53 protein-coding genes (2 of these 53 cut by a window edge) are annotated in these 57671 nt (G+C 67.5%); 29 read left to right on the top strand and 24 right to left on the bottom strand.

What is annotated here, in order from left to right; translation table 11 throughout:
- Nucleotides 1-23, top strand: partial view of a SelT/SelW/SelH family protein gene (locus ACIA76_RS11765; RefSeq protein WP_397151309.1) — the 3' end only. Its footprint begins 250 nt before the window's first position; the window shows 23 of its 273 coding nt (coding positions 251-273); its start codon lies beyond the left edge, outside the window; its stop codon occupies nucleotides 21-23.
- Nucleotides 24-95: 72 nt separating this feature from the next.
- Entirely contained in the window at nucleotides 96-1667 is a 1572-nt protein-coding gene (locus tag ACIA76_RS11760) for a carboxylesterase/lipase family protein (protein ID WP_397151307.1), read from the top strand.
- On the opposite strand, the gene ACIA76_RS11755 is transcribed toward ACIA76_RS11760, so the two are convergent.
- From ACIA76_RS11755 to ACIA76_RS11745, 3 genes are all read right to left on the bottom strand, one after another.
- Complete coding sequence (locus ACIA76_RS11755; protein ID WP_397151305.1) at nucleotides 1660-2949, bottom strand: cytochrome P450; 1290 nt, start codon at nucleotides 2947-2949, stop codon at nucleotides 1660-1662. The genes ACIA76_RS11760 and ACIA76_RS11755 overlap by 8 nt on opposite strands.
- A gap of 135 nt (nucleotides 2950-3084) precedes the next feature.
- Nucleotides 3085-3801, bottom strand: a complete 717-nt coding sequence (locus ACIA76_RS11750; RefSeq protein WP_397151303.1) for a TIGR03089 family protein — start codon at nucleotides 3799-3801, stop codon at nucleotides 3085-3087.
- Nucleotides 3789-5321 carry an LCP family protein gene (locus tag ACIA76_RS11745; protein WP_397151301.1) on the bottom strand — a complete coding sequence of 511 codons (1533 nt, stop codon included), beginning with the start codon at nucleotides 5319-5321 and terminating at the stop codon, nucleotides 3789-3791. Before ACIA76_RS11745 ends, ACIA76_RS11750 begins: the two co-directional genes overlap by 13 nt.
- A gap of 126 nt (nucleotides 5322-5447) precedes the next feature.
- On the opposite strand from ACIA76_RS11745, the gene rfbD reads away from it, so the two are divergent.
- From rfbD to ACIA76_RS11730, 3 genes are all read left to right on the top strand, one after another.
- Nucleotides 5448-6305 (top strand): dTDP-4-dehydrorhamnose reductase, encoded by an 858-nt coding sequence (gene rfbD / locus ACIA76_RS11740; RefSeq protein ID WP_397151299.1) that lies wholly within the window; start codon nucleotides 5448-5450, stop codon nucleotides 6303-6305.
- A gap of 89 nt (nucleotides 6306-6394) precedes the next feature.
- Entirely contained in the window at nucleotides 6395-7240 is an 846-nt protein-coding gene (locus ACIA76_RS11735) for a glycosyltransferase family 2 protein (RefSeq protein ID WP_397151942.1), read from the top strand.
- Between the two features lie 56 nt (nucleotides 7241-7296).
- On the top strand, nucleotides 7297-8391 hold the full coding sequence (locus ACIA76_RS11730; protein ID WP_397151297.1) for a sugar phosphate nucleotidyltransferase: 1095 nt from the start codon (nucleotides 7297-7299) through the stop codon (nucleotides 8389-8391).
- Between the two features lie 276 nt (nucleotides 8392-8667).
- Here ACIA76_RS11730 and ACIA76_RS11725 read toward each other — a convergent pair whose 3' ends face one another.
- Complete coding sequence (locus ACIA76_RS11725; protein ID WP_397151295.1) at nucleotides 8668-9747, bottom strand: CSLREA domain-containing protein; 1080 nt, start codon at nucleotides 9745-9747, stop codon at nucleotides 8668-8670.
- A gap of 216 nt (nucleotides 9748-9963) precedes the next feature.
- Between ACIA76_RS11725 and ACIA76_RS11720 the strand changes: the two genes are divergently transcribed.
- From ACIA76_RS11720 to ACIA76_RS11710, 3 genes are read left to right on the top strand one after another with little or no spacing between them, the layout of a single operon-like run.
- Nucleotides 9964-11448, top strand: a complete 1485-nt coding sequence (locus ACIA76_RS11720) for a phytoene desaturase family protein (RefSeq protein WP_397151293.1) — start codon at nucleotides 9964-9966, stop codon at nucleotides 11446-11448.
- 16 nt (nucleotides 11449-11464) lie between these two features.
- Entirely contained in the window at nucleotides 11465-11707 is a 243-nt protein-coding gene (locus ACIA76_RS11715) for a type II toxin-antitoxin system Phd/YefM family antitoxin (protein WP_397151291.1), read from the top strand.
- Entirely contained in the window at nucleotides 11694-12077 is a 384-nt protein-coding gene (locus ACIA76_RS11710; protein WP_397151289.1) for a type II toxin-antitoxin system VapC family toxin, read from the top strand. The genes ACIA76_RS11715 and ACIA76_RS11710 overlap by 14 nt, the downstream gene beginning before the upstream one ends.
- On the opposite strand, the gene ACIA76_RS11705 is transcribed toward ACIA76_RS11710, so the two are convergent.
- The 5 genes from ACIA76_RS11705 to ACIA76_RS11685 all read right to left on the bottom strand — a co-directional run bounded on the left by ACIA76_RS11705 (nucleotide 12058) and on the right by ACIA76_RS11685 (nucleotide 17435).
- A complete protein-coding gene (locus tag ACIA76_RS11705; protein WP_397151287.1) occupies nucleotides 12058-12993 on the bottom strand; it encodes a cation diffusion facilitator family transporter in 936 nt (311 codons plus the stop codon). The genes ACIA76_RS11710 and ACIA76_RS11705 overlap by 20 nt on opposite strands.
- Before the next feature lie 78 nt (nucleotides 12994-13071).
- On the bottom strand, nucleotides 13072-14307 hold the full coding sequence (gene manA / locus ACIA76_RS11700; protein ID WP_397151285.1) for a mannose-6-phosphate isomerase, class I: 1236 nt from the start codon (nucleotides 14305-14307) through the stop codon (nucleotides 13072-13074).
- Nucleotides 14307-15521 (bottom strand): tobH protein, encoded by a 1215-nt coding sequence (locus ACIA76_RS11695; protein ID WP_397151283.1) that lies wholly within the window; start codon nucleotides 15519-15521, stop codon nucleotides 14307-14309. Before ACIA76_RS11695 ends, manA begins: the two co-directional genes overlap by 1 nt.
- A 73-nt stretch (nucleotides 15522-15594) precedes the next feature.
- A complete protein-coding gene (locus ACIA76_RS11690; protein ID WP_397151281.1) occupies nucleotides 15595-16971 on the bottom strand; it encodes a phosphomannomutase/phosphoglucomutase in 1377 nt (458 codons plus the stop codon).
- A gap of 74 nt (nucleotides 16972-17045) precedes the next feature.
- Complete coding sequence (locus ACIA76_RS11685) at nucleotides 17046-17435, bottom strand: DUF3499 domain-containing protein (protein WP_397151940.1); 390 nt, start codon at nucleotides 17433-17435, stop codon at nucleotides 17046-17048.
- Nucleotides 17436-17683: 248 nt separating this feature from the next.
- Here ACIA76_RS11685 and ACIA76_RS11680 point away from each other — a divergent pair, with 248 nt between their 5' ends.
- Entirely contained in the window at nucleotides 17684-18160 is a 477-nt protein-coding gene (locus ACIA76_RS11680) for a metallopeptidase family protein (protein ID WP_397151279.1), read from the top strand.
- A 64-nt stretch (nucleotides 18161-18224) separates the two neighbouring features.
- Here the strand turns inward: ACIA76_RS11680 and ACIA76_RS11675 are convergent, their stop codons facing one another.
- A complete protein-coding gene (locus tag ACIA76_RS11675) occupies nucleotides 18225-18458 on the bottom strand; it encodes a WhiB family transcriptional regulator (RefSeq protein WP_030515006.1) in 234 nt (77 codons plus the stop codon).
- A gap of 581 nt (nucleotides 18459-19039) precedes the next feature.
- Here ACIA76_RS11675 and cofD point away from each other — a divergent pair.
- Genes cofD through ACIA76_RS11660 form a run of 3 tightly spaced genes read left to right on the top strand, consistent with a single transcriptional unit; the run spans nucleotide 19040 to nucleotide 21912 of the window.
- On the top strand, nucleotides 19040-20038 hold the full coding sequence (cofD, locus tag ACIA76_RS11670; protein WP_397151277.1) for a 2-phospho-L-lactate transferase: 999 nt from the start codon (nucleotides 19040-19042) through the stop codon (nucleotides 20036-20038).
- Complete coding sequence (locus ACIA76_RS11665; protein ID WP_397151275.1) at nucleotides 20035-21381, top strand: coenzyme F420-0:L-glutamate ligase; 1347 nt, start codon at nucleotides 20035-20037, stop codon at nucleotides 21379-21381. The genes cofD and ACIA76_RS11665 overlap by 4 nt, the downstream gene beginning before the upstream one ends.
- Before the next feature lie 15 nt (nucleotides 21382-21396).
- Nucleotides 21397-21912, top strand: coding sequence for an NUDIX hydrolase (locus ACIA76_RS11660; RefSeq protein WP_397151273.1), 516 nt, complete (start codon nucleotides 21397-21399; stop codon nucleotides 21910-21912).
- A gap of 94 nt (nucleotides 21913-22006) precedes the next feature.
- On the opposite strand, the gene ACIA76_RS11655 is transcribed toward ACIA76_RS11660, so the two are convergent.
- Nucleotides 22007-23350, bottom strand: coding sequence for a cation:dicarboxylate symporter family transporter (locus ACIA76_RS11655; RefSeq protein ID WP_397151271.1), 1344 nt, complete (start codon nucleotides 23348-23350; stop codon nucleotides 22007-22009).
- Nucleotides 23351-23471: 121 nt separating this feature from the next.
- Here ACIA76_RS11655 and ACIA76_RS11650 point away from each other — a divergent pair, with 121 nt between their 5' ends.
- The 4 genes from ACIA76_RS11650 (at nucleotide 23472) to ahcY (ending at nucleotide 28757) form a co-directional block, all read left to right on the top strand.
- Nucleotides 23472-25019, top strand: coding sequence for an ATP-binding protein (locus ACIA76_RS11650; RefSeq protein WP_397151937.1), 1548 nt, complete (start codon nucleotides 23472-23474; stop codon nucleotides 25017-25019).
- Nucleotides 25016-25705 (top strand): response regulator, encoded by a 690-nt coding sequence (locus tag ACIA76_RS11645; RefSeq protein WP_397151269.1) that lies wholly within the window; start codon nucleotides 25016-25018, stop codon nucleotides 25703-25705. The genes ACIA76_RS11650 and ACIA76_RS11645 overlap by 4 nt, the downstream gene beginning before the upstream one ends.
- A 403-nt stretch (nucleotides 25706-26108) precedes the next feature.
- The gene (locus ACIA76_RS11640) at nucleotides 26109-27188 is read left to right on the top strand and encodes an alkane 1-monooxygenase (RefSeq protein WP_397151267.1); all 1080 of its coding nucleotides are present in this window, start codon (nucleotides 26109-26111) and stop codon (nucleotides 27186-27188) included.
- Nucleotides 27189-27281: 93 nt separating this feature from the next.
- Nucleotides 27282-28757 carry an adenosylhomocysteinase gene (gene ahcY / locus ACIA76_RS11635; protein WP_397151265.1) on the top strand — a complete coding sequence of 492 codons (1476 nt, stop codon included), beginning with the start codon at nucleotides 27282-27284 and terminating at the stop codon, nucleotides 28755-28757.
- Between the two features lie 50 nt (nucleotides 28758-28807).
- Here ahcY and ACIA76_RS11630 read toward each other — a convergent pair whose 3' ends face one another.
- Nucleotides 28808-29878, bottom strand: a complete 1071-nt coding sequence (locus tag ACIA76_RS11630) for a glycerophosphodiester phosphodiesterase (protein ID WP_397151935.1) — start codon at nucleotides 29876-29878, stop codon at nucleotides 28808-28810.
- 114 nt (nucleotides 29879-29992) lie between these two features.
- On the opposite strand from ACIA76_RS11630, the gene ACIA76_RS11625 reads away from it, so the two are divergent.
- The 8 genes from ACIA76_RS11625 (at nucleotide 29993) to ACIA76_RS11590 (ending at nucleotide 38713) form a co-directional block, all read left to right on the top strand.
- The gene (locus ACIA76_RS11625) at nucleotides 29993-30640 is read left to right on the top strand and encodes a dTMP kinase (RefSeq protein ID WP_397151263.1); all 648 of its coding nucleotides are present in this window, start codon (nucleotides 29993-29995) and stop codon (nucleotides 30638-30640) included.
- A 78-nt stretch (nucleotides 30641-30718) separates the two neighbouring features.
- On the top strand, nucleotides 30719-31396 hold the full coding sequence (mtrA, locus tag ACIA76_RS11620; protein ID WP_062507888.1) for an MtrAB system response regulator MtrA: 678 nt from the start codon (nucleotides 30719-30721) through the stop codon (nucleotides 31394-31396).
- A 41-nt stretch (nucleotides 31397-31437) separates the two neighbouring features.
- Complete coding sequence (gene mtrB, locus ACIA76_RS11615; RefSeq protein WP_397151933.1) at nucleotides 31438-33225, top strand: MtrAB system histidine kinase MtrB; 1788 nt, start codon at nucleotides 31438-31440, stop codon at nucleotides 33223-33225.
- Nucleotides 33222-35051 carry an MtrAB system accessory lipoprotein LpqB gene (lpqB, locus tag ACIA76_RS11610; RefSeq protein ID WP_397151261.1) on the top strand — a complete coding sequence of 610 codons (1830 nt, stop codon included), beginning with the start codon at nucleotides 33222-33224 and terminating at the stop codon, nucleotides 35049-35051. Before mtrB ends, lpqB begins: the two co-directional genes overlap by 4 nt.
- Before the next feature lie 36 nt (nucleotides 35052-35087).
- The gene (locus ACIA76_RS11605; RefSeq protein ID WP_397151931.1) at nucleotides 35088-35723 is read left to right on the top strand and encodes a ComF family protein; all 636 of its coding nucleotides are present in this window, start codon (nucleotides 35088-35090) and stop codon (nucleotides 35721-35723) included.
- 168 nt (nucleotides 35724-35891) lie between these two features.
- Nucleotides 35892-36677, top strand: a complete 786-nt coding sequence (hpf, locus tag ACIA76_RS11600; protein WP_397151259.1) for a ribosome hibernation-promoting factor, HPF/YfiA family — start codon at nucleotides 35892-35894, stop codon at nucleotides 36675-36677.
- Between the two features lie 204 nt (nucleotides 36678-36881).
- Complete coding sequence (locus ACIA76_RS11595) at nucleotides 36882-38168, top strand: acetyl-CoA C-acyltransferase (protein WP_397151258.1); 1287 nt, start codon at nucleotides 36882-36884, stop codon at nucleotides 38166-38168.
- A gap of 65 nt (nucleotides 38169-38233) precedes the next feature.
- The gene (locus tag ACIA76_RS11590) at nucleotides 38234-38713 is read left to right on the top strand and encodes a GNAT family N-acetyltransferase (protein ID WP_397151256.1); all 480 of its coding nucleotides are present in this window, start codon (nucleotides 38234-38236) and stop codon (nucleotides 38711-38713) included.
- 3 nt (nucleotides 38714-38716) lie between these two features.
- Here ACIA76_RS11590 and bluB read toward each other — a convergent pair whose 3' ends face one another.
- The 6 genes from bluB to ACIA76_RS11560 form a co-directional block, all read right to left on the bottom strand.
- Entirely contained in the window at nucleotides 38717-39355 is a 639-nt protein-coding gene (gene bluB, locus ACIA76_RS11585; RefSeq protein WP_397151254.1) for a 5,6-dimethylbenzimidazole synthase, read from the bottom strand.
- Nucleotides 39356-39554: 199 nt separating this feature from the next.
- The gene (locus ACIA76_RS11580; RefSeq protein ID WP_397151252.1) at nucleotides 39555-40808 is read right to left on the bottom strand and encodes a fatty acid desaturase family protein; all 1254 of its coding nucleotides are present in this window, start codon (nucleotides 40806-40808) and stop codon (nucleotides 39555-39557) included.
- Nucleotides 40809-40902: 94 nt separating this feature from the next.
- On the bottom strand, nucleotides 40903-42312 hold the full coding sequence (locus ACIA76_RS11575) for a fatty acid desaturase family protein (RefSeq protein WP_397151250.1): 1410 nt from the start codon (nucleotides 42310-42312) through the stop codon (nucleotides 40903-40905).
- Nucleotides 42313-42483: 171 nt separating this feature from the next.
- Entirely contained in the window at nucleotides 42484-43632 is a 1149-nt protein-coding gene (locus tag ACIA76_RS11570; protein ID WP_397151248.1) for a ferredoxin reductase, read from the bottom strand.
- A gap of 109 nt (nucleotides 43633-43741) precedes the next feature.
- Complete coding sequence (locus ACIA76_RS11565; RefSeq protein ID WP_397151246.1) at nucleotides 43742-44311, bottom strand: DUF6912 family protein; 570 nt, start codon at nucleotides 44309-44311, stop codon at nucleotides 43742-43744.
- Nucleotides 44295-45791 carry a wax ester/triacylglycerol synthase family O-acyltransferase gene (locus ACIA76_RS11560; RefSeq protein WP_397151244.1) on the bottom strand — a complete coding sequence of 499 codons (1497 nt, stop codon included), beginning with the start codon at nucleotides 45789-45791 and terminating at the stop codon, nucleotides 44295-44297. The genes ACIA76_RS11565 and ACIA76_RS11560 overlap by 17 nt, the downstream gene beginning before the upstream one ends.
- Nucleotides 45792-45962: 171 nt before the next feature.
- Here ACIA76_RS11560 and ACIA76_RS11555 point away from each other — a divergent pair, with 171 nt between their 5' ends.
- The 4 genes from ACIA76_RS11555 (at nucleotide 45963) to ACIA76_RS11540 (ending at nucleotide 51117) form a co-directional block, all read left to right on the top strand.
- Entirely contained in the window at nucleotides 45963-46490 is a 528-nt protein-coding gene (locus ACIA76_RS11555; protein ID WP_397151242.1) for an Rv3235 family protein, read from the top strand.
- Between the two features lie 166 nt (nucleotides 46491-46656).
- Entirely contained in the window at nucleotides 46657-49491 is a 2835-nt protein-coding gene (secA, locus tag ACIA76_RS11550; RefSeq protein ID WP_397151240.1) for a preprotein translocase subunit SecA, read from the top strand.
- Nucleotides 49492-49583: 92 nt separating this feature from the next.
- On the top strand, nucleotides 49584-50042 hold the full coding sequence (locus tag ACIA76_RS11545) for a DUF6247 family protein (protein WP_397151238.1): 459 nt from the start codon (nucleotides 49584-49586) through the stop codon (nucleotides 50040-50042).
- Nucleotides 50043-50739: 697 nt separating this feature from the next.
- Entirely contained in the window at nucleotides 50740-51117 is a 378-nt protein-coding gene (locus tag ACIA76_RS11540; RefSeq protein ID WP_397151236.1) for a nuclear transport factor 2 family protein, read from the top strand.
- Nucleotides 51118-51120: 3 nt separating this feature from the next.
- On the opposite strand, the gene rsgA is transcribed toward ACIA76_RS11540, so the two are convergent.
- From rsgA to ACIA76_RS11520, 4 genes are all read right to left on the bottom strand, one after another.
- Entirely contained in the window at nucleotides 51121-52131 is a 1011-nt protein-coding gene (gene rsgA, locus ACIA76_RS11535; RefSeq protein WP_397151929.1) for a ribosome small subunit-dependent GTPase A, read from the bottom strand.
- Nucleotides 52128-53411 (bottom strand): 3-phosphoshikimate 1-carboxyvinyltransferase, encoded by a 1284-nt coding sequence (aroA, locus tag ACIA76_RS11530; RefSeq protein WP_397151234.1) that lies wholly within the window; start codon nucleotides 53409-53411, stop codon nucleotides 52128-52130. The genes rsgA and aroA overlap by 4 nt, the downstream gene beginning before the upstream one ends.
- Nucleotides 53412-53476: 65 nt before the next feature.
- Complete coding sequence (locus ACIA76_RS11525) at nucleotides 53477-54130, bottom strand: Uma2 family endonuclease (protein ID WP_397151232.1); 654 nt, start codon at nucleotides 54128-54130, stop codon at nucleotides 53477-53479.
- Nucleotides 54131-54197: 67 nt separating this feature from the next.
- Entirely contained in the window at nucleotides 54198-55706 is a 1509-nt protein-coding gene (locus ACIA76_RS11520; RefSeq protein WP_397151230.1) for an aldehyde dehydrogenase family protein, read from the bottom strand.
- Nucleotides 55707-55850: 144 nt separating this feature from the next.
- Here ACIA76_RS11520 and ACIA76_RS11515 point away from each other — a divergent pair, with 144 nt between their 5' ends.
- A complete protein-coding gene (locus tag ACIA76_RS11515; RefSeq protein WP_397151228.1) occupies nucleotides 55851-56639 on the top strand; it encodes an SOS response-associated peptidase in 789 nt (262 codons plus the stop codon).
- Between the two features lie 33 nt (nucleotides 56640-56672).
- On the opposite strand, the gene ACIA76_RS11510 is transcribed toward ACIA76_RS11515, so the two are convergent.
- Complete coding sequence (locus ACIA76_RS11510; RefSeq protein ID WP_397151226.1) at nucleotides 56673-56939, bottom strand: hypothetical protein; 267 nt, start codon at nucleotides 56937-56939, stop codon at nucleotides 56673-56675.
- A 243-nt stretch (nucleotides 56940-57182) separates the two neighbouring features.
- On the bottom strand, nucleotides 57183-57671 hold the end of the coding sequence (locus ACIA76_RS11505) for an MDR family MFS transporter (RefSeq protein WP_397151223.1). 1203 nt of this gene lie beyond the right edge of the window; the window shows 489 of its 1692 coding nt (coding positions 1204-1692); its start codon lies off the right edge, out of view; it ends in the stop codon at nucleotides 57183-57185.

Here is a 57671-nt window from a genome sequence, read left to right as displayed (position 1 = left end):
TCGGTCATATCGATCGCGGATGACGTGGCCGAGGCGCAGCCGTCGGACATGATCGCGGACGTACTCTCGTTACAGGGAGTACGAGGAGGTGCGAGATGAGCACTCAGTTCTTCGAGACGGCCCCGGGCATGGCGGCCGACTCGGTCCCCGTCGCGCGTACCGATGCCGGTGACGTGCGCGGTCTGCGCGAAGGGACGGTCAACGTCTGGCGCAGCATTCCCTATGCCGCCGCACCCGCCGGTCCGCGCCGCTTCGCACCCCCGCAGCCGTCGGAGCCCTGGGAGGGCGTGCGGGACTGCACCGAATTCGGCGAGATCGCACCGCAGACCATGGGCGCCATGGTTCCGGTCGATTCCGGCCTGCGGATGGGTGAGGACTGCTTGTGGGTGAACGTGTGGGCCCCGGCCCGCACCGCCGACGAGCCCCGCCCGGTCATGGTCTGGCTGCACGGCGGCGCGTACTGCCTCGGCACGGCCGCGCAGGGCATCTACGACGGTCGCAAACTCGTCGAAACCGGCGAGGTCGTGGTGGTCGGGGTCAACTATCGCCTCGGTGCGCTCGGCTTCCTCGATCTGTCCTCCCTCGGCGAGGATTTCGTGCCCAATCTCGGTCTGCACGATCAGATCGCCGCCCTGGAATGGGTGCGCGACAACGTCGCCGCGTTCGGCGGCGATCCCGGCAATGTCACCGTCTTCGGCGAGTCGTCCGGCGCGGGTTGTGTGACCGCCCTGCTCACCTCGCCGCGCGCGGCCGGGCTGTTTCATCGTGCGATCGCCCAGAGCCCGCCCGCCACAACGGTTTTCGGTCCGGACCGCGCCGCCGGGGTGGCGCGCCGATTCCTGGAACTGCTGGATCTTCCGGCCGAGCGGGCCGCCGAGCTGCTGGAATGCCCGATCGAGCGGATCGTCGACGCCGCGGGCATCCTGCTCGACGAGGTGCCGATGCAGTCCCCGGGCCGGCTGGCCGCCGCGCCCGTGGTCGACGGCGATCTGCTGCCCACCTATCCGGCCGACCGGTTCCAGCAGGGCCGCTCGCATCGGGTGCCGTTGATGATCGGCACCAATAAGGATGAGGCGTCGCTGTTCCGGCTGTTCCGCTCGCCGATCATGCCGGTGACCCCGGACGCGGTCAACGCCATGCTCAACGCGATCGCCGCCGAACATCCGAACGTCTCACCCGAACGCATCGCCGAGATCACCTCGGCGTATCCGGATCTGGCGAAAGCCCGTGGCGCCCTGGCGATGTCGACCGATGCCGCGTTCCGCATGCCCGCGCACTGGGTGGCCGACGCGCACTCCCGGCATACGCGCACCTGGATGTACCGGTTCGATCAGGCCACGCCGATGTTGAAGGCGGCCCGCGTCGGCGCGGGCCATGCCACTGATCTGCCCTATGTCTTCGGCAATTTCGGCACGATCAACCACGATCCGACCTTCTGGCTGGGCGGCCGCAAGGTCGCGATGGAGGTCTCGGGCCGGATGATGCGCCGCTGGCTGGCCTTCGCCGAGCACGGCGTGCCCGCGGCCCTGGACGGTTCGAAACACTGGCCGCCCTACCGCGAATCCACCCGCACCACCCTCGTCATCGATGCGGTCGACCGGGTGCTCGACGATCCGGACCACGACCTGCACGCCGCCTGGGGAGACCGGATCGTCGGCTTCAGCTGACGCCCAGTCCCTCGGCGGGTTGGGTGGCGCGCTCGCCCAGTAGCACCGGCAGGCGGCTGTATCCGTGCAGCGTGAACAGCGGGCGGCGTTCGGGTCGACCCGCCCGCTGCAGGTTCGGGAAGCGGTCGAACAGCGACCGCAGCGCGTAGACGCCCTCCATGCGGGCCAGGCTCGCCCCCAGGCAGACATGAATGCCCGAGGAGAAGGTCAGATGATCCTTGGCATTGGGGCGGGCGACGTCGAAACGGGTCGGATCCTCGAACATCTTCGGATCACGATTGGCCCCGGCCAGTGACAGTACGACGGTGTGGCCCTTGCGGAACGAGATGCCCTCGAGTTCGACGCCGTCGGAGAGGGCGACGCGGGCGGTCGTCTGCACGGGGGCATCTATGCGCAGGATCTCCTCGACCGCATTCGGCCACAGCTCCGGTTCCTCGCGCAGCCGGGCCAGTTGCGCGGGATGTGCGAGCAGCTGGACGACGCCGTTGCTGATGAGGTTCACCGTCGTCTCGAAGCCGGCGCCCATGAGCAGGCTGGCCGTGGCCTTCAGCTCGCGATCGTCCAGTTCGCCCGCCCGCACGAGGCTGGACAGGATGTCCTCGCCCGGTTCGCGGCGCAATCGGGCGATATGGTCGTCGAGATAGCCGTCCATGACGCGCATCGACTTCATCGCGTGTCGATAAGTGCGCCACGGCAATCCCATATCCAGCAGCGGGCTCATCGCATCGCCCCACTCCAGGAACAGAGGGAGCGAGCTGCGCGGGAAGCCGAGGATCTCGGAGATGATCGCTATCGGTACCTGCGAGGCGTAGGCGGTCACCAGATCGGCGGAGCCGCCGGCGGGCAGCTCCGCCAGCAGTTCCTCGGTGACCGAGGCCACGCGCTCACGCAGCCGGGCGATCGCGCGCGGGGTGAAGGCGGCGGCCACCGGGCGGCGCATCCGGGTGTGGTCGGGTGGGTCGATGACGAGCATCGAGGGCGGTTCCACCGGATTCGGCGGCAGCGGGGTGCGCTGGGCGAACCGCCGCAGCGGATGGGGGATCTCGAAACTCTCGATCGCGTGCACACCCCATCGGTTGTCCCGCAGGATGGTGCGGCACAGCTCGTGGTCGGCACTCGCCCACGCGATCGACGACATCGTCAGGCGTCCCCGGGCGCGCAGATCCTCGATCAACGGGTACGGATCGCTCGAGCCGCTCGGCGTGATCATCAGGCGGGCCAGCGTATCTCCGCGCCGGGCAAAGGCTTTCATCGCGAATCGCGGCACGGCCTGCGCGGACATCCATCGGAACATATCCTGTGGCACCGTCGCCACCCCCGTTCGTCGTCCAGTCCTGTTCTCACCGTACGGAGTTGCGCAACGAACTGAAACGTCCCGAGGGCGGACGAGAGCCCCTACCCCGGTAGGAGTCCGATGTTACGCGCGCGTACGGGTCACGCGCTCGGTATCGACTCGGCGATCCTGTGCGGCGGGGTCGGGATTGGCGATCTGGACCAGCGAGGCGCCCGCGGCGTAGACGGCGAGCAGGCCGTCGACGAGTTCGGTGGGCGTATTCCAGCCCGCGGTGGACAGCACCCGGTCCTCGGCGGTGAAGCCTTGGCGCGCGGCGGATTCGCGGGCCGCGTCGAGCACCTCGGCGACGGACATACCGTCCAGCGCCGCACCGGCGCCGCCGGGACGGAACTGATCGCCGTGGGCGCGCACCGAGGTGGCGTAGTCGGTGATGCCGACCGGCAGATCGCGCACGGGCGCGCCGAAGGGGTCCAGCGACAGCGCGGCCACCTCGGCGATCTGTGCGACGTCGTCGATCCGGTCCGCGGTCACCAGCGCCAGCTCGGCCTCGTCGTCGGGCTGCGGCACGACCTCGACCCCGGCCCACCAGCAGCCGAGCAGCACCGCCGCGGTCTGCCAGTGCGCGGGCAGCAGCACCGTCGCCCGGGCCCCGGGTGCGAGACCGAATTCGTCGCGAATCATGTTGGCGGTCTTGGCCGCCCAATTCGCCAGCGTCACCGCCGACAGTTCGATGCGCGCGCCGGTGGCGTCGTCGTAGAAGGTGATGCGCGGACCGGCCGGATCGCGGGCCAGGATGGGGTCGAGCAGCGCCGCGGTGACGGTCTGATTCAGTTCACGCATTTGGGTCCGTTCTGGCCGGCATCGATGGGCGGCCCGGGCGGAACCGGCGTCGCCGCCGCCGACGACGTTCCGGACATGTCGAACAGACCGCCCGCCGCCGAGCCGGGACCAGAATAGTCACCCGCCAGCACGACTCGGACCGTGCCCTGCGGCAGTCGGGTCTCGGCGGCCACGGGCAGCCCGCCCAGCGCCTTGGCCACGGCCTTGGCCTTCGGATCCGAAGCGCTGCCGGCGAACACGCGGCTCGCGGATACCGGCCCGCCGATCCAATTGTCGACCGTCCCGTTGCGGAAACCCTTGCCCGCCAACGCATGTGACACCTGACCGGCCAGGCCCGAGGTGCCGCTGGCGTTGTACACATCCACGGTCACCGAGGACGGCTGGACCTCCGCGGGATCCGATGAGCCGCCGCCGACCATGGCTCCCACATACGATTTCACCGCCTGCGGATCGACCTTGACCACCGATTCGCCCGCGGCCGTCGTGCCGTTGATATCGGTGACCGGGACGGTCTCGAACTTCACCTGACCGGCGGCCAGATCCTGTAACTGCTGCAGGAACTTCAGCACATTCCAGTCGTCGTCGAGCACGATCGTGCGGCCGACCGCATCGGTGAGCTGGTTCAGCTTCGCGGGATTGGCCAGGATCTTCGCGCTCAGTGACTGATGCACCAGCGAGGCCATGAACACCTGCTGGCGCACGATCCGATCCAGATCCCCGCGCGGCAGTTCGTGGCGCTGGCGCACGAAACTCAGTGCCTGCGGACCGTTGAGCCGCTGCTCGCCCGCGGGGAAGTCCGCGCCCGAGAGCGGTTCGTTCACCGGATTGTTCAGGCAGACATTCACCCCGCCGACCGCGTCGGTGAGCAGCACGAACCCCAGCAGGCCCACCTCGGCGTAGTGGTCGACGGTGATACCGGTCAGGTTGGCGACGGTCTTGATCAGCGCCTGGCGCCCGGCCTGGGTGGACTGGCGTTCGACCTCGGCATCGGACAGGCCCTGGTTGGCGAGCTTCTGGCGCACCTTCTCCTTGGTCACGCCGTAGGCCGAATTGATCTTCCCCATACCGATTCCGGGGATGTCGACGTAGGAATCGCGGGGGATCGAGATGGCCGTGGCCGACCGCCCGTCGTTGGGGACGCGCATCAGCACGATCGTGTCGGTATTGGTGCCCACCTCGTCACCGGCGTGCAGCATGGCCTTCTCGGAAGGGGAGAGCGGATTGCCGTGCGCGTCGGTGCGGCTGTCGATGCCGACCATGAGGATGTCGGTCGCGCCGTCGCTGGCGCCGCCCAGGCCCAGATTGCCGATGCGCTGGATTCCGGAGATCAGGCTGTCGATACTGTGCCAGCCGAATCCGGTGACGATGAAGACCAGGGCCGCGGCGATCGCGGCGATGAGCCGGCCGGAGCGATTGACCGGAGGTTTGGCGTACGAGGGCCGCTGGCGCGGACCGGCGCGCAGCGGAGAACCGGCGCCGCGCGGGCGTGACAGCGTCGATCCACCTCTGCTTTGCGTCACGTTCCTCGTCCTTTCGGCCCCACCCGGTAACCCCATGGTGCCTGTCTACCCCCTTCGAACGAGGCTAACGAATGCGAGGGCGTGCATGGTTCAACGCGACCGGCGCGGCGTGCCAGACTTGCCTGCGTGCATTCCTCGTCCGATTCGCGGCTGGTCGTCACCGGGGCCGGTGGGCAGCTCGGCCGCGCCGCGTGCGCGCTGGCGCCCGATGCGCTGGCGCTGGGCCACCGCGATCTGGACATCACCGATTCGCGGGCCGTCCGCGCGGTGCTGCGGCCCGGCGATGTGGTGCTGAACTGCGCGGCCTATGCGGCCGTGGACGCGGCCGAATCCGATGAGGCGGGGGCCTTCGCGGGCAATGAGACGGGACCGGCCGTGCTCGCCGCCGCATGTGAAGCGTTGGGCGCGAGGCTGATTCATATATCGACTGATTACGTCTTCGACGGCGCGGGTGACCGGCCCTATGAACCGGACGATCCGACCGGGCCGACCAGCGTGTACGGCCGCTCCAAACTCGCCGGGGAGCGGGCCGTGCTGGAGTTGTCCGGAAACGCCCGGATCGTGCGGACCGCGTGGGTCTACACCGGCGATCGCGGCGATTTCGTCGCGACCATGCGACGCCTCGAGCGTGAGCGGGAGACGGTGTCGGTGGTGAACGATCAGATCGGATCGCCCACCTTCGCCGCCGATCTCGCCGCGGGACTGCTGGAGCTGGCCGCGCGGCCGCAGCCGCCGATGTCCCGAATCCTGCACGCCACCAATGCCGGTCGGGCGACCTGGTTCGATCTGGCGCGCGCGGTGTTCGAGGGGGTGGGCGCGGATCCGGAGCGCGTGCGTCCCTGCATGAGCGCCGAATTCCCGAGTCCCGTACGGAGACCGGCGTATTCGGTGCTGTCGGATCGTGTGTGGGTTGCCGCGGGACTGACTCCGCTGCGTGATTGGCGTCTCGCCCTTGCCGACGCACTCGCACGGATATCCGGTTAGGCTGGGCCCCCGTGAGCGAGCGGAGCGAGGGAACCGAGAACACAGCGCCCAGCGGGCCCGGCGGAGTCGGGAGTCTCGTCGTCGTCACCGTGACCTTTTCCCCCGGTGAGCACCTCGAGCATTTCATCAGCACGCTGGCCGGTGCGACCGCCGAGAAGCCGCAGGTCATTCTCGCGGACAACGGGTCGACCGATGGGACGCCGGAGTTGGCGGCCGAGGCCGATGAGCATGTCCGGCTGCTGCGCACCGGGGGCAATATCGGCTACGGCGGCGCCATCAATCGCGCGGTCGCCGAGATCGATCCGGAGATCGAATTCGTCGTCATCGCCAATCCGGATATCCGCTGGGGCACCGATTCCATCGACAAGCTGCTGGAGGCCGCGCAGCGCTGGCCCCGGGCCGGGGCGCTGGGCCCGCTCGTGCTCGAACCCGACGGCAGCACCTATCCGTCCGCGCGCCGGGTGCCCGGACTGCTCGACGGCGCCGGACACGCGGTGCTCGGCACCGTCTGGCCGACGAATCCGTGGACCCGCCGCTATCGGCAGGAGAACGAGGAGATCTCCGAGCGCACGGTCGGCTGGCTGTCCGGTTCGTGCCTGCTGGTCCGCCGGGCCGCCTTCGATTCGATCGACGGCTTCGACTCCCGTTACTTCATGTACATGGAGGACGTCGACTTCGGTGATCGTATGGGCAGGGCGGGCTGGCACAATGTATTCGTGCCATCGGCGGAGGTCACGCACGCCAAGGGGCATGCGGCCGGGCGCAATCCCGAGGCCATGCTGCCCGCCCATCACGCCTCCGCGTATCGTTTCCAGGCCGATCGGCATCCGCACTGGTGGCAGGCGCCGCTGCGGCTGGCGCTGCGGGCCGGACTTGCGATCCGCTGCCGGGTTGCGGTTCGATCTGCCCTGCGTGAGCGTGCCGCGCAGCGGTAGCGCGTGACCCGAGAACATGGGGTCGAGACTGGAACGAACCTGAACAGGGGAGACTGATGGCGGACAATTCGGCTGCGGCCGGCACCGCGACCGATGCCGTGATCCTGGTCGGCGGCCAGGGGACGCGGCTGCGGCCGCTGACGCTGTCGGCGCCCAAGCCCATGCTGCCGGTCGCCGGTCTGCCGTTCCTGCATCATCTGCTGGCCCGCATCGCCGATGCCGGGATCAACCACGTCGTGCTCGGCACCTCGTTCAAGGCCGAGGTCTTCGAGGAACACTTCGGTGACGGTGCGGAACTGGGCATCGAGCTCGAGTACGTGACCGAGACCGAACCGCTGGGCACCGGCGGCGCGATCCGCAATGTGCTGCCGAAACTGCGCGCCGACACCGTGATGGTGTTCAACGGTGATGTGCTGGGCGGCACCGATCTGGGCGCGGTGCTCGACACCCATGTATCCACCAACGCCGATGTGACCCTGCACCTGGTGCGGGTGAGTGATCCGCGCGCGTTCGGCTGCGTGCCCACCGACGAGACCGGCCGCGTCACAGCGTTTCTGGAGAAGACCCAGGACCCGCCGACCGATCAGATCAATGCCGGTTGCTACGTGTTCCGGCGCGAGTACATCGAGAAGATCCCGAGCGGACGCCCGGTGTCGGTGGAACGCGAGGTGTTCCCCACGCTGCTGACCGAGGGTGCGCATATCCAGGGCCATGTGGACACCTCCTACTGGCGCGATATGGGCACCCCGGAGGACTTCGTCCGCGGCTCGGCCGATCTGGTGCGCGGCATCGCCCCCTCGCCCGCCCTCCCCGGCCAACGCGGTGAATCGCTGGTCCACGCGGGCGCGGGCGTCGCCCCCGGCGCCCTGCTGATCGGCGGTACGGTCGTCGGCCGCGGCGCCGAGGTCGGCGCCGGCGCCCGCCTCGACGGCGCGATCCTGTTCGATGGCGCCCGCGTGGAAGCCGGTGCGACGGTGGAACGTTCGATCATCGGCTTCGGCGCCCGCATCGGCCCGCGCGCACTGGTGCGCGATGCGGTGATCGGCGATGGTGCGAATGTCGGTGCGCGCTGCGAGCTGCTGCGCGGTGCGCGCGTGTGGCCGGGCGTGGACATTCCCGACGGCGGGATCAGGTTCTCGACGGACGTGTAGCCGCTTCCGCGTTCGACATCGATATCGATCTGTCGGCGGCTGGTTGATTCGCCGTCGATCACGAGGGTGGGCGGCGAAGGTCAGGTCGATCACGACGGCCGCCTGCGGGCCGACTTCCGCCGCCAGCGCCTGGATATACTCGTCGGGCACTGGACCCGTCGCTGAGCGCTATCCGGCCGAGCCGCTGGAGGCCGCCGAGACGATCATCGACACCACCCAGGTGAACGCGTGGCCGAGTACGGTCATCCAGTCGTCCACGTTGAACGAGCCCATGGCTCAATCCTTTCCGGCCCGGTCGCCCGCCGCGGTGAGATCGCAGGAGGCGTCGTTGCTGGTATTGCCGCCGGTGGAGGTGATGTCGGCGAATACCTTCCGGCAGTTCCGCTCGCCGAGCCCGGAGGTATTGTCCGCGATCGTGCTGCCGCGCAGGATCAGATGTCCCATACCGGGATTCACGGCATCGGTGAACTGATACGGCAGGGTGTCGAGATAGGCCGGGGCGATGTTGATCCCGCCGCCGCCGTCGGTGGCGCTGTTGCGCACGACCGTCGAGTCGATGAGCACCACCAGCCCGACGCCGCGGATATCGAGACCGCCACCGCGCCCGGCGAATCCGCCCGGCCGGTACCAGCGGCCCGGATTGGTCACGCGATTGTCACTGATGGTCGTTCGGGTGAAGGTGCAGGTGTTGTCGCAGCGCACCCCGCCCGCCTCGCCGCCCGCATTACCGGAGATCACGCTGTCGGTCGCCTTCATATCGGCGACCGGGATGTTGAAGATGCCGCCGCCGTAGTCGGCCGCGTTGCCGGTCACGGTGACGTGATCCAGAGACAACCTGCCCGAGTTGGCGATTCCGCCGCCGCCGGTGTCGTACAGCGGAATCTCGCGTTGACCGGCGTTGCCGCCGGTGACGGTCAGCCCCGACAGCGAGACGGTGGCGGTGGTGAGCATGACCCGGTCGAGATGATCGCCGTCGATGATCGTCTCGTCCTGACCCGCACCGACGATCGTGGTATCGGAGGTGACGTCCAGATCACCGGTGGTCGGATCGATGAAGGGGCCGTTGATATTCAACGGATTCGGCGCGATCGTGAGCCGGTAACGGCCCGGTGGCAGCACGATCGTCGTACCCGGCCGCGCGTCGGCCACCTGAACGGCCGCGCGCAGCGTGCACTCCCCGGTGTGAGTCCGGCACTGTCCGTCGAACGGATCGGCCGCGGCCCCGTCGGCGGTCGTGGTGACGGTGATGATTCCGGCGGACTGCGCGGAGCCGGTATCGGCCGCGGCCGGAGCCGCCCACGCCGCCGCCAGAAGCGTTGCGACGCCGCATAGTTCGCCGTAGCGGCGAGCGGTCATGGCCGAACTCCCTTGGCAGAGGCGAAGACTCGCATAAATGTGATGGCGATCACACAAAGGATGACGGGTTGTCGCCGACCCCGCCATGGTCGGTTTGCCGAATTTCGATCCGCCAGGTTGGTCGCATGCCCGCCCCGACGTCCTCGTACTGCCCGCGCCGGGCCGGTGGTGCCAGCACGACCGACACCCCGTTCGCCCGCGCCTACAGTGGTGATCATGGTGGATGCGGTGGTCGTCGGAGCCGGGCCCAACGGACTTGCCGCGGCGGTGATTCTGGCCCGGGCCGGTCTCGGCGTCGAGGTGTACGAGGCGGGCGATACCGTCGGCGGCGGCTGCCGCACCGCCGAGCTGACGCTGCCGGGCTATCACCACGACGTCTGCGCCGGCGCGCATCCGATGGCGGCGGCATCGCCGTTCTTCCGGGCCTTCGACCTCGCCGCGCACGGGGTCGAGCTGTGCACGCCGGAGGTGTCCTACGCCCATCCGCTGGACGGGGGGGTGGCCGGGCTGGCGTGGCGTGATCTGGACCGCACGGCGGCCGGGCTCGGGCGTGACGGCGCGTCGTGGCGGCGGCTGTTCGGTCCTTTGGTGCGGCGCTGGGAGGGTCTGGTCGATCTGACGATGTCGGATCTGCGGCACCCGCCACTGGATATCGGGGTCGGCGTGCGATTCGGGCGACGACTGCTCGAACAGGCATCGCCGCTGTGGGATATGCGTTTTCGCGACGATGCGGCCGCGGCGCTGTTCACCGGCGTGAGTGCGCACGCCATCATGCCGCCGCGGGCATTCGCGGCGGCCGGGGTGGCGCTGATGCTGGGCACCCTCGCCCATGTCGACGGCTGGCCGGTGCCGCGCGGCGGCAGTCAGGCGATCGTGGACGCGCTCGCGGCCGATCTGGTGGCGCACGGCGGTCGGATCGTCACCGGTCATCGCGTCGAATCACTCGACGAATTCCACAGCGCCCGAACGGTTCTGCTCGATACCGCACCGGCCGAACTGCTTCGCGTCGCCGGTGATCGGCTGCCCGGCCGATACGCGCGGCGGCTGGAACGGTTCCGCTACGGCGGCGCGGCCTGCAAGGTCGATTTCGCGCTGTCGGGCCCGGTGCCGTGGCGCGCCGAGGGCTGCGATCGCGCGGGCACCCTGCACGTGGTCGGCACCCGCGCCGAGGCCGTCGCCGCCGAAAAGGCCGTCGCCGCCGGCGAATACGCGGACCGCCCGTACGTGCTGGTCATCCAGCCCGGCGTGGTCGACGACTCGCGCGCGCCCGAGGGCAACCACACCCTCTACGCCTACGCGCACGTCCCGAACGGCGGCACTCGCGACGTGAGCGACGAGGTCGTCGCCCAGATCGAGCGCTTCGCCCCCGGCTTCCGCGACCTGATCCTCGCTCGGCACGTCCGCACCGCCGCCGACCTGCCCGCCTACAACCCCAACTACGTCGGGGGCGATATCGCCGCGGGCGCAATGTCGGTGTGGCAGATCCCCTTCCGCCCCGTTCCCCGCTGGAACCCCTACGCCACTCCTCTCCCGGGCGTCTACCTCTGCTCCTCCGCCACCCCGCCCGGCCCCGGTGTGCACGGCATGTCCGGCCTGCACGCCGCCCACCACGCACTGCGCGATCGCTTCGCCATCCCTGCGGATCCGCTCACGCTGCTGCGGGCGAGGCGAGATGACAGAATCGGACTAGACTTAGTCTAGTCGGATAGGATGAGTTATGACTTCAGTCAACATTCACGAGGCCAAGACGCATTTGTCTCGGTTGTTGGAGCGGGTTGCGAAGGGGGAGCGCATCGTGATTTCCAAGGCCGGTAAGCCTATTGCCGATCTGGTGCCGCACCGCGGCACACCGGTGACGTTCGGCGGTCTGCGGGGCCGATTGCATTACGACGACAGCGCTTTCGACATCGACCCGGACATCCAGGGGATGTTCTACGGGGACACCGATGCTCCTGCTTGACAGCCAAACCGCGATCTGGCTGCTGGACGACAACCCACGCCTGGGCATCGAGGCCAGAGGACGGATCGAGTCCGCGACCGAGGTCTACGTCTCGGCGGCCACGATCTGGGAGCTGACGATCAAGTCGATGCTCGGCAGGCTCACCGTGCCGCCCGAGCTTACGGATCTGATCGTCGACCAGGGCCTCGGCATCCTCGATGTGACCGGATATCACGCGGAGGCGCTGAGCCGATTCCCGGAACTGTCGCGGCACGACCCCGTCGACCGTTTGATCACGGCACAGGCCTACTGCGAACGCCTACGCCTGCTGACCGCCGACAAGGTACTGCTCGGATTGGGCCGGGACTTCATCACCGACTCGACTCGGTAGTCGCGGGGCTGCGGTAGAGGTCGGGCTCGATGTACATGAGCCCTGCGGCCGGGACGGCGGCGCGGACGCGGGCCTCGGCGTCGTCGATCGCCCGGGCGATATCGGCGATATCGAGGCCGGGAACGATGGCGACCTTGGCGGCCACCAGGAGTTCCTCGGGGCCGAGGTATTCGGTGCGCAGGTGGATGACGCGGTCGATGCGGGTGCCGTCGACGAGGTTCTCGCGGATCCTGCGGTTCTGGTCGGGGGTGGCGCCCTCGCCTATGAGCAGGCTCTTCATCTCCACGATCAGCACCACGGCGATGACGCCCAGCAGCAGGCCGATGGCCAGGGTGCCCAGGCCGTCGAAGATCGGGTTGCCGGTCACCATGGTCAGCACCACCGCGACGAGCGCGATCAGCAGGCCGATCAGGGCGCCGGAATCCTCGAGCAGCACCACCGGCAGCTCGGGATTGCGCGAGTTGCGGATGAACCGCCACCAGCCGGCATTGCCGCGCAGCGGCGCGGATTCGCGCATCGCGGTCCAGAAGCTGTAACTCTCCAGCGCGGAGGCGATCACCAGGATCGCGACGGCCACGAACGGTGAGCTCAGATCCTCCGGATGCTGGATCTTGTGCACGCCCTCGTAGATCGCGTACATCGCGCCGAGGGTGAACAGCACCAGCGCGACGACGAACGAGTAGAAGTAGCGATTGCGCGCGTATCCGAACGGATGCAGCTCGTCGGCCTCCTGTTCGGCCCGGTTCTGGCCGAGGAGCAGCAGGCCCTGATTGCCGGTGTCGGCCACCGAATGCACGGCCTCGGCGAGCATCGAACCCGATCCGGTGATCGCCGCGCCGATGAACTTCGCGATCGCGATGCCGAGATTCGCGCTCAGTGCCGCGACAATCGCCTTCTTACCACCACCGGCAGACATGATGCAGCCCTGACCCTTTCGTCGCCCGGCCCGCCACCCACGGCGTGTCCGATTCGCCGGATTACCCTACCCGTTTACTCAGGTCCCGCTCACGCAGGCGCAGAACAACTGTGCCGCATCATCGGCCGCTTGGGCGCGCACCGTGCCGTCGACCGCCGAGATCCACGCCGCGCTGCCCGGCGTGATCCGCAATTCGTCGGCCCCCTGTCGCAGTCGCACGGTTCCGGCCGTGCACAGGATGATGCCGGGGCCGCCGGTGAGCACCTCGACCGGCTCCGCGCCGGCGGCGAGTTCGTACCGGCGCAGCTGGAATTCCGGTGCGGGAGTGCGGTAGACGAAGGCGCCGTCCCCCAGCGGTTCCGGCCTCACGATCGGCAGCTCCAGCGGTTCGAAATCCAGTACCCGCAACAGCTCCGGCACATCCACATGTTTGGGCGTCAGCCCGCCGCGCAGCACATTGTCGGAATTGGCCATGATCTCCACGCCGATCCCGCGCAGATAGGCGTGCAGATTGCCCGCGTCCAGGAACAGCCCCTGCCCGGGTTCGAGGGTGATCCGATTCAGCAGCAGCGCCGCCAGCACGCCCGCATCGCCCGGATAGGCCTCGGCCAGCTCCAGCGTGGTCTGCGCCTCGGAGACGAATTCCTTTGCGGCCATGGGCGATTCATCGGCGGACGGGCTGAGGTAGCGCACGCAGCCGTCGAGCACCTTGGGCAGCAGGGTGGACAGCATGGCCTGCGGCAGCGTGATCCAGGTGGTGAACAGCGTGCGCAGTCCGTCCGAATCCGGTTGCGCGCCGAGCAGTTCGGCGTAGGGGACCAGCTCCGGCACGGCCAGCGCCTGCAGCAGCGCCACGGTGCGGCGCGGCTCGCGGAATCCGGCCAGCGCCTCGAACCGCTCCAGCGCCACCACGAGTTCCGGTTTGTGGTTCTCGTCGCGGTAGTTGCGCATCGGCGAATCCAGCGGCACCCGTGCGTGATTCTCCCGCTGGTATCCGGCGCGGGCCTGTTCGGCGCTCGGATGCGCCTGCAGCGACAGCGGCTCCTCGGCGGCGAGGATCTTCAGCAGGAACGGCAGGCGGTCGCCGAAAGCCGGTGCGACCGGCCCGAGTTCATGCTGCGGGTCGGCGGCTACCACATCCAGTAGCGAGGTGCTACGCCCGTCGAGGCGGACGCGGGCCGGATCGGCGGGATGGGCGCCGTACCACAGCTCGGCCTCCGGATGCGCGGACGGAACCGGGCGGCCGCACAACTGAGCCAGGGCGGTGCGCGAACCCCAGGCATAGGAACGCAACGCACCCACGAGTTCGTGCACTAGTAAGGTCCCCCGTCGTACTGGGTGGGGCGGTCGTCGGCGATGGGACGACTGCCGAGCAGGCGCAGATACGCCGTCGCCATCTCCAAGCGCAGGATCAGCACGGCGAGCTGTTCGATCGCCCCGCCGCGAATGGGCGGCTGCGGTGGCGAATCCGGTTCCGCCAGTAGGGCTTCCGCGGACCGCGGCACCGCGGACTCGCTGCCCATCAGCTCGGATTCGATATTCACCAGATCCGCGTCGACCAATCCGGCGCTCCCGCCGAATACGGCCAGGCGCCGATGCGCGGCGACCTGATCCGCGTCGGCGCTGACCACGAATACTCGCACGCGTTCGACCGGGGCCGGGCCGTCGAGCTGCTCGTCGTGGAACAGCGGATCGTAGCCCGGTGTGGCCACGCCCGCGGCCTCGGCCATCCGGGCGTTGGCGGCCACGGCGTCGGCGAGGCTCGTGGCCGCGGCGATCTGCCCGGCGGACTGCAACAGCACCTCGGCGGTGTGCGCGGCCACCTCGGTCGCGGCCGGGGAGTCGCCGGCCAGCACGATGCGGCGCTCCTGCATGCGGGCGGCCAACGTCTTGGCCGGATTGTGGAAGACCTCGTTGGTCGGGCTGTCGCGCATGGCCTCGGCGTCGAGCACATCGGCGAGCGCGTCCAGATCCGGCACCAGCGGACCGGTCCTGATCGGATCGATGGCGCGCAGCACGGCGATTCCGACCGCCAGATACCGCAGCAGCCGATTGTGGTCGAGCACTCGCACGCGCGGCGGCAGTATGGCGGCCCGCCCGGCCGCGGCCGCGCGCAGCGGACCCTCGTCGGGGGCGGCGACGACAACCTCCGCGCCGTGCCGCAGCGCCCGATCCACCGCGCCGATCAGCCGCGGATCGCCCGCGTCGTCGCCGGCCACGAGCACCACGTCCAGTGGACCGACCCACTGCGGAGTCTCGGTGACCGGAACGATCGGCAGTCCGGCGCGATCGCCGAGGGTGGCCACCAACAGCGCGGCGGCGCGGGCGGCGCGGCCGGAGCCGGAGACCAGCACGAGACTGCGTGGGCGCAGATCGGTCAGCCGGGTCAGGGCATCCTCGCCGAGGGCCGCCGCGGTCGCGCGCACCTGGGCGCCACCCGACGCGGCCGAGCGCAACGTCCCGCCGGAGTCGGCGGCCTCCAGCGAGGCGACGTCATCGAGGTCGAGTACCGGTGTCCCTGCGATCATCGGGCGTTGCCACCTCCCCTCAATCGGGTCACCAGGCCGGGTGAATCCGAACCCTGTGATTCCACTATTCCAGTCAGCCGCGGACGATGCTCAGGATCTCGGTTACGAGTGCGTCTACATCGTCGTGCGATCGGGCCTCGACGTTGAGACGCAGCAGCGGTTCGGTATTCGAGGCGCGCAGGTTGAACCAGGCGTCGTCGGGCAATTGCACGGTGAGTCCGTCCAGCCGATCCACGGATTTGGCTTTACCCTCGAATGCCGCGAGTACCGCCATTGTTCGCTCCTTCGCATCCGCCACTGTCGAGTTGATCTCTCCGGAGGAGGCATACGTTTCATACGCGGCGGCCAATTCGGACATGGGCCGGTCCTTTTCGCCGAGCGCGGCCAGCACGTGCAGCGCGGCGAGCATGCCGGAGTCGGCGCCCCAGAAGTCGCGGAAGTAGTAGTGCGCGGAATGCTCACCGCCGAAGATCGCGCCCGTGGCGGCCATCTGCTGCTTGATGAACGAATGTCCCACGCGCGTGCGCACGGGTGAACCGCCCAGCTCGGCGACCAGCTCCGGCACCGCGCGCGAGGTGATCAGGTTGTGGATGATGGTGGCGCCCGGCTCCTTCGCCAATTCCCGCTCGGCCACCAGCGCGGTGATCGCCGAGGGCGGGACGGGCTCGCCCTTCTCGTCGACGACGAAGCAGCGGTCGGCGTCGCCGTCGAAGGCCAGGCCGATATCGGCCCCGGTCTCACGCACGAACCGCTGCAGATCCACCAGATTCTTCGGATCCAGCGGATTGGCCTCGTGATTGGGGAACGAGCCGTCCAGCTCGAAGAACAGCGGCGCGATGGTCAGCGGCGCGACCGCGCCGAGCACGGCCGGGACGGTATGACCGCCCATGCCGTTGCCCGCGTCCACGGCGACCTTCAGCGATCGGATCGTGCTCAAATCGACCAGGCCGCGCAGGAATTCGGCATAGGCGTCGAGCAGGTCGCGCTCGCTCTCGCTGCCGCGCGCCCCATCGAAGGCGGGCACGCCCTCGATCAGTTCCGCGGTGATGGTGGCCAGGCCGGTGTCCTGGCCGACCGGCAGCGCCTTGGCCCGGCACAGCTTGATGCCGTTGTAGCGGGCCGGATTGTGGCTGGCGGTGAACATCGCACCCGGGCAGACCAGATGTCCGGAGGCGAAGTACAGCTGATCGGTGGAGGCGAGGCCGATCTGCACCACGTCCAGGCCCTGGCCGAGGACGCCGTCGGCGAAGGCGGCCGCCAAACCCGGTGAGGATTCGCGCATATCGTGCCCGATGACAACCCGCGTGGCGCCCTCGTCCCGCATCAGCCGCGCGAACGAAGCGCCCACGTCCCGAACGAAATCCGTATCGATCTGTTCCCCGACGACACCGCGAACGTCGTACGCCTTGACGACTGCGTGTACGGACTCGGCAGATCGCGCGACTGTCATGACGAACACCCTAGTAGGCTCGGCCCCGGCGCTGGCCGAGTCCCCCGGCTATTCCCGCTCGGCGTGAAAACCCCTCAGTTGGGCGGGTCGGGGAGGACGCGGAGGTGGCCGCGGCGGCCGGTACGACCGGTGCGGGTCGGGCGGGCTTGAGCCGGGGGCTGATCGGAGTAGCCGCGCTGTTCGGGTTCGACTGTGCGGCGGCGCATTCCGGCCTCGCGGACGGCCTCGGCCAGGGCGGTCAGATCGTCGTCGTCCGGGGTGCTGGAGGAGAAGCCGCCCTCGTGGCGGACCATATCCCAGCCCTTCGGGGCGGTGATCCGGGACGCATGGGTTTCGCACAGATCCCAGGAATGCGGTTCGGCGACGGTGGCGAGCGGACCGACGACGGCCGTCGAATCGGAATACACATAGGTGAGCGTCGCGACGGCCGGATTCTTGCAGCCTGGACGGCAGCAACGACGCATGGGTATCACGCCAAGGAGACTAACCCCCCTCACGCCCGCCCGCCGAGAGACACGCAGGATAACCCGCCCGAAAGACCTCTACCTGGGGCAGCATCCCCACGCGACAACCGATTTCGTAAGCACATGGGTAACTCGTCGGGTACTCCCAAAACCGGATCGGCACTCGACGCAGGACCTGTGACCAACCTGTTCGGCACTGACTGGTACGGCCTGGAACGCGGAGAGGCGGGACCGCTAGGTTTATGTACATGACCCGTTCACGGAGACGACCGCCCACCGCGCGGTCGGTGCTACGTCGTGGGCGTGGGGTGCGCGGACCCATGCTGCCACCGACCGTGCCCGCGTGGCGCACCCGGGGACAGCAGTTCGACCGGCTGGTGCTGGAGGCGTTCGCACCCCTGGACGGCCGCTGGCACGACCGGCTCACCAAACTGGATATCGCGGTCGACGATGTGCCGAAAATCCGTCCGCTACATCCGGATTCGGTCACCTGGCCGGATGAGGTGGTGGCCGACGGCCCGGTGCCGCTGTCGCGTCTGATCCCGGCCGGTGTGGACCGGCACGGTGCGGCAACCCGGGCCCGCGTCGTCCTGTTCCGCAAGCCGCTCGAATTGCGTGCGAACGACCCTGACGATCTGATCGAGCTGCTCCGAGAGGTACTCGTCCAGCAGATCGCCACCTACCTCGGCGTCGATCCGGACGTCATCGATCCCGAAGAGGAATGACCTCTCTCGGCGAACAGTCTTGAAAGAACAGCGGGAGCCTGGGGAATCGACCCCGGGCTCCCGGCTAGCTTATGCCTCGCTTCAGGCGGCGGCGCTCCCGTTCGGATAGCCCGCCCCAGATGCCGAAGCGTTCGTCATGTGCCAGAGCGTATTCCAGGCATTCGTCGCGAACCTCGCAGCCCATGCAGATCCGCTTGGCCTCGCGGGTCGAGCCGCCCTTCTCCGGGAAGAACGCCTCGGGATCCGTCTGGGCGCACAGCGCCCGTTCCTGCCATTGCTCTTCGATGGTGTCGAACATGGCATCGAAGTCGGTGACGATGAGGCTCAGTCGGGGCGGTTCCGGCTTGCGCTGGGCCCGTGCCCACTGACCTCCCTGGTGCATGGAACTGCCCAGGCCCTCCCCGGTCACCTTCTCGCCCCCCTCCTGTTCCTCGTTCCGGCTGTCAGCACAGACGCCAGGTGCTGCGCCTGCTGTGGAATCGGTTTGCGATACACCGCCCGGAATGCCCTGCGGGGCCAGCTCCTCGGCCATCGCTCCGCCTCCTCACTGTGTGTTAGCGCAGAATGATTTATCCGTCGGACCTCATCATCTGCCCACCGACGGCCCAACACCGCGACGTAGTCCCGCGGACGTCCCCGAGCTAGTCACCCCGATGCGAACATCTGTTCGAAATCTGGCCTGCGCCTTGCACTCTCGCGCGGGCCCGGAATGACATGCCTGTGATTAGACACGCCGGACGCCGCGATGGTCAAGCTGCCGACACAATTCCGTTACTATCCGCCGCCGACTTAGACGCGGTTCGGTAACCGGAAGTAGCAAATGACCAGCAAATATGATCTGGAGCATGACCGCCGCGTCACCGCATAGGCTGTGCGGATGTGAGTGGAGAACGAGCGGAGATCGCACCCGCCGCCGGGCCGCGCATTGCCGTGTTGGTCGGTGGAGTCGGTGGCGCGCGCTTCCTGCAAGGAGTGCGCGAACTACTGCCCGAGGCGGAGGTTTCGGCCATCGTCAACGTGGGCGATGACATCTGGATGCACGGGCTGCGCATCTGCCCCGACCTGGACACCTGCATGTATACCCTTGGTGGAGGCATAGATCCGGAACGCGGCTGGGGCCGGCGCGGGGAAACCTGGCACGCCAAGGAGGAGCTGGCGAATTACCGGGCGCAGCCGGATTGGTTCGGGCTCGGCGATCGCGATATCGCCACCCATCTCGTCCGCAGCGAAATGTTGCGCGCCGGCTACCCGCTCTCGACGGTCACCGAGGCGTTGTGCAACCGGTGGCAACCGGGGGTGAAACTCGTTCCGGCAACCGACGACAGGTGTGAAACACACGTCGTCATCTCCGACCCGGAGAACCCTGGCGAACGTCGCGCGATTCATTTTCAGGAGTGGTGGGTACGCTATCGCGCGGACGTCGAGACCCATGGATTCGTCACAATCGGGGCGGAACAGGCCAAACCGGGCCCAGATGTGACAGAAATCATAGAATCCGCGGATGTGATTCTGCTTGCTCCCTCGAACCCCGTGGTGAGCATCGGGGCGATCCTCGCGGTGCCCGGAATTCGCGGAGCGCTGCGCACGACCTCCGCGAAGGTGGTCGGCCTGGCACCGGTGATCGACGGAAAACCGTTGCGCGGCATGGCCGACGAATGCCTGTCGGTGATAGGCGTCGAGACCTCGGCCGAGGCGATCGGGCGCTACTTCGGGGCGCGCTCGGAGACCGGCATCCTGGACGGCTGGCTGGTGCACTCCTCCGATACCGCCGAGGTGCCGAGCGTCGAGGTGCGCAGCGTGCCGCTGCTGATGACCGATCCGGCCGCGACGGCCGAAATGGTCCGCGAGGCATTGGATCTGGCGGGGGTGAAGCCGTGACGGTGGCCGATCACGCTCCCGGCGGGGAGCTGCGGATCCTGCCCGTGCCCGGTCTGCCGGAGTTCCGGCCCGGCGACGATCTGGCCGAACACCTTGCGGCACAGGCGCCCTGGCTCGCCGACGGCGACGTGCTGGTGATCACGAGCAAGATCGTCGCCAAGGTCGAGGGCCGCATCGTCGCCGCGCCGACCGATCCGGAGGAGCGCGACACCCTGCGGCGAGAACTCGTTCGCGCGGAATCGGTGCGCGTGCTGGCGCAGAAGGGTCGCACACTCATCACCGAGAACCGGCTCGGCATCGTGCAGGCGGCCTCGGGCGTGGACGGCTCGAATGTGGAACAGGGCGAACTGGTTCTGCTGCCCGCCGATCCCGACGCCAGCGCCAAGGCGTTGCGCACGGCGCTGTCCGAGCGGCTCGGGGTGGATGTCGCGATCGTCATCACCGACACCATGGGCCGCGCCTGGCGGATCGGGCAGATCGATGCCGCGATCGGTGCGGCCGGATTGCGTGTCGTGCACGACTACGCGGGCGCGATCGACGGGCAGGGCAACGAATTACACGTCACCCAGGTGGCCATCGCCGATGAGCTGGCCGCCGCGGCCGATCTGGTGAAGGGCAAACTCGGTGGCGTCCCGGTCGCTGTGGTGCGCGGGCTGACGCCCTACGACGATGGTTCGCGCGCGGCGGATCTGCTGCGCCGCGGCGAGGAGGACCTGTTCTGGCTCGGCACGGCCGAGGCGCTCGACCAGGGCCGCCGCGAGGCGCCGCTGCTGCGGCGTTCGGTGCGCCAATTCGCCGATACGCCGGTGGATCCCGAGCTGATCCGGGAATCGGTGGCGGTGGCGCTGACCGCACCCGCACCGCATCACACCCGGCCGGTCCGGTTCGTCTGGGTGCGCGATCGGGCGCTGCGGGCGCGGCTGCTGGAGGCGATGGCCGATAAGTGGCGCGCGGACCTGTCCGCGGACGGCCTGTCCGCCGAGCGGGTCGAGCGGCGAATCGGCCGGGGCCGCATCCTGTCCGACGCGCCGGAGGTGATCATCCCGTTCTGCGTGCCCGACGGCGCGCACGACTATCCGGACGAGCGCCGCCTGGCCGCGGAGGCGACCATGTTCACCGTGGCCGTCGGCGCGGCCGTACAGGGTCTGCTGGTCGCCCTGGCCACGCGCGGGGTGGGCAGCTGCTGGATCGGGTCGACGATCTTCGCACCGGAGATCACCCGCGATGTCCTGGGTCTGGCCGGGGATTGGAATCCGTTGGGGGCCATAGCCGTCGGCTACCCTGTCGAGGAATTGGCCCCGCGCGCGCCGCGGGAGCCGGGGGACGCTCTGCTCGAACTGTAGTGACGAAAGGAACCGATGAGCGCGGAATCGTTGCATATCTCGGCGCGGGAGCTGCTCGAAAAGTGGTCTCCCGCATCGGGTCCCGAGCAGTCGCTACGGGAGGCCATGCTGGCATTTCTCGGGTCGTCTCCGCGCGGATGCCTGCGCCAGCACGCCCCGGGGCATATCACCGCCTCCGCGCTCGTTTTCTCCCACGACGAACGCGAGTTGCTGCTGACCCTGCATCCGCGCGTGGGCCTGTGGATCCAAGTGGGCGGGCACTGCGAGGAATCCGACGAGACGGTGGTCGCCGCCGCCCTGCGCGAGGCCACCGAGGAGTCGGGTATCGCCGGACTCGAGATCGAGCCGCAGCTCTACGGCGCGCACGCGCATCCGATCACCTGTTCGCTCGGCGTCCCGACCCGGCATCTGGATCTGCTGTTCCGCGTTCGCGCGCCGAAAGGCGCGGTGCCGGTGCGCAGTTCGGAGTCGACCGATCTGCGCTGGTGGCCGGTGGACGCGCTGCCCGACAGTGCGGCGTCGCTGCTGTAGCGGAAGTGGAAGGCGCCGGTGCGCGGATCCGCTCGGGGGTGGTGAGCGGGGCGCACCGGCGCTGCTGGTCCCGACCCTGGGAACAAGGCGGGTACTAGGCCGGGACCAGGTCTTTCTCCTCTGTCGGCGCATGCGCGTCGGCCAGAGTCGTTTCATCGAAGGGCAGTTCGCGGTCGAGGACCGAGCGCACCCGGTCGGGGTCGATGGTCTTGGTCCAGGTGCCGATCAGCACGGTGGCGACGGCATTACCGGAGAAGTTGGTGATCGCGCGGGCCTCGGACATGAACCGGTCGATGCCGACGATCAGGCCCACGCCGTCGATCAGATCCGGCCGGTGACTCTGCAGGCCGCCGGCCAGCGTGGCCAGGCCCGCGCCCGTCACGCCGGCCGCGCCCTTGGACGCCACGATCATGAAGGCCAGCAAGCCGATCTGTTCTCCCACAGCCATCGGCTTGCCCATCGCATCGGCTATGAAAAGCGAGGCCATCGTCAGATACATCGCGGTGCCGTCCAGGTTGAACGAGTACCCCGTCGGCACCACGATGCCGACCGTGGTCCGCTCCACGCCCGCATGCTCCATCTTCGCGATCAGCCGCGGCAGCGCCGATTCCGACGACGAGGTGGAGAAGATGAGCAGGTACTCGCGAGCCAGATACCGGACCAGCTTGAAGATCGACACGCCGGACGTGACCCTCATCAACACGCCCAGCACACCGAAGACGAACACCAAACAGGTCAGGTAGAACGCGATCATCAGCACGGCCAACTGCCGCACCGCGTCGAGGCCGGTCGTGGCAACGACATTCGCCATCGCGCCGAACGCCCCGATCGGCGCCAGCCACAGGATCATGGTCAGAATCCGGAACACCAGCTTCTGCACCAGCTCCACACCGCGCAGCAGCGGCGCGCCGGTGGCGCCCATCGCCTGGATGCCGAAACCCGCCAGCAGCGCGACGAACAGCGTCTGCAACACACTGCCCGCGGTCAGCGACGACAGCAGCGAGGTGGGCACGATGCCCTCCAGGAACTGCCACGTCCCGCCGGCGCCCTCGGCCTGTTTGACGAATTTCGTCGCGTCCTTGGCATGTTCGGCGATGTTCAGCCCGGTGCCGGGATGCAGCACATTGCCCACTACCAGCCCGATGGCCAGCGCCACCGTCGACATGACCAGGAAGTAGCCGATCGCCAGGCCGCCGACCTTGCCGACCCGCGAGGCCGCCCGCACCGAACCGATCCCGAGCACGATCGTGCAGAAGATGACCGGCGAGATCATCATCTTGATCAGATTGACGAAGAGCGTGCCCAGTTCGGCGACCGACTTCCCGGCCGCGGGTGCGAGCCAGCCGACCAGCACACCGGCCACCACCGCCACGATCACGGCGAGATAGAGCCAATGGGTTCGGTCGCGCTCGGGCCGCGTCGCGGTCGTATCGGTCATCGTGATGTCTGCCTCCGGGTGTCGCGTTCGGGACAAATCATGTCGGCTACCGTGACGGCCGTCACCATTTCGTACATTTCGTTCACCGGGAGGGTCTGTGAGAGTCCGTCGGCGCCAGGGCATGACCCTGGCCGGGCAGGTCTTCCTGGTGCAACTGCTCGTGCTGGTGGCGATGATCGGCGTGGGCGCGTCCCTGGCGCTGTGGCAGGTGCGCCGCGAACAGGACGAGGCCACTCGCGACATGGTGACCGGCATCGCGGTGGCGGTCGCGCAATCGCCCGCGACGATCGCGGCCGTGCACGAGCCGGATCCGACCGCGCTGCTGCAGCCGGTCACCGAACGCATCCGCCTGCGGACCCGGGTGGATTTCATCGTGGTCATGGCGCCGGACCGCACCCGCTACACCCACACCGAGCCGGACCGGATCGGAAAGCTGTTCAGCGGCAATATCTATCGCGCCCTGCGCGGGGAGACGTTCACCGAGACCGACACCGGCACACTGGGACCGTCCATCCGGGTCGTCACGCCGGTTCGCGACGAGATCGGCGGCGGCGTGGTGGCCCTGGTCTCGGTGGGCGTCACCCGGGCGACGATCGGCGATCAGGTGCTCGAGCAGTTGCCGCTGATACTCGGTGCGGCGGGCGCCGGATTGCTGCTCGCGACCGTGGGTTCGCTGTTGTTACGCCGCCGGCTGCTGCGTCAGACCCACGGCCTGGCCCCCGCCCAGCTGCGCACCCTCTACGAACATCACGACGCCGTACTGCATTCGGTCCACGAGGGCCTGGTGGTATTCGATCAGGGCGCCGAGGAGGCGGCCGTCGTCAACGACGAGGCCCGGCTGCTGCTGGAGCTGCCCGACGGGCCCGTGCGCCGCACGGATCTGCCGGTGTCGTTGCGGCGCTTGGGCATGATGGTGGTGCGCGATGAGATGCATGTGACCGCCGAGCGCGTGCTCGTGGTCAATCAGGACGTGGTCACCTGGTCGGGCCGTCCGCTCGGCACGGTGCTGACCGTGCGCGATCACACCGAATTACGGGACATGATGGGCGAATTGAACTCGATGCGCGGATTGGCCGATTCGCTGCGCGCCCAGGCGCACGAGTCGGCCAATCGGCTGCATGCGGTCATCACCCTGGTGGAGCTGGGTCGCCCGCACGAGGCCGTGGAGTTCGCGACGGCCGAGCTGCGACTGTCGCAGGCCCTCATCGATCGGCTCACCGGCGCCGTGGCGGAGCCCGCTCTCGCGGCGCTGCTGCTGGGCAAGGTGGATCAGGCCCTCGAGCGCGGCGTCGAGCTGACCGTCGCCGAGGACACCGCCCTGGATTCGGCCGCGCCGCTCAGCCCGCACGAGATGGTCACCCTGGTCGGCAATCTCGTCGACAATGCCCTCGACGCGGTGGCCCAGAGCCCCGACGCCTGGGTGGAAGTGACCGTGCGCCAGCAGGACTCGCAGCTGTCCGTTCGCGTCGCCGACAGCGGCGAGGGAATGTCGGAGGAGGCGTTCGCCCGCGCCATGGACCGGGGCTATTCGACCAAGACCGATCATCAGGGCCTGGGCCTGGCGCTGGTGCGGCGGCTGGTGGCCCGCTACGGCGGGGTTCTCGAGGCCGAGCGTACTCCGGAATCGGCTGTGGTGGTGCGGATTCCCGTGGCCGGGGGCCGCCCGTGATCCGGGTTCTGATCGTGGAGGACGAACCGCGCATCGCCGCGGCGCATCGGTCCTATGTGGAACGGGTCGAGGGCTTCACGCCGATCGTCGTCGCCCACACCGGCCGCGAGGCGCTGCGGGCGGCGGGACACGCCGCGGCGGCGGGCGCGCCGATCGAGTTGGTGCTCATGGATATCGGACTGCCCGATATGAGTGGTCTCGAGGTCACCGCGGCGTTGGCCCGGCTGCGGCCGCGCCCGGATGTGATTGCCATCACCTCGGCGCGGGATCTGGATATGGTCCGCGCCGCGGTGGCGCACGGTGTGGCGCTGTATCTACTGAAACCGTTCACGTTCGCGGCCTTTCGCGACAAGCTCGAGCGCTACCGCGAGTTCCGCACGGCGCTCACCGGCGCGGCCGCGGCCACCCAGCACGATATCGACCGCGCGTTCGGCGCGCTGCGCACTCCCGACCCGAAGGCCGCCGCCCCGAAAGGCATTGCGCCGCAGACCCTGGAGGAGGTCTCGCGCGCGGTACGGACCGCCGAGTCCGGTTTGTCGGCCACCGAAACCGGTCGCGCCATCGGCGTTTCGCGGGTCACCGCATGGCGCTACCTGGAACGATTGGCCGATGACGGGGTCGTCGACCGGCGCGCCGACTACGGTCGGGCGGGGCGGCCGCAGGTGAGATACGTGTGGCGCAAGTGACCGGATGTGACTGTTTCCGAATCGTGCTGAGCTGTATAACATTTGTGCTCGAACCCATCGAGGATGCTGGGCGGCAACTGGATGATGTCGACGATCTTGGAACGTCCGCACGACCCGCGTCGCCACGGTGGGGTCGCGAGCCCCTCGAGCGGTAGCCTGTGGTATGCGGTAGCGGGAACTTCCTGTGCGACAAGCGAAAAGAGAACCCAGAGGTATGTAACGGTCGCCACGTTTGATCAAGCCAAGTGGCGGTAACGGGCGTAAAGTCGGTACAGATCTACTGGCAATAGTTCCGGAGTACTTTTTTAGCGGGGCAAACGTGCAAACGGTAGGCAAACGCTCGGGTTCGCCTGACCCCAAGCGCCACCTGTGGGTGCTGGGGTTGATAGCTCCGGGTTGTGCGTTGCTGCCTTCCCAGTTGGTGCTGCACACCGGATATCCGGTGTTCTGGTGGATCGGTCCGATCATCGTGTTGATCGTGATCCCGGTACTGGACTGGGTGGTGGGGGAAGACGGCAACAATCCTCGGGACGAGGACTACGAACTCCTGTCCAACGACCGGTATTACCGATGGTGTACCTACATGTTCCTGCCGATCCAACTGATCGGCTTATGGATTGCGGCATACATGTGGGCCGGCGACGCGCTGAGTCTCGTCGACAAGCTAGGCCTCGCGGCCACGCTCGGCTTCGTCAGCGGGATCGGCATCAACGCCGCGCACGAACTCGGCCATCGTGTCGAGCATATGGAGCGGTGGCTGGCGAAAATCGCACTGGCCCAATCGGGTTACGGCCACTTCTTCGTCGAGCACAACAAGGGCCATCACGCGCGGGTGGCCACGCCCGATGATCCGGCCAGCGCACGGCTGGGTGAGGCGCTGTGGGAGTTCCTGCCGCGCAGCGTGGTCGGCGGCTTCCGCTCGGCCGTGCGGATCGAGCGGGATCGCCTGCGGCGCAAGGGCCATGGCTGGTGGAGCGTGCACAACCACATCCTGCAGGCATGGTCGATGACGGCGGTGCTCTACGCCGCGCTGCTGGTGGCGTTCGGGCCGCGGATACTGCCGTATCTGCTGCTGCAGGCCGTGATCGGTGCGGCGCTGCTGGAGACGGTCAACTACGTCGAGCACTACGGTCTGCTGCGGAGCAAGCGGCGCAACGGTTCCTGGGCACGCTGCTCGCCGGCCGACAGCTGGAACAGCGATCGCCTCGTGACCAACATCTTCCTGTTCCATCTGCAGCGGCACAGCGATCATCACGCCAATCCGGGGCGCCGGTATCAGACCCTGCGCTCCTCGCGGGAGGCGCCACAACTACCGGCCGGATATGCCACCATGATCCTGCTGGCGGCGATACCCCCGCTGTGGCGTCATGTCATGGACCCGAAGGTGCTGGGCCACTACCGCGGCGACATCGGCAAGGCCAATATCGCACCGCGCAAACGCAAACGGATTCTCGAGACATACGGCGAGGCCGCAGCGGCCTGAAGCGTCAACTTCGCTGTGACTTCACGCCCATGCGTACCGTGTACGCAGGATTGGTACTAGTCTCTGTTCGTACACGCCGACCAGGAGAGGCTGATGACGACCGCAGTGAGCAGCAAGACGACTGCCGACCACCGCAACGGGATCGATTTCAAGGTGGCGGACCTGTCGCTGGCCGAGTTCGGCCGCAAGGAGATCCGGCTGGCCGAGCACGAGATGCCCGGTCTGATGGCGCTGCGCCGCGAATACGCGGAGGTGCAGCCGCTGAAGGGCGCCCGTATTTCGGGTTCGCTGCATATGACCGTGCAGACCGCGGTGCTGATCGAGACCCTGGTCTCCCTCGGTGCGCAGGTGCGCTGGGCGTCCTGCAATATCTTCTCCACCCAGGACCACGCGGCCGCGGCCATCGTCGTCGGCCCGCACGGCACCGTGGAGCAGCCCCAGGGCGTGCCGGTGTTCGCCTGGAAGGGCGAGACGCTCGAGGAGTACTGGTGGGCGGCCGAGCAGATGCTGACCTGGCCCGGTGAGCCGGCGAACATGATCCTCGACGACGGCGGCGACGCCACCATGCTGGTGCTGCGCGGTGCGCAGTTCGAGAAGGCCGGTGTGGTCCCGCCCGAGGACGAGAGCCACTCCGCCGAATACAAGGTGTTCCTGAACCTGCTGCGCGCGAGCCTCGAGGCCGACAAGTCCAAGTGGAGCGCGATCGCGGAATCGGTGAAGGGTGTCACCGAGGAGACCACCACCGGCGTCCTGCGGCTGTACCAGTTCGCGGCCGCGGGTGAGCTGTCGTTCCCGGCGATCAACGTCAACGACTCGGTCACCAAGAGCAAGTTCGACAACAAGTACGGCACCCGCCACTCGCTGATCGACGGCATCAACCGCGGCACCGATGTGCTGATCGGCGGCAAGAAGGTGCTGATCTGCGGTTACGGCGATGTGGGCAAGGGCTGCGCGGAGTCGCTGGCCGGCCAGGGCGCCCGCGTACAGGTCACCGAGATCGATCCGATCAACGCGCTGCAGGCGCTGATGGACGGCTTCGACGTGGTCACCGTCGATCAGGGCATCGGCAACGCCGATATCGTGATCACCGCGACCGGCAACAAGGACATCATCACCCTCGACCACATGAAGGCGATGAAGGATCAGGCGATCCTGGGCAATATCGGCCACTTCGACAACGAGATCGATATGGCCGGCCTGGAGAGCTCGGGCGCGCACCGGCTCAACATCAAGCCGCAGGTCGACCTCTGGACGTTCACCGAGTCCGGTAAGTCGATCATCGTGCTGTCCGAGGGCCGCCTGCTGAATCTGGGTAACGCCACCGGTCACCCGTCCTTCGTGATGTCGAACTCGTTCTCCAACCAGGTCATCGCGCAGATCGAGCTGTGGACCAAGCCGCAGGAGTACGACAACGAGGTCTACCGCCTGCCGAAGGCGCTGGACGAGAAGGTCGCCAAGATTCACGTCGAGGCGCTGGGCGGCACCCTGACCAAGCTGAGCAAGGACCAGGCCGAGTACATCGGCGTGGACGTCGACGGCCCGTACAAGCCGGAGCACTACCGCTACTGAGCATCGACACCCGATCGGCCCGGCAACCTCCAGTCGCCGGGCCGATCGTCTTACCTCGGATAAGCCCGCGGCAACGGTAAACCCTTGCCCTGCAACGCCCTACGCATCCGATCGGGATAGTCCGTGATCACCCCGTCGACGCCCGTATCCACCTGCGCCGCGATGGTGGCCTCGTCGTTGACGGTCCACGGGATCACCTTCACCCCCTTCTCGTGCGCCTTGCGGACGTACTCGGCGTCGGCGGTGAAGGCGAAGCCCGGATCCCCGAACTTCGTCGGGCTGTTCTGGGCGGGAACGTAACCCGGCGAGGAGATGTCGGCGCCCAGCGCCGCGATCGCGCCGAGCGGATCGCCGACGTGGTCCTCGTAGCGGATCGGGCCCAGCCAGCGACTGCCCTCCTTGAAGGTCGTGTCGTCGTAGAGGGCGACCGTCGGGATCGCCGGATTCTTCTGTTTCACCAGCGGCAGACTGGACCAGTCGAAGCTCTGGATCTCGACCTTGTCCGTGGCGCCCGCGCGGGCGACCGTCTCGAGGATGACGTCGACGAATTCCTGCGGCGCGGCCGTCTGTTCGGGATGTTCCGCCTCGATCTTGGTCTCGATGTTGTAGCGGATCGTGTCGAATGCGCCCGGATAACTCTTCACCAGGTCGAACAATTCGGGCAGCCGGGCGATCCGATTGCCCGGTACCGCGCGCTGTTCCGGGAAGTTCGTCAGCGTCTTCGAACAGTCGAGCGTATGCACTTGGTCGTAGGTGAGTTGACCGATCACCTTGCCGACATACGGGAATTGCGGATCGCCGGGGAATGCCGGTGCGGTATCGGCGCACTTGTCGGCCTGAATTGTCGGATCGTGCCAGACCACCGGCACCCGGTCGGCGGTCAGTCCGATATCGAGTTCCAGCGTGCTGACACCGAGTTCGAGTGAATGCGCATAGGCGGCCAGCGACTCCTCCGTGAGCAGCCCGCGCCCGCCGCGATGCGATTGCAGATCGACCACGCGCTGGGGATCGAGCGCCGGGGTGGCGGTGGTGGACGAACTCGAGGTGGTGTTCGCGCCGCCGCAGGCGGCCACCGCGGCCAGGGCAATCGCGCAGCCTGCGGCCGAGATCGCCCGATACATGTGCTTTCTCACGAATGTGGGATGCATTCCGGTCACCCTAGTGACCCAGGGGCAACGAATGCCGTCGCATGGGTGAGCGGCGCGCGCCGCGGGGCTACGTCTAACCTGTTGGCCATGGGTGCGTTGGTGGCGGTGGAGGGACTCGACGGCGCGGGAAAGCGCACGCTGATCGACACTGTCGTCGCGGGTTTGACCGAGCGCGGCCTGCGGGTCCAGGCGCTGGCATTTCCCCGCTACGGGCGCTCGATACACGCCGATCTGGCGGCCGAGGCCCTGCGCGGGCGGCACGGAGATCTGGCCGCCTCGGTGAACGGTATGGGCCTGCTGTTCGCGCTCGATCGGGCCGGGGCGCGCGAGGACCTGGCGAAGCTGCTGGCCGACAACGACATTGTGCTGCTCGATCGCTATGTCGCCTCGAATGTCGCCTACAACGCGGCGCGAACCGACCAGTCCGCAGACGGGGAAATCGCTTCCTGGGTGGCGGAATTGGAATTCGGGCGATTCGAAATGCCGGTGCCCGATGTGCAGGTGCTGTTGGACGTTCCCCTCGAACTCGCCGCCGAACGGGCCCGCCGACGCGGTGAACTCGACACCACCCGCGCCCTGGACGCATACGAACGCGACAAAGGGCTGCAGGAACGGACCGCGGCGGTCTATCGTGTGTTGGCCGAAACGCATTGGCACGGATCGTGGTGGGTCCATCGGCCGCATGACGATCCGGCAACGCTTACCGCGCGCCTGGCGGAAAAGGTTGCCCTATAGGGTTGGATGTGCGTCGGTAATGTACCAGTGTTGGCGTGGTTGCCCGTTTCGAGCCGGAGAGATGACACCATAGTAGTTATGAAGCCGAAGATTCTGGTCGTCGACGACGATATGGCGCTCGCGGAGATGCTCACGATCGTCTTGCGCGGCGAGGGTTTCGATCCCCACGTGGTCGGCGACGGCACACAGGCGCTCACCGCGGTCCGGGAACTACGCCCGGATCTGGTGTTGCTGGATCTGATGCTGCCGGGCATGAACGGCATCGATGTATGCCGTGTGCTCCGAGCCGATTCCGGTGTGCCGATCGTGATGCTCACGGCGAAGACCGATACGGTCGACGTCGTGCTGGGCTTGGAGTCCGGCGCCGACGATTACATCGTCAAGCCGTTCAAGCCGAAGGAACTCGTCGCACGGGTGCGCGCCCGTCTGCGTCGAACCGAAGAGGAACCGGCGGAACTGCTGTCCATCGCGGATATCGTCATCGACGTGCCGGCGCACAAGGTGACTCGCGGCGGGCAGCAGATCTCGCTGACTCCGCTCGAATTCGACCTGCTGGTGGCGTTGGCCCGCAAGCCGCGTCAGGTGTTCACCCGCGAGGTGCTGCTCGAGCAGGTGTGGGGTTATCGGCATGCCGCCGACACCCGCCTGGTCAATGTGCACGTGCAGCGGTTGCGCGCCAAGGTCGAGAAGGATCCGGAGAATCCTGAGATCGTGCTGACCGTCCGCGGCGTGGGTTACAAGGCCGGACCGCCGTGATCGCTCGCTCCAGAAACCGCCTCGCGCGGTTACTGGCGGCGATGGTGGCCTGGTTCAAATCCGTCGGGGAGTCGCTGGGCCACGTGTGGCGGCGTTCGCTGCAGTTGCGCGTCGTCGTGTCGACCCTCACCCTGTCGCTGATCGTGATCACGATCCTGGGTGTGGTGTTGACCAGTCAGATCACCGATCGGCTGCTCGACGCGAAGATCAACGCGGCCGTGGAGGAGATGGGTCGCGCCCGCAATACGGTGGAGAGTCAGCTGACGGGCGTGCGCGATTCGAGCACCCAGACCGTGCGACTGCAGGACGCGCTGCGCTCGCTGTCCTCGGGCACCTCCCAATCCGGCGGCACCGCGGGCAGTTACGATGCCGCGCTGTCGATGATCGGTGAGGGCCAGCAGGAGATCACGGCCGGACCGATCCAGAACGTGCCCGCCGAACTGCGCCGGTTCGTGCAGCAGAATCAGCTGAGCTATCAGTTCGTCACGATCGCCGACCCCGACGGCTATCGCGGCCCGGTGCTGATCATCGGCAGTCCCAGCGCCGAGGTGCCCACCCTCGAGGTGTTCCTGATCTTCCCGCTCAACAACGAGGACCGCAGCCTGCAGTTGATGCGCGGCACCATGTTGATCGGCGGCATCGTGCTGCTGGTGCTGTTGGCCGCGATCACCGCGCTGGTGACCCGGCAGGTGGTGCTGCCGATCCGGTCGGCCGCGCGGATCGCGCAGCGCTTCGCCGACGGCCGCCTCAAGGAGCGGATGCTGGTGCGCGGCGAGGACGATATGGCGCGGCTGGCCATGTCGTTCAACGAGATGGCCGAGAGTCTGTCCAACCAGATCACCCAGCTGGAGGAGTTCGGAAATCTGCAGCGCCGCTTCACCTCCGACGTCAGCCATGAACTGCGCACGCCGCTGACGACCGTGCGCATGGCCGCCGACCTCATCCACGGTTCCAGCGATGAACTGGATCCGGCGCTGGCGCGCAGTTCGGAACTGCTCGTCACGGAGCTGGATCGGTTCGAGAGCCTGCTCAACGATCTGCTCGAGATCAGCCGCCACGACGCGAAAGTGGCCGAGCTGCAGGTGGAGTCGCTGGACGTGCGGATGTGCGCGCGGGCCGCGCTGTCCACCGTGCGGCATCTGGCCAAGGAGTCCGGCGTCGAGGTCGTCGTGGATCTGCCCGAGGAGCCGTTGGTGGCCGAGGTCGATCCGCGCCGCGTGGAGCGCGTGCTGCGCAATCTGCTCGCCAACGCGATCGACCACAGCGAGGGCAAACCCGTGTTGTTGCGGATGCGCGGCGACTCGGACGCCAACGCGGTCGGCATTGTGGTGCGTGATCAGGGCGTGGGCCTGCGGCCGGGCGAGGAGAAGTTGGTGTTCAACAGGTTCTGGCGCTCGGACCCCTCGCGCATGCGGCGGTCCGGCGGCACCGGTCTGGGCCTGTCGATCAGCGTCGAGGATGCCAATCTGCACGAGGGCAAGCTGGAGGCGTGGGGCGAACTCGGCGTCGGCGCGAGCTTCCGGCTCACGCTGCCGCTGACGCGCGGCCGCAAGATGGGAGCCAGTCCGCTGTCACTGGAGCCGCCGAAGCGCCGGGTGCAGGTGGTCGAGGCCGCCATGCCGCCGGAGGATGCCGAGGCCGCGGACCCGGACGGGTCCGCCGAATCCGGCCCCACCGAGGCGCCCTCGCCCGATACGAACGGTGGTGCGGCGGTGCCGGATCCGGCGACCGGAACGAATCGCCCACTGCCACGCGATGATTCGCCGGACGGAAACGGCGCCACCGCCACGAATTCCGTACTCAGCGATTCCGAGGACGCGAAGTCATGAGCGCGGTCGGAAGACCACGGTCGCGTCTCGTCGCCTGCCTCGTCCTGGTCGGGCTGCTGGCCCTGACCGGATGTGCCAACCTGCCCGACAACTCGGCGCCGCAGGCCCTGGGCACCATCGACCGCGAGCCGACGTCTTCCGCACCGCCGCAACCCATTCAGGGACGGGACCCGGATCTGTTGCTGCGTGATTTCCTGCAGGCGACCGCGGATCCGACCAACCGCCATCAGGCCGCCCGCCAGTACCTCTCGCCGACCGCGGCGGCCACCTGGGACGATACGGCCGGGACGACGATCGTCGAATCACCGGACACCCTGCGCGAATCCCGCTCCGGCGACACCGCGACCTACAAGATCCGCGCCAACAAGGTCGGCGAGCTCGAGACCGACGGCTCCTATCGCGCCGCCTCGGCATCGGCCACCGGCTATGAGGGCAAGATCGAAATGGTTCGGGTGGGCGGCGAATGGCGCATCGATGAGCTGCAGCCCGGTGTGGTGGTGGTCAACACCGCCTTCGAGAAGTCCTATCGGTGCTATTCGCTGTTCTTCCCGAATACCGCCGGTACCACCATGGTTCCGGATCTGCGCTGGGTCTCCGAGCGCAAGGATCAGCTCACCCAGCGGTTGGTGAGCCTGCTCGCCGAGGGGCCGCAGGCGGCGCTGAATCCGGCGGTGCGCAATGTGCTGTCCGCTCCGGTGAGCCTGCACGGGGGAATCACCAAGGCCAACGGGCAGAGCGACGGGGTGGGCGTCGGCGTGGGCGGGGTGCAGATCGACTTCGCCGGTGCGTCGACGCTGGAGCAGCACAGTAAGGAGCTGCTCGCGGCCCAGGTGGTGCTGACACTGTCGGACGCCGGTGTGCTCGGGCCGTATGTCCTGCTCGGCGACGGTAAGCCGATCGACGATCGCTATGCCGCGTCCGGCTGGTCGCCGGCCGACGTGAGCGCGATAAATCCGATGGCCAACGCGCAGAACCGGATCGGGCTGCATGCCGTGCGGGACGGATCGCTGGTGAAGGTCGACGTCGCCAAGAACGACATCGTCCCGACGCCCGGCTACTTCGGCACCGCCCACAACCTGCAGTCGGTCGCGCTGTCGGCGGACGGGCAGTTCGTGGCCGCGGTCGCCGACAACGGCCGGTCCGCACCGGATCCGCCGCGCACCTTCGTGATCGGGACCTACGACGGCAACGCGCAGGTGCCCGTCGCCCAGGGCAACACCTTCACCCGGCCGTCGTGGTCGCTCGACGGCAGCGCGGCATGGACGGTCCAGGACGGCGACAAGGTTATCCGGGCCGTGCACGATCGGAGCACCGGCACTGTGTCGAGGCAGGAGGTCGACACCTCGGCGCTGTTCGTGCCGCCGGTCAATCCCGCCGACACACCGCTGCGCGGGCCGATCACCGATCTGCGGATCGATCGCACCGGCGCGCGCGCCGTCCTGGTCGCCGCGGGCAAGGTGTACACGGTGGTGGTCGCGCAGCTCCCGGACGGCAAATACGCGCTGACCTCACCGCTGCCGGTGGCCGTCACGCTCAGCACGCCGGTGGTCTCGGTCGACTGGTACAGCACCGATACCGTGATCCTGGCCCGCGAGGGCAATGTCGACCCGGTCGAGACCGTCAAGATCGACGGCTACCATCCCACCCCGCTGACTCCGCAGAACCTCACCCCGCCGGTGCGCATCGTCAGCGCCACACCCGAGACCCAATACGTGGCCGACGCGCGCGCGGTGATGCAGCTGCAGTCCGCCGAGCCGAGCAGTGAGCGCTTCTGGCGCGAGGTCTACAACCTCGGCCCGAATGCGGTCCCGGTGTTGCCCGGCTAGTTCCTGTCGGTGCCCCGGGGCATACTCGGGCCCATGCTGCTGGATCTGATCCTGCCGCGGCAATGCGGGGGATGCGGGGCGCCCGGGACGGACTGGTGTGTCATCTGCGCGGAAAGCCTTGCGGGCCCGCCCATCCGGGCGCGTCCGCGGGCCGATCCCGGCGTGCCGTGCTGGGCGCTGGGGCGATATCGGGGTCCGCTGCGGCGCGCCGTGGTTGCCGCGAAGGAGCAGGGGCGTCGCGATCTGGCCGTGCCGCTGGGTGCGGCGCTGGCGAGGGGGCTGGATGGTTTGCGGGATCGAGAACGGCCGTTGGTCCTGGTGCCCGCGCCGAGTCGGGGTGCGGCGGCGCGCCGGCGCGGCGGGGATCCGGTGACCAGGTCGGTGCGGGTCGCCGGAAGTTGGCTCGACGATTGCCGGATTGCCCCGATCCTGCGGATGCGGCGCGGTGTGCGCGATTCGGTGGGTCTGGGCGCGAGTGCTCGGGAACACAATCTGCGCGGCCGGATCGTGGTGTCGGCGGATTCGCTACCCGATGCCCTGAGGTCCTCGAATGCCGAGGTAGTGCTGGTCGACGACGTGTTGACCACCGGAGCCACCGCGCGGGAGTCGGTGCGCGCGCTGGCGAGCGCCGGAATTGCCGTCCGTGCTGTATTGGTGACTTCAGTCGTCTGATCGGGGGAAATTTGCGTGAACACTGGCGGACAGATCGCTGGCGTAATAGCGTGACGAGTAGAGCGATCTGACACCCGAACCCCAGAGTTTGGAGGTGGCGCCTCGGACGACTTCGTGCCGAGTTTCACTCATCGGTCCCAAGCTCGGCACGGCTGATTCCCGCCACACATGAATCGATTGTGTGGCCAGATCCGGGAGGTACGCGTGACGACTTCACGACCTTCAGTGAAAGAAGCAGATCCCTCGGCCCGTTACGGCACTGAGTTCGATGTTCCCCCACGCAACGGAGCAGAGCAGCCTGCAGCGGACCGGCCCAAGACGCCTCGTGCGGACGTCGTGGTGAAGGGACGCAACGTCGAGGTTCCCGAACATTTCCGCATCCACGTCGCGGAGAAACTCTCCCGACTCGAACGCTTCGACCCGTCGATCTATCTGTTCGACGTCGAGCTGTTCCATGAACGAAATCGCCGCCAGCGCAAGGCTTGTCAGCGGGTCGAGATCACCGTCCGGGGTAAGGGCCCGGTCGCGCGGTCGGAGGCCTGCGCCGACAGTTTCTACGGTGCGCTCGAGCTGGCCGTCGATCGGCTCGAGAGCCGCCTGCGCCGGACCAAGGACCGGCGGCGAGTGCACTACGGGGAGAAGACCCCCCTCTCGGTGGCCGAGGCCACCGCGGATCTGATAGATGCCGCCCTGTTCACCGGGGCGTCGAACGGATCCGGTCCGGCCCATGATCATCGGGCCGATGAGGTCATCGAGCCCGGCGATTACGCGGGTCCCGGACATATCGTGCGTACCAAGGTGCACCCGGCCACGCCGATGACCGTCGACGACGCCCTCTACCAGATGGAGCTCGTCGGCCACGATTTCTTCCTATTCCAGGACAAGGAGAGCGACCGCCCGTCGGTCGTCTATCGTCGCCACGCCTTCGACTACGGCCTTATCCGGCTCGCGTAGGTAGGTTCAGCCATCCCGGCCGTAGCCGCTGGGTTCCTTCCCGACCGGGGCTGCACCAGTGGGCCCCGGTCGCCCATTGCTCCGAGATTCACGCGAAAAATGTTGTCGCTCACATGATTACGAGTATCTGTGACAGCTTGTATCGCATTTTTTCTTACTGTGGAGTAAGTTGGTGGCCTCAGGTTCTTGGCGAGAGGACATGTCGTGGCTGCCAAACGTCGCGCTGTGATCGTGTCGGGTGCGCGAACGCCGTTCGTGCGGGCGTTCACCGACTACACCCGGATGGATTCGATCGATCTGGCCGATGCGGCCGTGGCCGGTCTGCTGGAGCGGACCGGCCTGGCCGCCGATCAGGTGCAGGCGATCGTCTGGGGCGGGGTGATCCTGCCCAGTGCCGCGCCGAATATCGCGCGGGAGATCGCGCTGGATCTGAAGTTGGATCCGGGCTGCGAGGGGTACACCGTGACGCGGGCGTGCGCATCGGGCCTGCAGGCGGTGACCTCCGCGGCCGCGGCCATCGAGCGTGGCGAATACGACGTGATGATCGCGGGCGGCAGCGATTCGACCAGTAACGCCGAGGTGAAGCTGCCGCAGAAGGTGGTGCACGCGGCGGCGCCGCTGGCACTGGGCAAACCAAAGCCGAAGGACTATCTGTCGGCCGTGGCACAGCTGGCGCCGTTCACCGATATCGTGCCGCGCCGGCCCAAGATCGCCGAGCGCACCACGGGCGAGGTGATGGGCGAGTCGGCGGAGAAGATGGCCGCCATCCACGGTGTCACCCGCGCCGCACAGGACGAGTTCGCCGTGCGCTCACATCACCGGGCCGCCGCGGCCATCGAATCCGGGCGCTTCGATCGCGAGGTGCTGGAAGTCGTGACGCCCGAAGGGAAATCGGTGCGCCGCGACGGGCTCGTACGGGCGAACACCAGTGTCGAGAAGCTCTCGACCTTAGCGCCGGTATTCGCGAAGAACGGCACCGTCACCGCGGGCAATGCCAGCCCGCTCACCGACGGCGCCTCGGCCGTGTTGTTGATGAGCGAGGAGAAGGCTCGCGCCCTGGGCCTCGAACCGCTGGCCGCGTTCCGCTCCTGGAGCTATGTCAGCGTCGACCCGACCGATCAGGTGCTGATCGGCCCGGCGATCTCGATGCCGCGCGCCCTCGGCAAGGCCGGAATGTCGCTCGCCGACGTCGATTTCGTGGATATCCACGAGGCCTTCGCCGCCCAGACCCTTTCGGTGCTGGCCGCCCTCGCCAGCGACGACTGGGCCAAGACCCGCCTGGACCGCGACAGCGCCGTCGGTGAGATCGATCCGGCGATCGTGAATATCCACGGCGGTTCGGTCTCGCTCGGCCACCCCTTCGGCGCGACGGGTGCTCGCATGGTCACCACGATGGCCAACGAGCTGGCCCTGTCCGGTAAAAGCACTGCGCTGCTGGGCATCTGCGCCGCGGGCGGGATCGGCGCGTCGGCGGTGCTCGAACGGGTCTGATGCGGACGGCGCGGTGGGATCGAAATTCGATTGTGCCGGGCCGCACCGGCTGATACCAAGGGCGCATGTCCGAATCGACCGTATTACCCGTGGTGCGACTGTGTGCCGTCACCGCCGAGACCGCCTGGGATGTCTTCGAGCTGAGCGAGACGCTGTCTGCCGAACAGCGGAACATGGTGGCGGACAACGCGGAATCGATCGCGGAGGCGCACTTCTCCGACCGCGCGTGGTACCGCGCGATCTCTGCCGACGGGGAGTTGGCCGGTTTCCTGATGCTGCACGTCGGGGCGGACGAGGAGATCGACTGTCCCGGGGTGTTCCTGTGGCGGCTCATGATCGCCGGGCCGTATCAGGGTCGCGGTATCGGTCGCCGGGTGATCGAGTCGCTGGTCGAATATCTGCGCACCCGCGGCATCCACGAGCTGCACGCCAGCCACGGCGACGGGCCCGGCTCGCCCGAATCGTTCTATACCGCACTGGGTTTCGTGCCGACGGGTGAGCATTACGGCGAGGATCACGAGGTGGGTGTCGTGCTGCGCTGGTGACCGCTAGCGACGGTAGGACTCCCAGTGGATCGCCTCGGTGAGCGGCCGGCGGCTCCGCCAGCCGAACCGTTCCAGATCCGGAATCTCCTGGAATTCGTGCACCGGGCCGACGCACAGCCAGGCGACCGGCGTGATGCCGGGCGGCAGGTCGATCAGATCGGTGAGGAAGGGCGCGTCGTAGAAGCTGACCCAGCCGACACCGATGCCCTCGGCGGTGGCGGCCAGCCAGAGGTTCTGGATCGCGAGAATGGTGGAGTAGAGCCCGGTTTCGGGAACCGTGGCCCGGCCCAGGATCTGTGGTCCGCCGCGGCCGTCGTCGTGCGTGACGACGATGCCGGTGCCGCTCTCGGCGATTCCCTCGATCTTGATCGGCGCGAAGGTGCGGGCCCGCTCGGGCGGCAGCGCGTCGCGAAACTCGATGCGCTTATCGGCCACATGCGCCGCGAACTTCTCCAGCGTCGCCCGCGCCCGGACGACGACGAAGTCCCACGGCTGCGAATTCCCCACGCTCGGCGCCCGATGCGCCGCATCCAGAATCCGCAACAACACCGCATCCTCGACGAGCTCCCCGGTGAACTCGGCCCGCACATCGCGCCGCCGCCTGATCACCTCATAGATATCGCCCTGCACCCCAGCAGTCAACCACCCACCCTCACCCCCACCCCGATCGCCGCACCCTCTACAGCACTTCGCACCCCCTGCGGGCGTCCACAGAGGGTGCGAAGTGCGGGAAGTGGTGCGAAGGGCCGCTCGGGTTGAGCCGCACCCTTTCTGGTGCTTCGCACCCGGTGTGGGCGGCCACAGGGGGTGCGAAGTGCTGTAAGGGGTGCGGGGGTTTGGGTCAGGCGACGGGGGCCGGCTGGCGGCGGGTGGTGATGCGGCGGCGGCCCTCTTGCAGGGCCGAGCGCAGGCCGCGGCGGCGGCCGGTGGAGGCGTCGATGGTGGCGGTGCCGCCGAAGGCGCGCTCGGACTTGGTTTCCGGGGCGTCGTCGGTACCGCGGCGCAGGTACTTGTTGGGCAGCGACAGCTTCATGATGGTGCGCCAGGACTTGGCGTACTGCACCGGCAGGGAACCGGTGGTGTAGGGCAGGTCGTACTTGTCGCAGAGTTCGCGCACCCGCACCGCGAGGCCGAGGTACCGGTTGCTCGGCAGATCGGGGAACAGGTGATGCTCGATCTGATGCGAGAGGTTGCCGGTCATGAAGTGCATGAGCGCGCCGCCGCTGATGTTGGCGCTGCCCAGCATCTGGCGCAGGTACCACTCGCCCTTGGTCTCGTTGTCGACGTCGAACTTGGTGAACTTCTCGGCGCCGTCGGGGAAGTGGCCGCAGAAGATCACCGCATTGGTCCACACGTTGCGGATGACGTTGGCGGCGAGGTTGGCCGTCAGCGTGGACAGGAACGCGGGGCCCGTCAGCAGCGGGAACAGCAGATAATCCTTGCCGGCCTGCTTACCGATCTTCGTCAGCACCAGGCGCCGGTCCGCCTCGAACTGCTTGCGCTCGGGGCTGTCGGGAGCCCACTTCTTCTTGGCGAGCTTGCCCAGCTCCAGATGCTGAACGGCCACACCGTATTCGAAGAACATCTGCAGCAGCAGGTTGTAGACCGGCTGGCCGAGGTAGAACGGCGACCACCGCTGATCGCGGGTGACGCGCAGCAGGCCGTAGCCGATGTCGTCGTCCATGCCCAGCACGTTGGTGTACTTGTGGTGCAGGTAGTTGTGGGTGATCTTCCAGTGCTCGGAGGGACCCACGTTGTCCCATTCCCACGTCGAGGAGTGGATCTCCGGATCGTTCATCCAGTCCCACTGCCCGTGCATGACGTTGTGGCCGATCTCCATGTTCTCGATGATCTTGGCCGCCGACAGCAGCGCCACACCCGCGAACCACGCGGGCGGGAAGAAACTCGCGAACAGCACTCCGCGCCCGCCGATTTCGAGGACGCGCTGTAACCGGATCACATTGCGGATGTAGCGCGCATCGCGCTCGCCGCGGGAGGCCTCGATCTCGCGCCGGATCGAATCCAGCTCGGCACCGATTGCCTCCACATCCTCGGGGGTGAGGTGGGCGTATTCCTTGACATCCGAGATTGCCATGCGGTTACACTACCGTAGGTTACGGCTCCGTAGGTTAACTCTGGATTGATTCACGATTGTGATCCGTGTCGCATTGTGAATGTGACACTACCCGTCACGCGGACGGAGCGATACGCCGTCGCCGCATCCGCCAGATCGCCCGCTCGCGCAGGGCCCTGCGGCGCAGCAGTTGCTGCTCCTCGCGGGCCTTGTCCTGCAGGACCCGCTTGGCCTCGCGCAGCGCCGCTTTCTCCTGGCGCGCCTTCTCCTTCAGCGCGACCTTGGCCTCGGCCATGGCCGAGCGTAGTCCGCGCCGATGGCCGGTCTCGGGATCGATACCGGGCCAATGATTTTCGGCCCACTGATCGGCGCTCGGGAGGCTCGGCCGGGTGAGTCCGGCGAACATGCGTTCCGAGGATGTCTCCGGCGCGTCGTCAGCGGTGCGCTGCAGGAACCGATCCGGCAGTGCCAACTTGTGAATCGTACGGAATGCCAGCAGATATTGCTTGCCGAGTGAACCGGTCGTATACGGCAGGTCGTACTTGTCGCACAGCTGGCGCACCTGCTCGGCGATCTGCGGATACCGATTGCTCGGAATGTCCGGGAACAGATGATGTTCGATCTGATAGCAGAGATTGCCGCTCATGAACGCCATTGCCGGGCCGGCCTGGAAATTGGCGCTGCCCAACATCTGTCGCAGGTACCACTCGGCGCGGGTCTCGTCGGCGAAATGCTCCTCGGTGAACTTCTGGGCGCCGTCGGGGAAGTGGCCGCAGAAGATCACCGCATACGCCCAGAGATTGCGAATGAAGTTCGCGGTGGCATTGGCCTTCAGGGTCTGCTTCCACGCCGGGCCGGTGAGCAGCGGGTAGATCACGAAGTCCTTGGCGACCTGCCGCCCCGCCTTGCGTGCGAACGCCTTGTTCGGCTCGGACATCACCTGCCACGGCGGCACATCCAGCTGTTCCTTCTCCGCCGACAGATCGTGCAGGGCGATGCCCCATTCGAAGGTCGCGGCGAGGATCAGATTGGCGATCGGCTGGACCAGATGCAGCGGTCGCCACTGTTCGTCGCGGGTCATGCGAAGGATGCCGAAGCCCAGATCCTCGTCCTTACCAAGCACATTGGTATAGGTGTGGTGCGAGTAGTTGTGCGCTCGCTTCCACTGTCCGGACGTTCCGGTCATATCCCACTCCCAGGAGCTGGAGTGGATTTCGGGATCGTTCATCCAATCCCATTGCCCGTGGCTGATGTTATGCCCGAGCTCCATGTTCTCGATGATCTTCGCGACCGACAGCATGGCCGTGCCGAGCAGCCACGCCGAGCGTTTCTTGCTCGCGAACAGTGTGGCGCGCCCGGCGGCCTCGAGGATGCGCTGGGCGCGAATCGTCCGACGAATGTACTTCGCGTCCCGCTCGCCCCGCGACTGCTCGACATTCCGTCGGATGGTGTCGAGTTCCGCGCCGAGGGTCTCGATATCGGACGCGGTCAGGTGGGCGTACGCATTGATGTCGGTGATTGCCACGTGTTCGATTGCCTCGCTAGGTCGGATCGCCGATACTCGACTGCCTCGTCGCGCTCGAACGGCGCTCATCGAAGGAGTGCATCCATCGACTGGGTCGTGAGGAGCACCTGTGTTGCCACCGAGACTATCGGATTTCTGCGAACGGTGTTTACGGCCGTGCGCCGGGCCTGGTCACACGTCGAGCGCGCAATCGCCCGCGGCGGCGGAGATGCAGGTCTGGATCTTTTCTCCGGCCTGATGCTCCATGCCATTGCGTAGATCGCGTGCGTGTCCCTCGGTGAGTGTCACCACACAGGTCTGGCAGATGCCCATCCGGCAGCCGAACGGCATCTGTACGCCCGCGTCCTCACCGGCCTGCAGCAGGCTGGTCGCGCCGTCGACCGCGGCGCTGCGCTGCGAGCGCGCGAAGGTGACCGTGCCGCCCTCGCCGACCGCGGACCGTTCCACCTCGAACCGCTCGACATGCAGACGATCGCCCAGATTCGCCGCGGTCCAATGCTTTTCGATGTCGTCGAGCATGGCCAGCGGGCCGCATGCCCAGGTCTGCCGCTCACGCCAGTCCGGATAGAGCTCATCCAGCGTCGCGAGATCGAACTTGCCCTGCTCGCCGGTCAGATGCGGATGTGAGATGAAGCTCGGATGCCGGTCGTGCAGCGCGCGCAGTTCCGTCGCGAACATGACGTCGGCGGGTGTGCGCGCGGAATGGATGTGCACGACATCGGGCACCGTATCGCGGCGCGCCAGCGTGCGCAGCATGCCCATCACGGGCGTGATGCCGCTGCCCGCGGTGATGAACAGGATCTTCGCGGGTGGCGGTTCGGGGAGCACGAAACCGCCCTGCGGCGCGGCCAATCGGACGACCGTGCCCTCGGGCACCCCGTTGACCAGATGGCTGGACAGGAAGCCCTCCGGCATCGCCTTGACCGCGATGGAGATCAGGCGCTTGGTCCGGCTGTCCGGATCGGTCCAGTCCGGCGGGCTGGTCAGCGAATAGGAGCGCCAGTGCCAGCGGCCGTCGACGAGCACGCCGATGCCGATGTACTGGCCGGGGGTGAACTTGAAGTCGAAGCCCCAGCCCGGCCTGATCACCAGCGTGACCGAGTCCGCGGTCTCCTTGCGCACATCCACGATGCGCCCGCGCAGTTCACGCGCCGACCACAGCGGGTTGACCAGGTGCAGGTAGTCATCCGGCAGCAGGGGAGTGGTGATACGCGCCGCGGCCCCGCGCAGCGCGTTGAGGCGAGTCCGACCGGCCATCTTCGCCTCGGCGACCGGAGCCTCCAGCCACTCCCGAATACTCTGTACCGATTTCGAGACCATTCGTGCAGACGCCCATTTCCTGTGATCACGCGCCGATTCGGCGCAAGCCTGACAGCAAGGTTACGGCATCGTAGGTTAGGTCAAGATGGGAGCTGGGTCACGTAGGGGCTCAGAGTAGGTCGAGCAGGAATGGGAGTTCCTGCGCCGCGTACCACGCCAATTGGTGGTCCTCGGCATCGCCGAGCACGAATTCGGCATCCGGATCGCCCAGGTCGGCGGCGTCGATCACGTCGACGGCCTTGGCCACGGCCGGTTCGGCCTCGGCCAGGTCGACATGTGCCGAGGCGATCTGGTTGTAGGTGATCGCGGCCGAGAGCCGGACCACGGCGTCGTCGAGGTCCGAGCGCAGCGTGGCGCCGGTGACATCGGCGGCGATCACCGCGCGCCGATAGACCGGACTGTGATAGCCCGCATCGTCGTCCGGGTCGCCCGCCGAGGAGCCCACGGCCGCCTCGCGCTCATCGGCCAGTAGACGCAGCGATGCGCGGGCGGCCTCACCCATCGCGACCTCGGCCAATTCCTCGTCATCGCCGGAGGCGTAGGCCTCCCGCAGCGCCGGGGTGACCGCGAACGCCGTGTCGTTGATCGCTCGGATCTCGCGATCGTTCACCAGTTCCCGCAGCATGGCAACGGTCGCCGGGATGTAGACCCGTAGCTTGCCTTCACTGGACGCAGGCACCGAGCATCTCCTCCATGGACTCGCGCACCGCCGCGGACAGCACGCCGATATCGGCCATCGCATCGCGATCGGCATTGAGACCGTAGAACACGTTTCCGTCGTAGGACGTGATTCCGATACTCGAGGCCTGGTTGCGCAGCAGTGGCGACACCGGATACATCTCCAGCATCCGCGCGCCGCCGATATACATCGGCTGCTGCGGACCCGGCGCATTGGTGATCACCAGATTGAACGTGTGTTCTGCGAAGGTACTCGCCGCCCGCACGCTCATCGCATGCAGGCTCGCCGGAGCGAAGCCGGCCATATGCACCAGGGTGCGGGCGCGCACGCTGTGCCGATGCCGCGAGTGCGCCTCGGTGGCGTGCCGGATATGCGACAGCCGCATCACCGGATTCGGCTCGCCCACCGGCAGATCGATGAGGAACGAGGAGACCTCGCTGGCCGGTTTCAGCTGATCACCGTGCGGCCCCTCGACGTAGACCGACATGGGCACCACCGCGCGCAGCACCGCCGACTCGGTGAGGATCTCCCCGCGCGACTGCAGGAAGTTGCGTAGCGCGCCGGTCACCACGGCCAGGATCACGTCGTTGATCGAGCAGTCGAAGCGTTTGCGAATCGTGCGGTAGTCCTCGAGATCGGTGCGGACCACATCGAAGCGGCGATTGCGGGAGGTCCGGGTGTGGAAGGGGCTGTCCCGCGCGCCGGTCGCCACGGTGCGCACCAGCGCGACCGCCCGTTCCACGGCCCGGCCGGTGACACCGACGAACGAATTCGCGCCGGCCTCGCGCAACACCTCCAGCGCCTGGCGCGGCTGACCCGCCAATTCCACCGCGGCCATGGCCAGCAGCTGCACCTCGCTCGGTTCGCGGCGCGCGGTCCAGGCGTCCGCGGCGAGCTCGCGCGGCGAGGGACTGGTGTCGAGGATGACGTGGCCGATCTCCAATGCGGTGCTGCCGTCGACCAGCGCGCTGTGGGTTTTGGTGAAGATCGCCCGCCGTCCGCCGGCCAACCCCTCGATCAGATACATCTCCCAGAGCGGCCGGGTGTGGTCGAGCGGGCGCGAGGCCAGCCTGGCGACCAGGTCGTAGAGCTGTTCGTCGGAACCCGGACCGGGCAGCGCCGAGCGACGCACGTGATAGCTGATGTCGAACTGGCTGTCCTCCACCCAGACCGGACGTCCCAGGGCGAACGGGATCTCGCGCACCTTGCGGCGATAGCGCGGTACCAGCGGCAGACGGTCCTCGACGAGTTCGACCAGGCGGTCGTATCCCAGCCTGTCCCCAACGGCCGCACCGTCGAATCCACCCTCGTCGGTCCCGTATCCCGACCTGCCCTCGTCGGTCCCGTATCCCGACCTGCCCTCATCGGTCCCGGCGGAGCCGGGATCGCGCACGATCGCGAGGGAGCCGATATGCATCGGATTACTGCTCGATTCGAGCCGGTAGAACGACGCATCCTGCGGCGTCAGTCTCGTGATCACGCTTGTCGGTGCTCCTTCCGGTACCCCGATCCATTGTGCGGTCACACAAACGACCGTGCGGTGGCCGTGTGGCGCATTTCGCGATACCGGTGGAAAACCTTCACCTGCAGCGTCTTCCGTGCGATGCTGGTGCGATTCGTGTCCAGGGGGGCCGACGAATAGGGGGAAATCATGTTATCGCCTGCGCCGAATGCCGAACCACCGCTGGAGAATGCCGACCGGTCGGATGACTCGGGGCGATCGCGGGGGCCCGCGCGCCGGGCGCCGCTGCCCTGTCACCAGCGCATGCCCACGCGCGCCGGTGCACACCGCCTGCGGGGCACGCACCGCCGGTCACCGCACGACGGGCGTTCCCCATCCTACGCCGGACGGGATGAAATCTCTTCGGGGGCAATACGATTCGCCGAGCGGTCGCTGCGGCTGGTGCTCGAGGCGGTGGACGGCCGACGATCGGCCGCCCAGCTCACCCGGCTCGTGGAACCCACCGTCGCGGCCACGATCGAGACCCTGGTCCGCACCGCCGCGGCCGAGCGCCGCCTGGGCGCGGCCGTGCTGGTCACGGTGCGGGCGGAGCCGATCGCACCGGGTGTGGCCGAGGTGGTCGCCGGATATGAACGCGGCTCGCGCCGGTTCGCGATCGCGGCCCGCGTGGCCCGTCGGCGTGGAGAATGGCGGCTGATGGCCCTTAGATTGCGATGACCGGCGCGAATATCGCGCCCATGGCTCGCGTGCGGTGCGCGCCCGACGCCTAGGATGGATCCCGCATTACCATGGGCGATGCTGCTACAGCCAGCCCTGCTTGGGGTTCCTACCCTGTGGTGGGGTACCGAGACGAACAACACCGACCAGAGGACTGACGAGACTCGTGCCTGCGCTGACACTGACGAGGTTGCTACGTTTTGGTGAGGGTCGCGTCGTCAAGCGGCTCGGGCGGCTGGCCGATGAGGTCATCGATCTCGAGCAGGAATTCGCCGATCTCACCGATGTCGAGCTGCGCGGTAAGACCGACGAATTCAAGCAGCGCTATCAGGACGGCGAGTCGCTGGACGAGCTGCTGCTCGAGGCGTTCGCGGTCGCCCGCGAGGCGTCTTGGCGCGTGCTCGGTCAGAAGCCCTACAAGGTGCAGCTCATGGGCGCCGCCGCGCTGCACATCGGCAATGTGTCGGAGATGAAGACTGGTGAAGGTAAGACCCTCACCTGTGTCCTCCCGGCCTACCTCAACGCGCTGTCCGGCGACGGCGTGCACGTCGTCACCGTCAACGACTATCTGGCCAAGCGCGACGCGGAGTGGATGGGCCGTGTGCACCGCTTCCTCGGCCTCGAGGTCGGGGTGATCCTGGGCGGCATGAGCCCGGCCGAACGCCGCACCGCCTACGGCGCCGACATCACCTACGGCACCAACAACGAGTTCGGCTTCGACTACCTGCGCGACAACATGACCCACTCGCTGGACGATCTGGTCCAGCGCGGGCATAACTTCGCCGTGGTCGACGAGGTGGACTCGATCCTCATCGACGAGGCCCGCACCCCGCTGATCATCTCGGGCCCGGCCGACGCGTCGTCGAAGTGGTACGCCGAATTCGCCCGCATCGTCCCGCTGTTGAAGAAGGACCTGCACTACGAGGTCGATATCAAGAAGCGCACGATCGGCGTGCACGAGGCGGGCGTCGAATTCGTCGAGGATCAGCTCGGCATCGACAACCTCTACGAGGCCGCGAACTCGCCGCTGGTCAGCTATCTGAACAACGCGGTCAAGGCCAAGGAACTCTACAACCGCGACAAGGACTACATCGTCCGCAACGGTGAGGTCATCATCGTCGACGAGTTCACCGGCCGAATCCTGGTGGGGCGCCGCTACAACGAGGGCATGCACCAGGCGATCGAGGCCAAGGAAGGCGTGGAGATCCAGCCGGAGAACCAGACGCTGGCCACCATCACGCTGCAGAATTACTTCCGCCTCTACGACAAGCTCTCCGGCATGACCGGTACCGCCGAAACCGAAGCGGCCGAGCTGCATTCGATCTACGGCCTCGGCGTGGTGCCGATCCCGACCAACCGGGCGATGGTCCGCAAGGATCAGGCCGATCTGATCTACAAGACCGAAGAGGCCAAGTTCAACGCGGTCGCCGACGACATCACCGAGCGGCATGAGAAGGGCCAGCCGGTGCTGGTCGGCACCACCTCGGTGGAGCGGTCGGAGTATCTGTCGAAACTGCTGACCAAGCGCGGCATTCCGCACAACGTGCTCAATGCCAAGTTCCACGAGCAGGAGGCGCAGATCATCGCCGAGGCCGGTCGGCCGGGCGCGGTGACCGTCGCGACGAATATGGCCGGCCGTGGTACCGATATCGTGCTCGGCGGTAATCCCGACATCATCGCCGACCTGCTGTTGCGTCGCGAGGGTCTGGATCCGGTCGAGACGCCGGATGAGTACCAGGCGCACTGGTTGCCGACCCTGGAGCAGGTCAAGCAGCAGGTCGAGGAGGACGGCGAGCGGGTGCGCGAGGTCGGTGGCCTCTATGTGCTCGGCACCGAGCGGCATGAGTCGCGGCGTATCGACAATCAGCTGCGCGGTCGTTCCGGCCGTCAGGGCGATCCGGGCGAATCGCGGTTCTACCTGTCGCTGGGCGATGAGCTCATGCGGCGGTTCAACGGCGCGGCGCTCGAGTCGATCATGACCCGGCTCAACCTGCCCGACGATGTGCCGATCGAGGCGAAGATGGTCTCGCGTGCCATCAAGAGCGCCCAGACCCAAGTCGAGCAGCAGAACTTCGAGATCCGCAAGAACGTTCTGAAATACGACGAGGTGATGAACCAGCAGCGCACCGTGATCTACGCCGAGCGCCAGCGCATCCTGGCCGGCGAGGATATGGAGGGCCAGGTCCAGAACATGATCACCGATGTGATCACGGCCTACGTCAACGGCGCGACCGCCGAGGGCTATGTCGAGGACTGGGATCTGGAGAAGCTGTGGACCGCGCTGAAGACGTTGTACCCCAGCGGTATCGATCACCGCGATCTGACCGGCGAGAACTCCTCCGGTGAGATCGGCGAGCTGACCCGCGAGGAGCTGCTCGAGGCGGTACTCGAGGACGCCCACGACGCCTATGCGCGCCGTGAGAAGGAGATCGACGATCTGGCCGGCGAGGGCAGCATGCGCAACCTGGAGCGCCAGGTGCTGCTGTCGGTGCTGGACCGCAAGTGGCGCGAGCACCTCTACGAGATGGACTACCTCAAGGAGGGCATCGGCCTGCGCGCCATGGCGCAGCGCGATCCGCTGGTCGAGTACCAGCGCGAGGGCTTCGACATGTTCGCGGCCATGCTCGAGGGCCTGAAGGAGGAGTCGGTCGGCTTCCTGTTCAACCTGCAGGTCGAGGTGCAACAGCCGCAGCCGCAAGGCGTGGCGGTCGACCCGGGCCTGCGCTCGCCGGTCGGCGCCATGGCCGGCGGCCCCGCCCTCCCCGTCGACGAGCCCGCGGCCCCCGCGGCCCTGCGCGCCAAGGGCATCAGCGACCGCACCGACGTCGGCGGATTGACCTACTCGGGCCCAGACGAGGGCGGCCACGTGGCCCGCCACAGCGACGTCGAGGAATACGGCGACGACCAGCCCACCGACGGCCTCACCCGCCGCGAACGCCGCGAGGCCGCCCGCTCCGAGGGCAAACACGCCAAGCCCCCGAAGACCAAGCGCCGCCACTGATCTCGAGACCGAGGCCCTCCCACTCCCGCAGTGGGAGGGCCTTTGTCGTGGATGGGCTTGCCAGGAATTCTGAAAAAGTTCAGAATTGAGGCATGGTTACCGAGGTGCAGTGGAGTGACCTGCAGCGCGACCCGAAACAGATCGCACGATTGGCCGACGAGGGTACTGTCCGCGTCCGTCGGCGAGACGGTGTCCCGCTGCTGCTGATCCGGGAAGACCGGGAGCAATCGCAGTCCGAGGGTTCGGTGGCCGCGGCGCGGGCGCTGCGCAATGTGCTGGTTCACCTGCAGCCCGAGCGCGCTGCGCAGTGGCTGATCGAGGAGTTCCCTTGGGCCGATGTGCTTCCTGAGCAGGCGCGTGCGCAATTCGTCCACGACTTTGCCCGGGCTTTCCAGGCGTCCGCCGAGCTCGGTGAGTGGTCCGTGCTGGCTCAGGCCATTCGAGAATGGCGCAGCACCGCACTGGTATACGCCGACCCCGAACTGACGCGGGCTCTGGCGGAACCGATCGATGGCGATTTCGGCCCCGTCCCTCCGCCGATGGGCGAGTGATCGATGTCGGCGAAGAGGGGGATCGCGTCGCCCCGCCGACGAGGCCCGGCGGGTGGGTGGCTCGATTCGCGACGACCGAAGCCGCGAAAGGGTGGGAGGATCTGTGCGGCGCGGCGCCCTCCGGCACTTGGGAGGCGTGGATCATGTTGACCGAGCGACCGATGAGTCCAGAGAACCCAGCCCGGCAGCATCGTCTTCGGGATATCTTCGCGATGCGCGCGATCGGCGGTAAGCGCTGGAACAGTGGCAGTACGAAGTGACTGCGGGAGGCCGAATCTGGTACTGCCCCGATCCGGACAAGCGGATCGTGTGGGTGGTCAAGGCCGGCACCGCGCATCCCAAGGAGACCGAGTAGCGATTTCACCGCCGGCCGTTTTCGTGCAGGGCGAAGATTCGGTCGAGGTCGTGATGGGGCGCGGCGGTGGAACCCATTGACACCGATGCGTTTCGACGCCGAATCAACGAGCGCGTCCTACAGGCCGACACCCACTGATCTGTTCGACCGAGACGGTCGTCGCATTGGTACGCACCCGCTGCCGGAGAAGTCGATGAGGGGCAAGGACACCGGTCCGGCAGCGGGGCTATCCGTAGTGTGCGGTGTCGTCCCGATCGGGCGGAACCGTTGCGCTGTTGCCGGTTGTTGCCTGATTTCGGTGATGCGGCAATACTGTTCGGTCTCTTCGCCTAGGATTCTCGGATGGAGCGGGCGGTGGTGCGGGCGTGGGTGCAGGAATACGAGCTGGCGTGGCGGTCGCCGGGTACCGCGCGGCTGCGCGGGCTGTTCGCCGAGGACATCGAGTATCTGCCCTCGCCATGGGCGGAACCGGTGCGCGGTTCGGCGGCGCTGGCGCGGTTCTGGGAGGACCGCCGGGCCGGGCCGAACGAGCCGTTCACGCTGACCTTCGAAATCGTTGCGGTGGAGGGTGATACGGCCGTGGCCAGGATTGCCGTGGAGTATCCGGCCGACGATCCGAGCCGGTGGCGCGATCTGTGGATCCTCCGCTTCGGCGCCGACGGGCGCTGCACCCGATTCGAGGAGTGGCCGTTCGCGCCGCATCGGCCCGACGGCCACTGACCGTTACTGGCTACCGGAGGACCCGATCACCCAGGGGTCGTTGGATTTCAGCGCGACCAGCAGGGTACGGATCGCGGCCACGCGGCGCTCCTTGCCGGGCAGCTGGTCCAGGGCGCATTCCGGATCGGCGGGCGGGCCCAGGTGGGTGCAGCCGCGGGGGCAGTCCTCGATGGCGTCGGCCAGATCGGCGAAGGCCTGGATGACATCGTCGGGGGTGATGTGAGCCAGGCCGAACGAGCGGATGCCGGGGGTATCGATGACCCAGCCGCCGCCGGACAGCGGCAGCGCGATCGACTGGGTGGACGTATGCCGGCCCTTGCCGACGCCCGATACGTCGCCGACCGCCCGATGCGCCTCGGGGACAAGGCGGTTCACCAGCGTGGACTTGCCGACGCCGGAGTGGCCGAGCAGGCAGGTGAGCTTGTCCCGAAGCAGATCGAGGATGAGATCCAGGGGATCCTCGCGCCCGCCGTGCACGATGGTGAGGTCGAGATCGCGGAATTCCGTGGCGAATCCGGACTCCGGATCCAGATCGTCTTTGGTCAGGCACAGAATCGGTTGCAGCCCACCGGCATACGCGGCCGCCATGGCGCGCTCGACGAAGCCGGTGCGCGGCGGCGGATCGGCCAGCGCGACCACGATGAACAACTGCTCGGCGTTGGCGACCACCACACGTTCGAACGGATCGGTGTCATCGGCGGTGCGCCGCAACACTGTTCGCCGCTCGTCCACCCGCACGATGCGCGCGAGGGTGTCGGGTGTGCCGGACAGATCGCCGACCACGCCCACCTGATCGCCCACCACGATCGGAGTCCGGCCCAGTTCGCGCGCCCGCATGGCCACGATCGGCCGCTCCGGATCGCTCTCGAGCACACAGCTCCAGCGACCCCGGTCCACCGCGATGACCATGGCGCTCACCGCATCCCGATGTTCGGGGCGGGTCTTGGTGCGGGGCCGCGAACTCCTGCCCGGGCGCACCCGGACATCGGACTCGTCGTATTCGCGCCGCCTCAGTGCGCCGCTCCTTCACCGGAAAGCATTGTCTCCCACAGGGAAACGAAATTCGGCAGGGTCTTGGCGGTGGTGCCGATATCCTCGATCCGCACGCCGGGTACCCGCAGACCCAGAATCGCCCCTGCGGTGGCCATCCGGTGGTCGGCGTAGGAGTGCCAGTCGCCGCCCCGCAGCGGGGTCGGGACGATGTGCAGCCCGTCCTCGGTCTCGGTGACCTTGCCGCCGAGCCGGTTGATCTCGGTGGACAGCGCCGCCAGCCGATCGGTCTCGTGGCCGCGCAGATGCGCGATACCGCGCAGGCGCGACGGGGAATCGGCCAGGGCCGCCAGGGCCGCGACGGTCGGGGTGAGCTCGCCGACATCGTGCAGATCGATATCGATGCCCGCCAGGCGTTCCGGGCCGCGCACGGTCAGCTTGCCGTCGAAGCGGCGGGCCTCGGCGCCCATGCGCACCAGGATCTCCCGGATCACATCGCCCGGCTGGGTGGTGAGCTGCGGCCAATGCGGGATGACCACCTCGCCGCCGGTGACCGCGGCCGCGGCCAGGAATGGCGTGGCGTTCGACAGATCCGGCTCGATCTCCCAGTCGACCGCGTGGATCGGGCCGGACTCGACCGTCCACACCTGCGCCGCACGCGGATCCTCGGGCGCCTCGACCCGGACACCGGCCTGCCGCAGCATCTGCACGGTCATCTCGATATGCGGCATCGACGGCAGCTGGCCGCCCTGATGATGGACGGTCACGCCCTGGTCGAAGCGGGCCGCCGACAGCAGCAGCCCGGAGACGAACTGCGAGGAGCCGGAGGCGTCGATGGTGACCGATCCGCCGCGCAGCGAGCCGGTGCCGTGGACGACGAACGGCAGCGAATTGCCGTCGATCTCGACGCCGAGGCTGCGCAGCGCGTCGAGGATGATGTGCAGCGGGCGCAGCCGGGCCTGTTCGTCACCGAAGAAGGCGATATCGCCGTGCGCGAGCGTCGCGACCGAGGGCAGGAATCGCATGATCGTCCCGGCCAGGCCGCAGTCGACGGTCGCACTGCCCAGCGTCGCGGCCGGGGTGACCGTGAGAGTGTCTGCGTCACCGGCGATTCCGGTACCCATGGTGCGCAGTGCCGCGATCATCAGATCGGTATCGCGACTGCGCAGCGCGCCGGTGAGGGTCGAGGGGCGATCGGCGAGCGCGGCCAGGATCAGCGCCCGATTGGTGATGGATTTCGACCCGGGCAGCGTCACGGTCGCATGCACGGGCTGGTCGGTATGGGGCGCGGGCCAGAAACTCACCAACCCATCTTCGCCTATGACGGGTTGTCGCAGCCGGGTGGTGGCGAAGTTGTGCTGTATTCGACTCAGAATTCGAGGTCCGACCAGGGGATGGAGATCGGGAACGGGTGGTCGAAGTGGATGCCGTCGGTGTCGGCGCGGGTCCACTCGCCGACCACTCGGTACTCGTCGGGATGCAGGGGCCGAACGTCGTCGGGAAGATGCGTATATCCGGTCTGCAGTCCGAATGCGCGAACAGTGTCGATCGCACTCTCGTCGTGCGCCAGCCGGACCTCCCAGTACCAGGGAATTCCCGCGTCGGCGTACCGAGCCTTCTTCGCATCCATGTCGGTTTGGGTGTTGGACGGTGACAACACCTCGCCAACCAGGACCACATTGGCGGCTCGGATGTCCTGATAGGGACCGGACAGGCAGTGGTACACCAGAAAATCGGGCGTGACGAAGTCGGATTTGCCTGTCGCGCCCAAGAAGACATTGCATTCCAGCTCGACGTCCCAGCAATGCTCGGTCTGGGTCGACATGTCCTTACGCGAAGAGAGCTCGAACTCGTTCGTAAGCCGTCGGATGAATCTCTGGTGCTCGGCAGGACCTCGCCGTACCCACACCACCCGCCCGTTCCACAGCTCGATCTGCTCCGCGATCTCTTCGGGCAGTCGCTCCAGTTCCTCCCAGGTCATGTACTCCGGGAGGTCGGGCCGCTTGATCTGTGGGGCGGACATGCCAGCCATAGTAGTTGAAACCCGGTGCGACCAGCAGGTTTACTAGTGGCCGCACCGGACACCGAAACTACTTGTGCCGACCGTGAATCAACGGCACCACCTTGCGGAGCAGATTCATGGTCCGCTCGGTGCGGGCATAACTGAGCAACGCCATCCCCGGAATCGCGAACCGCTGCACGGCAATCGAATGCGGACTGGAGAACTCCAACAGCCCCGGAGCCCCGTGAATCCGTCCGATCCCCGAATCCCCGACACCACCGAACGGCAGCGCCGAGATCGCCGCGAAGCCGAGCACCGAGTTCACCGAGGTCGCCCCGGCCCGCAGTCGACGCGCGATCTCGAGCCCCCGCTTGCGCGAGTACACCGTCGATCCGAGCGCGTACCTGTTGTGATTGGCCAGCTCGACCGCCTCATCGATGCCGTCGACCGTGCGGATGGTCACCGTCGGGCCGAAGGTCTCCTCGCGGACCGCCTCCGAACTCTCGTCCGCGTCCACGACCACGACCGGTTCGATATAGGGCGCCTTCACCGATTCCGGACCGCCCAGGACCGCCGTGCCGCCCTTGGCCAGCGCGTCCTCGATATGGCGGCGCACGATATCGATCTGACTCGGCATGGTCATCGGGCCGTAGGAGGCCTTGGCGTCGGAGCCGGGGCGGATATCGGTGAGGATGCGCTTGACCTCGGCGATGAATTCGTCGCGGATCGACTTGTCGACGTATACCCGCTCCACACCGGCGCAGGTCTGACCGCTGTTCATGGTCGCGCCGTAGGCGACCGCATCGGCGGCGGCCTTGATATCGGCATCGGCGGCCACGATCACCGCGTCCTTACCACCGCATTCGAGCAGCACCGGTGTCAGCGAATCGGCCGCGGCGGCCATGATCTTCTTGCCGGTGGCGGTGGAGCCGGTGAAGGCGAGCTTGTCGACGCCGGAGCGGACCAGTGCCGCGCCGGTCGCGCCGTGGCCGTTGATCGTGGCGAAAACGCCTTGGGGCAGTTCGGGATTCGCCTCGGTGAACAGCTGCGCCAGGAAGTTGCCGATGCCGGTGGAGAATTCGCTCGGCTTGAACACCACCGCATTGCCCGCGGCCAGCGCGTAGGCGATCGAACCGTTGGGGGTGTAGACCGGATAGTTCCATGGGCCGATCACGCCGACGACGCCCATCGGGCGCTGCTCGATATAGGCGGCGAAGTTGGCCATCAGCGCGCCGGGGGAGACCCGCTGGGGCTTGAGCACCTTCTCGGCGTTGTTGGCCGCCCATTTGATGTGTTCGAGGGCCAGCATCAGTTCGAGGAAGGCATCGTCGCGCGGCTTGCCGTTCTCGGTGTGGATGAGCTCGCAGAACTCCTCGGAGCGGGCGACGATCCGGCTGCCCCAGCGCAGCAGATGCCGCTTGCGCTCGGCGAAACTCAGCCGACCCCAGACCGCGGCCGCGTCGCGGGCCTTGGCGACCGCGGCGCTCACCGCCTGGTCGTCGGCGATCGGATGACTGGCGATGGTCTCGCCCGTGGCCGGGTTGACCGAGGTCAGCATGGTCTCGCGGGTGACGGCGGTGGACTCGGTGGTAGACATTTCTCGGCGACCCCTAATGAGACAGTTATGGCTCGAAGTTCTCACACCATAGATGTGAAGTCAACTGCCTTCAGTTGGATTTCCGGCCATCTTTCCGTCGTTTCGGACAACGACATGTCAGTCCCCGGTGGCAGCATGGGGACCATGTGTGGCAGATATGCGACCACGGCGAATCCGGCCCGGCTGGCCGCCGAGCTCGATGCCCTCGACGAGACCGAGTCGAGCGACCGGCCCGAGTCTGGTCCCAACTACAACGTGGCGCCGACCAATCAGGTACTCACGGTGGTCGAACGGCACGACCGCGACCATCCCGACGACGATCCGCGGCTGCGTGTGCGGCGCATGCGGTGGGGTCTGATCCCGGTGTGGACCAAGGCCGCCGAGCCGGGCGTGCCGGTCAAGGGCAAACCGCTGTTCAACGCCCGCGCCGACAAGGCCGCCACCACGGCCTCGTTCCGGGACGCGGTGAAGAAGCGCCGCTGCCTGATTCCGATGGACGGCTGGTACGAGTGGCTGGTCGAGGGCCAGACCGAGAAGGGGAAGGCGATCAAGCAGCCGTACTTCATGTCCCATGCCGACGGATCCCGGCTGTACATGGCCGGACTGTGGTCGAGCTGGCGCGATCGGGAGCAGCCCGAGATGCGGCCCCTGCTGTCGTGCACGATCCTCACCACCGATGCGATCGGCGACCTGACCGCGATTCACGACCGGATGCCGCTGCCGATGCCGCGCGAGCACTGGGACGCCTGGCTGGATCCGGACCGTCCGGCCCCGCTGGAGCTGCTGGAAACGCCTCCGGTGGAATGGATTTCGGATATCGTCGTGCGCCCGGTGTCGCCGCTGGTGAACAGCGTCCGCAACAACGGCCCCGAACTACTGGCCGACGCCTCGGCCGCGAACGACGAACGGGCCGGTCAGATCACCCTGATCTGACCGGCCCGTCGCTACGGTTGTCGTAAACCGTTGTCACATATCGCATTTCACCGTCGAGACCGCCACGCTGAGCCCGCATTTCAGGACGCTCCCGCCGAGATCGACGAGTTTGGTGCTCAGGCCGCCGCCGAACTTCTCCGCCCGCTCCGCCTGCTTACCCGGCTCCTGGGCCGCCCGGTCCGGCCCGCCGCCACCCATGGGGTAGTTGGAATCCGCGGCGGCTGCACCGGACCCCAGGACGAGTAGGGCGCCGCCCGACACGGCGACGATCATGGTGCGGAATCGGTGTCGGTCAGACATATCGCATCACATCCTCGGGTCGAACGAATCTGGCCCGATAAGTAAGGCATATCCGTAAGGCCGTTTTGGGTGATTTGCGCGTTTTACGCCTGTGAGCGTGCGTGTCCCCGCGAAGAGCATGCGGGGAACAGAGAGGGGAGATGCAGGGAACAGCGAGAGGGGAGATGCGGGGAACAGAGAGGGGAGATGCGGGGAACATGCCGAAGGCGGCCCCACGCCGTTGTGGGGCCGCCTTCGGGGAATTCAGACCGGCTGTGCCGTAGCGACCTTCTTCTCGGTCGCCTCGGCACCGGCCTGGATGCCGCCCGAGGTGCGCAGCGGCACCTCCTTCCAGAACAACACCAGCAGCAGCGCCACCGCCGCGATGCCGGTCACCGACAGGAATACCGTCGACATCGAATCGGCGAAGCCCACCTTGAACGGCCGGGCCAGCGTCGGATTCAGCTCCTGGATCACCGAGCTGTCGTTGAGCACGCCGCCCGCCGCCGAAACATCATGCGCGGCAAGGCCCTTCGACAGCGCCGCATCGGCCGGGTTCGGGCTGTGCACGCCCTCGGCCACGGCCTGCTGGAAGGCGGGCTGTGTCGCGGCCGACTGCAGCTGGGTACCGATGTTCGGGGCCAGCTGTGCGAACAGGATGGACAGGAACACCGCCACACCCAGGGTGCCGCCGATCTGCCGGAAGAAGGTCGCGGCCGCGGTGGACACGCCCATATCCTTGGGCGGCAACGC

The organism is Nocardia sp. NPDC051570, assembly GCF_044454005.1.
In the GTDB taxonomy this organism is placed as follows: Bacteria; Actinomycetota; Actinomycetes; order Mycobacteriales; family Mycobacteriaceae; genus Nocardia.
The sequence above is the reverse complement of the archived record's forward strand: the minus strand, read 5'-3'. Positions and strand labels throughout refer to the sequence as shown.

Excerpts from the sequence above, each read along its gene's own strand:
- ACIA76_RS11760 (WP_397151307.1), top strand. The coding sequence starts at position 96 with ATGAGCACTCAGTTCTTCGAGACGGCCCCGGGCATGGCGGCCGACTCG.
- ACIA76_RS11755 (WP_397151305.1), bottom strand. The coding sequence starts at position 2,949 with ATGTCCGCGCAGGCCGTGCCGCGATTCGCGATGAAAGCCTTTGCCCGG.
- ACIA76_RS11750 (WP_397151303.1), bottom strand. The coding sequence starts at position 3,801 with ATGCGTGAACTGAATCAGACCGTCACCGCGGCGCTGCTCGACCCCATC.
- ACIA76_RS11730 (WP_397151297.1), top strand. The coding sequence starts at position 7,297 with ATGGCGGACAATTCGGCTGCGGCCGGCACCGCGACCGATGCCGTGATC.
- ACIA76_RS11725 (WP_397151295.1), bottom strand. The coding sequence starts at position 9,747 with ATGACCGCTCGCCGCTACGGCGAACTATGCGGCGTCGCAACGCTTCTG.
- ACIA76_RS11720 (WP_397151293.1), top strand. The coding sequence starts at position 9,964 with ATGGTGGATGCGGTGGTCGTCGGAGCCGGGCCCAACGGACTTGCCGCG.
- ACIA76_RS11715 (WP_397151291.1), top strand. The coding sequence starts at position 11,465 with ATGACTTCAGTCAACATTCACGAGGCCAAGACGCATTTGTCTCGGTTG.
- ACIA76_RS11710 (WP_397151289.1), top strand. The coding sequence starts at position 11,694 with ATGCTCCTGCTTGACAGCCAAACCGCGATCTGGCTGCTGGACGACAAC.
- ACIA76_RS11705 (WP_397151287.1), bottom strand. The coding sequence starts at position 12,993 with ATGTCTGCCGGTGGTGGTAAGAAGGCGATTGTCGCGGCACTGAGCGCG.
- ACIA76_RS11695 (WP_397151283.1), bottom strand. The coding sequence starts at position 15,521 with ATGATCGCAGGGACACCGGTACTCGACCTCGATGACGTCGCCTCGCTG.
- ACIA76_RS11690 (WP_397151281.1), bottom strand. The coding sequence starts at position 16,971 with ATGACAGTCGCGCGATCTGCCGAGTCCGTACACGCAGTCGTCAAGGCG.
- ACIA76_RS11685 (WP_397151940.1), bottom strand. The coding sequence starts at position 17,435 with ATGCGTCGTTGCTGCCGTCCAGGCTGCAAGAATCCGGCCGTCGCGACG.
- ACIA76_RS11680 (WP_397151279.1), top strand. The coding sequence starts at position 17,684 with ATGACCCGTTCACGGAGACGACCGCCCACCGCGCGGTCGGTGCTACGT.
- ACIA76_RS11675 (WP_030515006.1), bottom strand. The coding sequence starts at position 18,458 with ATGTTCGACACCATCGAAGAGCAATGGCAGGAACGGGCGCTGTGCGCC.
- ACIA76_RS11660 (WP_397151273.1), top strand. The coding sequence starts at position 21,397 with ATGAGCGCGGAATCGTTGCATATCTCGGCGCGGGAGCTGCTCGAAAAG.
- ACIA76_RS11655 (WP_397151271.1), bottom strand. The coding sequence starts at position 23,350 with ATGACCGATACGACCGCGACGCGGCCCGAGCGCGACCGAACCCATTGG.
- ACIA76_RS11650 (WP_397151937.1), top strand. The coding sequence starts at position 23,472 with ATGACCCTGGCCGGGCAGGTCTTCCTGGTGCAACTGCTCGTGCTGGTG.
- ahcY (WP_397151265.1), top strand. The coding sequence starts at position 27,282 with ATGACGACCGCAGTGAGCAGCAAGACGACTGCCGACCACCGCAACGGG.
- ACIA76_RS11630 (WP_397151935.1), bottom strand. The coding sequence starts at position 29,878 with ATGTATCGGGCGATCTCGGCCGCAGGCTGCGCGATTGCCCTGGCCGCG.
- ACIA76_RS11625 (WP_397151263.1), top strand. The coding sequence starts at position 29,993 with ATGGGTGCGTTGGTGGCGGTGGAGGGACTCGACGGCGCGGGAAAGCGC.
- mtrA (WP_062507888.1), top strand. The coding sequence starts at position 30,719 with ATGAAGCCGAAGATTCTGGTCGTCGACGACGATATGGCGCTCGCGGAG.
- mtrB (WP_397151933.1), top strand. The coding sequence starts at position 31,438 with ATGGTGGCCTGGTTCAAATCCGTCGGGGAGTCGCTGGGCCACGTGTGG.
- lpqB (WP_397151261.1), top strand. The coding sequence starts at position 33,222 with ATGAGCGCGGTCGGAAGACCACGGTCGCGTCTCGTCGCCTGCCTCGTC.
- hpf (WP_397151259.1), top strand. The coding sequence starts at position 35,892 with ATGAATCGATTGTGTGGCCAGATCCGGGAGGTACGCGTGACGACTTCA.
- ACIA76_RS11590 (WP_397151256.1), top strand. The coding sequence starts at position 38,234 with ATGTCCGAATCGACCGTATTACCCGTGGTGCGACTGTGTGCCGTCACC.
- ACIA76_RS11580 (WP_397151252.1), bottom strand. The coding sequence starts at position 40,808 with ATGGCAATCTCGGATGTCAAGGAATACGCCCACCTCACCCCCGAGGAT.
- ACIA76_RS11570 (WP_397151248.1), bottom strand. The coding sequence starts at position 43,632 with ATGGTCTCGAAATCGGTACAGAGTATTCGGGAGTGGCTGGAGGCTCCG.
- ACIA76_RS11555 (WP_397151242.1), top strand. The coding sequence starts at position 45,963 with ATGTTATCGCCTGCGCCGAATGCCGAACCACCGCTGGAGAATGCCGAC.
- ACIA76_RS11545 (WP_397151238.1), top strand. The coding sequence starts at position 49,584 with ATGGTTACCGAGGTGCAGTGGAGTGACCTGCAGCGCGACCCGAAACAG.
- ACIA76_RS11540 (WP_397151236.1), top strand. The coding sequence starts at position 50,740 with ATGGAGCGGGCGGTGGTGCGGGCGTGGGTGCAGGAATACGAGCTGGCG.
- ACIA76_RS11525 (WP_397151232.1), bottom strand. The coding sequence starts at position 54,130 with ATGTCCGCCCCACAGATCAAGCGGCCCGACCTCCCGGAGTACATGACC.
- ACIA76_RS11520 (WP_397151230.1), bottom strand. The coding sequence starts at position 55,706 with ATGTCTACCACCGAGTCCACCGCCGTCACCCGCGAGACCATGCTGACC.
- ACIA76_RS11515 (WP_397151228.1), top strand. The coding sequence starts at position 55,851 with ATGTGTGGCAGATATGCGACCACGGCGAATCCGGCCCGGCTGGCCGCC.
- ACIA76_RS11510 (WP_397151226.1), bottom strand. The coding sequence starts at position 56,939 with ATGTCTGACCGACACCGATTCCGCACCATGATCGTCGCCGTGTCGGGC.